Source organism: Streptomyces sp. NBC_01314, from assembly GCF_041435215.1.
Classification (GTDB): Bacteria; Actinomycetota; Actinomycetes; order Streptomycetales; family Streptomycetaceae; genus Streptomyces.
This window is the reverse complement of record NZ_CP108394.1, coordinates 3,563,227-3,620,897: the sequence shown is the minus strand read 5'-3', so window position 1 is coordinate 3,620,897 and position 57,671 is coordinate 3,563,227. Positions and strand designations below refer to the sequence as shown.

The window sequence follows — 57,671 nt, the reverse complement described above, 5'->3', positions numbered from 1 at the left end:
AGTCGGTGCCGGCGACGACCAGCAGCGCGTAACCGCACGCGGCGGTCGCGAAGCCCGCGGAGACGACGTACGCCCGGTTCACCCCCCGCTGGACGAGGAGCGTCGTGACCGGTGCGGCGACGCCGACGAGTACGGAGGGGAGCAGGCCCCACAGCGCGGCCTCCAGCGCGCTCTTGCCGAGGACGGACTGGAGGTACTGGGTCGTGAAGTAGACCGACCCCATCATCCCGAAGGCCGCGACGAGGTTGAGCACGAGCGCCGGGGTGAAGCCGTGGCCGCGGAACAGCGCGGGGGCGATGAGGGGGGAGGCCGTGGTGCGCTGGCGGTGGACGAACAGGGCCGCGAAGCACAGGCCCACGGTCAGCGAGATCACGTACCGCACGTTCCAGCCCTCCGTCGGGATCTCCTTGAGGCCGTAGACGACGGGCAGGACGGCCGCCATGGACAGCGGGACGCTCAGCAGGTCGAAGCGGCCGGCGTCGGGGTTCCTCGACTCGGGCAGCAGTCGCGGGCCGAGCAGCAGAAGCAGCGCCATCGCGGGCAGGTTCACCAGGAAGACCGAGCCCCACCAGAAGTACTCCACCAGCAGACCGCTGAGCACCGAGCCGAGCGCGATGCCCGTCGCCATCACACCCGACCAGATGCCGATCGCCTTCGCCCGCTGGCCGGGGTCCGTGAACATCGTCCGGGTCAGCGCCATCGTCGACGGCATGAGCGTCGCGCCTCCGACACCGAGCACCGCGCGCGCCGCGATCAGTGTCTCGGCGCTGTTCGCGTACGCGGCCACCAGCGATGCCGTGCCGAACGCCGCCGCGCCGAACAGCAGGAGCCGGCGGCGGCCGATGCGGTCACCGAGCGAGCCCATCGTCATCAGCAGCCCGGCCAGCACGAACGCGTAGATGTCGAAGATCCACAGCAGTTGGGTGCCGCTCGGTTCCAGATCCGCGCTGATCGCCGGGACCGCGAAGTACAGCACCGACACGTCCATCGAGACCAGCAGCAGCGGAAGCATCAGGACGCAGAGGGCGGTCCATTCGCGGCGTCCGGCTCGCGCCGTTGGAGTGTTGTTCGTCGTCATGCCGGTGACTGTACGGGCGTCTTATACGATCGTCTAGTACGTGCGTATAAAACAGTTGTATAAGTCGAGTGTCCAAAACGGGCGTCTCAGACGCTCGTCTGGGACGCGTGTATGGCCACAGGGCTACGCTGACCGTCATGGGACACCGTGAGGATCTGCTCGAAGGCGCCAAGCGCTGCCTGCTGGCGAAGGGGTTCGCGAGGACGACGGCGCGCGACATCGTCAAGGAGTCGGGGACGAACCTGGCGTCGATCGGCTACCACTACGGCTCGAAGGACACGTTGCTGGCGCAGGCGTACGTGGCCCTGGTCGGAGACCTGTCCGAGGCCTTCGACGCGGAGGAACCGGCGACGGGCGGTGCCGAGCCCGGGTCGGTCGAACGGTTCCAGGAGGTGTGGGGGAACATCATCGACACCATGCGGGGGCCCGGTTCGATGTGGCGGCTCAGCATGGAGATCATCGTGATGGGCGACCAGATGCCCGAGTTGCGGGACCACTTGGCGCTGGCGCAGCGGGAGGCCGCGCGGGGCCTGATCCCGATGTTCATGGGCGGCCGGGAGGAGGACGCCACGGAACAGGACGTGGACACCCTGGGCGCGTTCTTCGTGACCCTGATGACCGGGCTGATCGCCCAGTGGACCTTCGACCCGCCGAGCGCCCCCGAGGCCGGCCAACTCGCCGAGGGGCTCCGCCGGGTGATGGAGACCGCGGCGAAGCGCGGGGGCGCGGGGGGTGCCCTGGCCTAGGCCCGGGCACCTGCCTCGGGCGAAGCGAACACCCCCGGGCCGTCTGCTAGGCCGCCCGCCAGAGCGTCATGTCCGCGGTGACGAAGCTTGCCTCGTCGTCCCCGAGCGCGGTCGCCTTCACCTGGATCACCAGCAGGGCGATGTCTCCGGAAGGGTGCTCGACGCAGAACTCGCTGCCGGCCGCCGCCCCGGCGAGAGTGAAGCTGTGGCTCTTGGCACCGGTGAGGGCGATACGGCACGTGTCCAGGGTGGCGCCGGGATCGGCGTACATCATCGTGATCACGCTGGTGTCGCTCTCCAGCGCGCAGCCGATCTCCTCGCAGGTGAAGCGGACGTCCCCCTTGCGGTCCTCGCGCAGCTCCCCCTTCCGGACGTCGAGAGAGTTCTTCCGGGTCAGGAACTGCCCGGGATAGGCGGTGGGTTGCGGTTTCCCCGGCACGGTCGGCGAGGGGCTCGTCGTCTTCGGCGTCCGGTCACCGGTTTCCGAGTCCGCCGTGTCCGCCCCTGAGCCCGCAGCCGATGCCGACGGGGACGCCGAGGACCGTGCGGACCCGCCCGCACCGGGCGTCGAGGAGGAAACCGTGTTCCGGTCGCGGTACCGGTCCACCCCTTCCTTGACCGTCCACGCCATGCCTGTCAGCAGCAGCGCGCCCGCGCTCACGGCGACGGCCGTGATCAGCGCGGTCCGTCGTCGGCGGACCCGCCGCTCGGCCGGTCCCATCGGTCCGGTCAGCCTCGTCGGGCCTGTCCACGCCGTCGGCCCCATCGGGTGCGGCGGTGCGAGCAACGGCATCGTGTGCACCGGGGTGGGGGCGAGGACCGGCGGCGGAGCCGCGACCTCCGGCCCCGTGACCTCCCGCCAGACGGCCGGGCCGCCGCCCGCGTCGGCGTCCCGGCCCAGCCGCTGCCGGCACCACTCGACGACCTCCGCCGGGGTGGGCCGGTCCACCGGGTCGACGGCGAGACACCGGGCCATCATCGGGCGGAGCTGCTCGGGCAGCACGGACAGGTCGGGCTCCGAGTGCACGATCCGGTACAGCACGCTGACCGAGGGGCCGTCCCCGTACAGCGGCACGCCCAGTGCCGCGAACGCCGCGGTCTGGCCCAGCGCGAAGACGTCGGTGGCCGTCGTGACGTCACCCCCGGTCGCCTGCTCGGGAGCCATGAACTGGGGCGTGCCGACCGCGGTGCCCGTGGCGGTGTTCGAGGTGAGCCCGGAGGCCAGCGAGATACCGAAGTCGATCACCCGGGGCCCGTCGGCGGCCAGCAGCACGTTCGACGGCTTCAGATCGCGATGCACGATGCCCTCGTCGTGGATGGCCTGCAGCGCCTCGGCCACCCCCGCCATCAGCCACAGCACCGCGGGCACCGGCAGCGGCCCGCGCCGGGCGACGGCCTCCGCCAGGGAGGGGCCCGGCACGTACAGCGTGGCCAGCCACGGGGGTACGCCGTCCGCGTCGGCGTCGATCAGCTCGGCGGTGTACGCGCCCCGGACCCGCCGGGCCGCCTTGATCTCCCGCCCGAACCGCCGCCGGAAGGCCGGGTCGTCGGCCAGCTCCGGGCGCACCACCTTGATCGCCACCGGCCGGCCGCCCTGCGTGTGCGACAGGTAGACCCGTCCCATGCCGCCCGCGCCGAGCCGGGCGGCCAGACGGTAGCCGGCCACCTGCGGCGGGTCGTCCGCCTGGAGCGGCTGGAACACCTCAGTCGCGTTGTTCAACGCCCACGTCCCCCTGATCCCCTGGTCCCCCGGCCGGTCGCCCCGATGGGCTGACCGACGGAAGTAGCCTAAAGGTTGCTGTGTGCATGCTGTTCGGAGTTGTGGCGCACGTGATCGGTTGATGATCGGCTGTTGTTCGGCGACGGATCGGGGTGAATCCGCCTAGGCCGGTACGAGCCTCCCGGCGCGCATCTCGATCGAGCGGTCCGCGAAGTGGCGTACGACTGCGCGATCGTGACAGATGAACAGGTATCCCAGGTTCAACGCGTCCTGGAGGTCGGCGAGCAGGTTGAGGACCCCGGCCCGGACGGAGGGGTCGAGGGCGGACACCGGCTCGTCGAGGACCAGCAGACGGGGCTCGGAGGCCAACGCCCTCGCGATACCGGCGCGTTGGCACTGGCCCCCGGACAGCTCGTGCGGGAAGCGGTCGCCGTAGGCCTGGTCCAGGCCGACCCGGTCGAGGAGTCCGGCCACCCGGGCGGGGCCCGTCGCGTCCCAGCGGCCCTGAACGCGCAGGGGTTCCGCCACCGCGTCCCGGATGCGGTGGCGAGGGCTGAGCGAGCCGTACGGATCCTGGAAGACCGGCTGCACAAGGGGGCGGAGCGGGCGCAGTTCGCGTTCGGTGAGCGTCGTCAACTCCCGTCCCTCGAAACGGACTTCGCCCCCGTACGGGCGGCGCAGCTGGAGCACGGCGGCGACCGTGGAGGACTTGCCGCAGCCGGACGGGCCGTTCAGGGCCAGGGTCTCGCCCGCCTCCACCGTGAACGACACCCGGTCGACGGCGGTGACGGTGCCGTAGCGGACGACCAGGTCGCGTACGTCGAGCAGGGGGTCACTCCGGTTCATACGGCCTCGGCCTCCTGGAACAACTCGGTCGGGGGACAAGGGACTTCGTCCCAGCGGTGGCAGGAGACCTCATGACCCTCGTCGGCGGCCCGCGGCTCCGGTTCCTCCCCACGGCAGCGGTCCGCGACGAGCGGACAGCGCGGCGCGAAGGCGCAGCCCGGCGGGAGGGCGTCGGGGGTGGGCGGGGAGCCGGGGATGGAGGGCAGCCGACGGCGACGGCGACCGGCGGCGGGACGCGGGTCCTCACCGCCGTGGTCACGACCGCCGCCGACCGGACCGACCAGACCGTCCGAGCCGGCGTCGTCGCCGTCGTCCGGTGGCAGTGACGCCAGCAGGCCCGCCGTGTACGGCGCTCGGGGGCGCCCCAACACGCCCTTCACCGGGCCCTGTTCGACCTGGCGGCCGGCGTACATGACCAGCACGCGGTCGGCGTGTGCCCGGACCACGCCCAGGTCGTGGGTGACCAGCACGAGCGCGGCGCCCACCGCCTCCCGCTGTTCGCCGAGGACCCGGAGCACCTGTTCCTGCAGCTCCGCGTCGAGCGCGGTCGTGGGCTCGTCGGCGACGACGACATCCGGTTCGTTGATCGTCGCCATCGCGATCACGGCCCGCTGGCGCATGCCGCCGGAGTACTCGTGCGGATACGCCCGCGCTCTGCGTACGGCGTCGGGGATCCCCACCCGGTCGAGCGCGGCGACCGCCCGTGCCCGGGCCTCCTTGCGCGAGACACCCGCCACCGACCTGACGGCGGCGGCGAGTTGGTCGCCCACGGGGTGCACGGGGGAGAGGGCGGAGAGGGCGTCCTGCGGGACGAGCGCGATACGGCGGCCGCGCTGGGCGGCCAGGTCCGTGTCACCGCGCAGCCGTACGGTGCCGCTCGTCGTCGCGCCCCTGGGCAGCATCCCCAGCAGCGCGCGGGCCGTCAGGGACTTGCCCGCGCCCGACTCGCCGACCAGGGCGAGCACTTCGCGCGGCCGGACGTCGAAGGACAGCCCGCGCACGGCCTCCACCCCGTCGAACGCGATCCGCAGCCCGCGGACAGACAGCAGTACGTCCGACTCCGGCGGGAGGTCGGACTTCGGCAGTGCGCCAGATTTCGGCGGGACGTCCGACTCCGGCGGGACGCCAGCCTTCGGTAGTGCGCCAGACTTCGGCAGTACGCCAGATTTCTGCGGGTCGTCAGACTTCGGCTGAGACTGCACCGGACACCTCCCCCTTCACCGTGCGCGCCCGGCCGGTCTTCCTCGTACGGCGACCCGTGCGCGTCTGCGCGTACGCCGCTCCCGACACCGCGAGACCGGCCAGCAGGGCCAGGGCGACCGCCGGGGCCAGCGCTGCCCACGGGGCGCGTTCCACGTACGCGCGGGACTCGTCAAGGAGCAACCCCCACTCGGGGGCGGGCGGTTGGGCGCCGAGGCCCAGGAAGCCGAGAGAGGCGAGGGCCAGGGCGATGCCCGGCAGGCGGAGGACCGCGTGGCGGGTGACGGGGGCGGCGACGGACGGGAGCACATGCCGGGTGAGGATCCACAACGGGCTCGCGCCGATGGCCCGTTGGGCGGTCAGGAAGGTGGACGCGCGGACCTCCTGGACCAGTGCCGCCGCGTGGGCGGAGAGGGCCGGCCAGGAGATCAGGGCCACGGCGAGCGCCGCGCCGCCCGTGCCGGGGCCGGCCGCCGCGGCGACGAGGATGCCGACGATCACCGGCGGCAGCGCGTTGGCGATGTCGGCCGCGCCCGCGGCCACGCCGGGCAGGAAGCCGAGCGCGAGGGAGGCGAGGAGGCTCAGCACGCAGACCGCCGCCGCCGTGCCGACCGTGGAGGCCGCGCCGTGACCGAGGCGGGCCAGCACGTCACGGCCCAGCCCGTCCGTGCCGAGCGGGTGTGCCCAGGTGGGCGGAAGCAGGCGGGCGGTGGTGTCCACGGAGTAGGGGTCGCGCAGCAGGCCCCAGCCGATGGTGACCAGGAGGACGGTTGCCAGGGCGAGCGGTATCGCGGGGTGGGCGCGGACCGGGCGGGCCTGCGGGAGGGTGAGGCCCGCGTCGCCCAGGGCGGGGCCGAGGAGGCGGCGCCGGGCCAGGGCGGCCAGGGCGCCCGTGACCAGGCCGAGGGCGAGGAGGGCGAGGATCGAGCCCTGGAGGAGGGGGAGATCCTGGGACTTGGCCGCGCCCAGTGCCGTACGGCCGATGCCGGGCACCGCGAACACCGTCTCCACGGCGACCGCGCCGCCCGTCAGGCCGACGGCGGCCATGCCGAACTGCGGTACCAGGGGCGGCAGTACGCGGCGCAGCGCGGCCGCCGAGACACGGGCACGGCTCACGCCCGCGCCACGCCACAGCTCGACCCAGCGTTCGTCGAGCACGGCGGGCAGCGCGTCCGCGACCAGGCGGCCCAGCAGACCGCCGGCCGGGACTCCGAGCGCGATCGCGGGCAGGACCAGGTACTCGGGGCCCGCCCAGCCCGCCGTCGGCAGCAGGCCAAGCCACACCCCGCACACCAGCAACGCCACCGTGGCCAGCAGGAACTCGGGCACGGCGGCGAGCATCGCGGCGAACGCGCCGGCCGACCCCCGGCCCCGTACGAGCACCGGGGCGACCAGCGCGCAGGCCAGCAGCACCGCGACGGCGAAGGCGGCGCCCATCAGACCGAGGGAGACCTGGAGGCCGGAGACCACCGAGGGGAGCACGTCCGTGCCCGACACCCACGAGGTGCCGAGGTCGCCGCGCAGCAGTCCGGAGGCCCAGTTCCCCAGCAGGGAAAGGGGACCCGCGCCCAGGCCGAGGTTCTCACGGATCGAGGCCAGCGCCTCGGGTGTCGCCTCCTGCTCGGCGGACCGGGCACGCAGCACGGTCAGCGCGGGGTCCCGTCCGGACAGCCACGGCAGCAGACCGACGACGGTGAGGACGGCGAGGAGACAGACGAGGCGGGTGAGCCCGGCGGGACCGACCCACTTCCCGGCGTACCTCACGGCACGTCCCACGGGCGACCAGGCGGCCGAACTGCCCATGGCACGTCCTACGGGTGAGGGGTCGGTCCGCTCCCCGTCGGCACGTCCGGCCCGCGCCGGACCGGTCGGCTTCCCCACGGATCGCTTCACCTGATGTAGGTGTCCGCCGTGACCAGCTCCCGCTCGCGCGGGTCGTGCGCGGCGTCCACGACTCCGGCCGCGTCGCCCTGGATGACCCGCTCGTGCAGCAGCGGCACGGCCGCGTCGGTGGTGAGGACGGCGGCCTCGGCGTCGATGACGGCCTGGCGGCGGGCGTCACCGGCGGTGGTGTCGGAGGCCTTGCCGAGGGCCGCGTCGACGGTCTTGTCGGCGAGCTGGGAGATGTTGAAGGAGCCGTCGGAGGCGAAGTCGCTGTAGAGGTACGCGGCCGGGTCGCCGGAGTCGAGGACCGTCGCCCGGGAGAGGATGAACGCGTCGAACTCGCCCGCCAGCGCGTCGGACTCGATGTTCGCGTACTCGCGCACGTCGAGCTTCACCTTGAACCCGGCCTTCTGCAGCTGCTGCTGCAGCGTGGCCGCGACCTCGGGCAGCTCCGCGCGGTCGGTGAAGGTGCCGATGGTGATCGACCTGCCGGAGGGGTCACCCGCCTTCGCGCGCTTCGCCGTCGACCGCAGCTCGGCGGCCCAGGGGAGCGCGGGACCGAGCAGCCCCTCGGCGACATCGGCCCGTCCCTCGTACACCCCCTCGACGATCGCCTTCGCGTCGACGGCCTCGCGGGCGGCGGCGCGCAGCGAGGCGTCCTTGAAGGCGCCCTTCCGGGTGTTCAGGTAGAGGGTGTTGGTGCGGGGCATCGGGACCTCGGTGATCAGGTCCTGGTCGAGCACGGCGGCCTGCGACACCGGGACCGCCTCGACGATGTCGGCCTCGCCGCTGCGCAGGGAGGCCGCGCGGGCGGTGCCGTCGGGCACGAACGTCACATCGATGCCGGGGGCCTTGGCCCTGCCGTCCCAGTAGCCGTCGTAGCGGTCGAGAGCGGCCGAGGAGGTGCCGTTCACCTTGGTCAGCTCGAAGGGGCCGGTGCCGGCGCCCACCGGGTTCACCGTCTTCCCCTCGTACGCCTTCGCCGCGAGGATCGACAACTGCGGTGAGCTGAGGCGCTGCGGGACCAGCGGGTCCTCGGTGCCCGTGGTGACGGTGACGGTGTCGCCGTCGGCCTTCGCGGTCAGCTCCACGCCGTCGAGAATGCGGGGCTTGGGAGCGGCGGTCGCCGCCTCGGTGAGGGAGTTGACGACGGCTTCGCCCGTCAGCTTCGTCCCGTCGTGGAACGTCACGCCGTCCCGGATCGTGAACGTCCACTTCTTGCCGGACCGCTTCCACCCGGTGGCCAGCGCGGGCTGCGCGTCGCCCTCCGCGTCCAGCTTCACCAGGGTCTCGGCGGTCGACCAGCGCGACAGCTTGAAGGCGTCGTCGGACAGCGGCGACAGGCCCGAGCGGGGCGGCTGCATCATCGCGATCCGTATGCGCCTGCCCTCGCCCGAGGCGCCGCCGCCGTCGGTGCCCGTCGACGAGAAACAGCCCGTGAGCAGGGCGGAGGCCGCGGTGGTGACCGCGGTGAGAGGGACGAAACGGGCCGGGAGGCGCACGGAACACTCCGAGTAAAGGCGTGGTCAAAGATTCAACGTGCCCGACCGTAGCACGATGACAATCATTTTCAGAAGCGCGCTTTTCCGCCACCGGGACGGGTGGCGGAACGCGTCAGAGCCGCGCCGCCTTCAGCGCCATGTGGAGCAGCAGCCGGTCCTCGCCGTCGGTCAGGTGCAGGCCCGTGAGCTGCTCGACGCGGGAGAGGCGGTAGTAGAGGGTCTGACGGTGGATGCCCAACTCGGCGGCGGTGCGGCCCGCCTGGCCCGCGCGGTCGAGGAACACCTCGGCGGTGTGGGCGAGTTCGCGGTGGGCGGGGGTGAGGAGGAGGCGGACGCAGGGGTCCTGGGGGGCGTCGGGAGGGAGCGCCGTCAGCAGACGGTACGGGCCGATGGAACGCCACTCGGCGACCGGGCCCAGCCTGGGCTCCGCCAGCGCCGCGCGGGCCGCGGCCGAGGCCTCCCGCCAGTCGGTGCCCAGTTCGGCGAGGCCCGCGCGGGCGCCCGAGACGCCCGCCGCCGCGTGCGTGCCCGCGCGCTCCAGAAGCCGGGCGGCGGCCGTGAGCGCCGGGGCCGGTACGTCCGCCGAGCGGAGCCGCACCAGCAGGGCCAGGCCCCGGCCCGCCGCGCCCCACGGCACCGTGCACAGCGCGGTCGCGCCCGGCACCGTACGGAAGGACGGGGCGTCGTCCGGGTCGGCGGACGGCCAGGGGGCCACGCACACCATCGTGTGGACGCCGTCGCCGCGCGGGCCGAGGGCCGTGCGCAGCTCCGCCACCGCCATGTCGCGCTCCCAGTCGCGCTCGGCGGTCAGGACCGCCCGCAGCTCCCGGGTGAGGTCGGCGCCGGCCTGGGCCTCGTCCGCGAGGAGCGCGCCGATGCGGGAGGCGACCGCCATGGCCGCGGACAGCTGGGCGGCGGTCGGGCCCGGGTCGCCGTCCAGGAGCCAGACGTACCCGAGGGCGACACTCCGATGGCGTACGGGGAGGCAGATGCGGCCCCGGAGCACCCCGGCCGCCGGAGTCGGGGGGATGCGGACCGGGGCCGTCGCCCGGGTGATGCCGAAGCCCTCGAACCACTCCCGTACGGCCGTCGTCGAGCGGCGGGTCAGGATCGACCGGGTGCGGACCGGGTCCAGGTCCGACGGATCGAGGTCGCCCTCGCTGTCGTACGCGCCGAAGGCGATCAGCTCGAAGTCGCGGTTCTCCAGCGTCGCCGGGGCGCCGAGCAGCTCGGAGATCTCGTCGACGAGGTCCTGGTAGTCACCCACGGGATGGGGCGACGCGGTTTCCGGCGGCACTCGGCACGCTCCCGCACTTCTCGACGGCGTTCTCGGAACTGTCTTCTCGAAGGCCTTCGAGAAGCATCACCCAGGCTTTCATACATCTGTCTGAGATCTGCGGCACGGATGCGTGACAGCTGTCGATGGCCGACGATCGGGCGGATCCTTAGGTTTCACGGTGGTTCTGTCTGCTGGTCTGTGGAGGTGCCCCGTGCTGGGTCCCGTGATTCTCGCCGCGTCGCGCAGCGACCGGATGCGACGTCTGATCTCGGCGGCGCCCGTGACCAAGCAGGTCGTCGACCGCTTCATCCCCGGTGAACGGGTCGACGACATCGTCCCCGTCGTCCGGGAGCTCACCGGCAAGGGCCTCGAAGTGACGATGGACGTCGTCGGCGAGGACATCACCCGCCCCGAGCAGGCCGCCGCCGCCCGCGACGCCTACCTGGAGCTGATCGACCGGCTGAAGGACCTGGAGCTCGGCGACCGCGCCGAGATGTCGGTCAAGCTCTCCCTCTTCGGCCAGGCACTCCCCGGTGGCCACGAGCTGGCCCTCGCCAACATCCGCCCGGTCGTCGAGGCCGCCGCCGCGATCGGGACGACGGTCACGCTCGACGCGGAGGACCACACCACCCTCGACTCGATGTTCGCCATCCACGACGAGCTGCGGCGGGACTTCCCGCAGACCGGCTGCGTCATCCAGGCCTACCTCTTCCGCACCGTGACCGACGCCCGCCGCCTCGCCGCGAACGGCAGCCGGGTGCGGCTGGTGAAGGGCGCGTACAAGGAGCCCGCCGAGGTCGCCTTCCAGCGGAAGGCCGAGATCGACAAGGCGTACGTCCGCGTCCTGAGGATCCTCATGGAGGGTGAGGGGTACCCGATGATCGGGTCCCACGACCCGCGCCTCATCTCCATCACCCAGGAACTCGCCCACCGGGCCGGGCGCAAGCTCGACGAGTACGAGTTCCAGATGCTGTACGGCATCCGCGGTGACGAGCATCTGCGGCTCGCCGCCGAGGGACACCGCATGCGGGTCTACACCGCGTACGGCACCGACTGGTACGGCTATTTCATGCGCCGCCTCGCGGAGAAGCCGGCGAACCTGCGCTTCTTCGTCCGCTCGATGGTCGGCAACGGATGAGCGCGAGCTGCCGGCACCCGGATACGTCCCGGGGTACGGCGGCTACCGCCCGTCGGCCGGCCGAACCGACCTGGGTCCGTCCGAAAGGAGACACGCAGAACACGTGACTCCGCCCCGTGGGGGCTTCTCACTCGCTCGCTCAAGATTCACTCGGAAGAGGTAGCTCATGGACGCTGTGACCCAGGTCCCCACCCCCGTCAACGAGCCGGTGCACAGCTATGCCCCCGGCTCGCCCGAGCGCGCCCGGCTGGAGGTCAAGCTGAAGGAGCTGGCCGAGAACCCGGTCGACCTGCCGATGACGATCGGCGGAGAGAAGCGGATGGGCGGCGGCGACCGCTTCGACGTGGTGCAGCCGCACAACCACAAGGCCCGCCTCGGCACGTACGGCAACGCGACGCGGCAGGACGCCCAGGACGCCGTCGACGCGGCCCTCGCCGCCGCGCCCGCCTGGCGTGCGATGTCCTTCGACGACCGCGCCGCCATCATCCTGCGCGCCGCCGAACTGCTCGCGGGCCCCTGGCGCGAGACGCTGGCCGCCTCCACCATGCTCGGTCAGTCGAAGACCGCCCAGCAGGCCGAGATCGACTGTCCCTGCGAGCTGGTCGACTTCTGGCGCTTCAACGTCAAGTACGCCCGTGACCTGCTCGCCGAGCAGCCCCCGGCCAACTCCCCGGGCGTCTGGAACCGTCTCGACCACCGCCCGCTCGAAGGCTTCGTCTACGCGATCACGCCCTTCAACTTCAGCGCGATCGCGGGCAACCTGCCGACCGCCCCGGCCCTCATGGGCAACGTGGTCGTCTGGAAGCCGTCCCCGACGCAGACCCACGCGGCCGTGCTGCTGATGCGGCTGCTGGAGGAGGCGGGTCTGCCCAAGGGCGTGATCAACCTCGTCACCGGTGACGGCATCGAGGTCTCCGAGGTGGCCCTCGAACACCGCGACCTCGCCGGCATCCACTTCACCGGCTCGACCAGGACCTTCCAGTACCTGTGGAAGACGGTCGGCGCGAACATCGAGAAGTACCGCTCGTACCCGCGCCTGGTCGGCGAGACCGGCGGCAAGGACTTCGTGGTCGCCCACCCCACCGCCGACCGCGCGATCCTCAAGACCGCCCTCACCCGGGGTGCCTTCGAGTACCAGGGCCAGAAGTGCAGCGCGACCTCCCGGGCCTACATCCCGGCGTCGATCTGGAACTCCGGCTTCAAGGAGGAGTTCGCCGCCGAGGTCGAGTACCTCACCATGGGCGACGTCACCGACCTGTCCAACTTCGTCGGCGCCGTCATCGACGAACGCTCCTTCGCCAAGAACAAGGCCGCCATCGACCGCGCCAAGTCCGACCCGACCTGCACGATCGTCGCGGGCGGCTCCTACGACGACTCGGTGGGCTACTTCGTCCGCCCGACCGTCGTCGAATGCGCCGACCCGGCGAACGAGGTCTTCACCACCGAGTACTTCGGCCCGTTCCTCGCCGTGCACGTCTACGAGGACGACCGCTACGAGGAGATGCTGACCCAGATGGAGTCGGTGTCCGCCTACGCCCTGACGGGTTCCGTCATCTCGGGCGACCGTGCGGCGGCGGCGTACACGATGGACAAGCTCCGCTACGCGGCCGGCAACTTCTACATCAACGACAAGTCCACCGGCGCCGTCGTCGGCCAGCAGCCCTTCGGCGGCGGCCGTGCGTCGGGTACGAACGACAAGGCCGGCGCCCCGCAGAACCTGATGCGCTGGACCCTGACCCGCGCCATCAAGGAGACCCTGGTCCCGCCGACCGACTACACGTACCCGCACATGGGCTGACCTCCGACGCCCGGCCCCGCCGCTGCCCCCGCCCCCGCTCCCGCGCCCCGGGAGTGGGGGCGGCGTCATGTGACGGAAGTGAAAAGGCCAGGTCAACAGCGTGTGACCCATTCCACCGTCTCAGATAGTAGGAAGTCCGACTAACTGTAGAGACAGATGCGCCGACCTCACTTAGCTTTGTAGGAGCCGAACGTCTCGCTCGATCCAGCGAATGGCGGTCGTGAGCCGGAGCCCGAGGCAGGCAACCCCTGCGGCCCCGCTCCCCGCCCCTTCCGGCGTCTCGTACACCGCCCGTTTCCGTACTCCGGATTGCCTCGAAGGAGTCGATTCCCCATGGCCGAGACGACCGTCCGCCGCCGAGTCCGTCACGTTTCCCGGACGACCGAGTCCGACCGCAAGAACGCCGCCGCCGCCCTCCAGCGCGCCCTCGACCGCAGGGACAACGGCGGTTCGACCGGGCACTGAGCGGCCCGCGTCATCAGGTGCCGAACGGCCCGCGCGAGCGGGCGCCCGGTGTCTCCGTCAGCCGGGAGCCGCACCCGTTCGAGGTGCGGCGCGGCCGTGGGCCGGACTGCCTACGTGCCGCGCCGCACCTCGAAGTGGTCGATGCGCTCGCCGGTCTGCGCCAGCGCGGACACCTTCAGGACCGGTCGCGCGCCGCTCTCCGCCTCCACCGAGAGCAGCGAGAAGCCCCGGTAGCGCACCCGTGACCACTCCACCGTCTCCGCCCTCGACCTGCGCGACCTGGTCCACTCGAAGGTCTCGACGGCGTCGTGCCGGGTGACGTGCCCCTCGTAGCTCTCCTTCACGCCGGACGGGAAGCCGTACAGATCACGTCCGCCGCCGCCCGCCGTGACGTACACGATCCCGTCGCGGGTCGGGTCCGTCGACGCGCCGATGGGTACCGCCCTGCCGACCTCGCCGTCCTTGACGGCGTCGGTCCGCTCGTAGACGTGGTTGTGGCCGTTGATCACCAGGTCCACCTGATGCTTGGCGAACAGTGGCAGCCACGTGTCGCGGATGCCGCCGTCGGAGGCGTGCGCCGACGTCGAGTAGGCGCAGTGGTGGAAGAAGACGACGATGAAGTCGACGTCCTTCGCCGCCCGCAGCTCACCCAGTTTCCTGTCCAGCCACGTGGTCTGCCGGCCGTCCGTGTAGCCGAAGTTGGCGGGGATCTCGTACGACACGTCGTTCGCGTCCAGCGCCACGAAGCCGACGTTGCCGTAGGTGAACGCGTACACCCCCGGCGCCGAACGCGGGTCGAAGCCGTTGTCCGGGAGGGACCAGCGGGCGAGCTGGCCGCCGTAGCCGTCCGGCGAGTACCAGGCCTCCATGTCGTGGTTGCCCATCGTCACCATCCACGGCACGGACCTGGCCACCGACTCGTTCTGCTTGAGGAACAGGTCCCAGAACCCGGGGTCGTAGCCGTCCGACTCCACGCCCTTGCCGTTGCCGTTCGCGTAGCAGATGTCGCCGGCGTGCAGATGGAAGGCGGGCTTCTGGCGGACGATCAGGTTGTCGTTGGCGGCAGCCGCCTTGCCGACGCCCTGGTCGCCGAACGCGGTGAACACGAACTTCTCGGGGGCGGCCGGCGCCGTACGGAAGGTGCCGATCGTCGAGCGGTGGGCCGGGGAGGCCGGGTCGAAGCCCTCGTGGCCGACGCCGTAGTAGTACGTCGTGCCGGGGCGCAGGCCGTCCAGGGCCGCGTGCAGGTAGTACTGCTCCAGCTCCAGACGCACGCCCTCGACCCCCGGCGTGTGCAGGTCGCGGACCTCGGCGTCGATCTTCCGGCTCAGCTCCTCGGGCTTCAGGCCCACCCGCACGTACGGCTTCTTCACCGCGAGCGGTACCTGCCAGGAGATCCGCATCTCCGTCTTCGGGTCACCGCCGAAGGCCAGATGGCGGCCGAAGGGGGTGACGGCGGAACCGGGCGGCTTCGAGGTGGCGGGCGCCGGGGCCGAGGTCGTCGAGTTCGGCCTGCCCGGCGAAGCGGAGCCGCCGCAGCCGGTCAGCAGCCCGCCCGCCGCCAACGAGCCCGCCGTCACCAGGGTGCGGCGCCGCGTCAGCTTCGTACGCAGGTACTCGTGCTGCTCGGCCATGCTCATCCGGCGCGCGAGCTGCGGCGGGATGCCGAAGTCGGGTACGGGGGGTCCGGGGGGTGTCCCCCTGGAGGGCAGGGTCATGCTGAAGAAGGTCCCAGCGAATACCAACACCCGCCACACATACGGGTGAACGCGGGGCGACGTGTGGGTGCCGTCACCCGTCCGCCGCCCTCCGGGTCACCCGTTCTGGCGTCCGTATCGCGGACACCCCGTGTCATCCCGTGGGACAAGGAGTACGGTGCCGTCATGTCTCGCAGCCTCAATCTCGCAGTGATCCCCGGTGACGGCATCGGTCAGGAAGTCGTGGCCCAGGGGCTCAAGGTCCTCTCCGCCGTCCTTCCGCAGGACGTGAAGCTGGAGACCAAGGAGTACGACTTCGGCGCCCAGCGCTACCACGCCACCGGTGAGACCCTCACCGACGCCGACGTGGCCGCGCTCAAGCAGCACGACGCGATCCTGCTCGGCGCGATCGGCGACCCGAGCGTCCCCTCCGGGGTCCTGGAGCGTGGCTTCCTGCTGAAGCTCCGCTTCCTCTTCGACCACCACGTCAACCTGCGGCCGAGCAAGCTGCTCCCGGGTGTCGAGACTCCCCTCAAGGGCCAGCCCGAGATCGACTTCATCGTGGTCCGTGAGGGCACCGAGGGCCCGTACACGGGCAACGGCGGCACGATCCGCAAGGGCACCGAGCACGAGGTCGCCACCGAGGTCTCCGTGAACACGGCCTTCGGTGTCGAGCGCGTGGTCCGTGACGCGTTCGCCCGCGCCCAGGCGCGCCCGCGCAAGAAGCTCACCCTCGTCCACAAGAACAACGTGCTGGCCTTCGCCGGTCACCTGTGGACGAACGTCTTCAACAAGGTGGCCGAGGAGTTCCCCGAGGTCACCACCGATTACATCCACGTCGACGCGGCGACGATCTACCTGGTCACCGACCCGGCCCGCTTCGACGTGATCGTGACCGACAACCTCTTCGGCGACATCATCACCGACCTCGCCGCGGCCGTCTCCGGCGGCATCGGTGTCGCCGCCTCCGGCAACATCAACCCGGCCGGCGAGTTTCCGTCCATGTTCGAGCCCGTGCACGGCTCGGCCCCGGACATCGCAGGCCAGGGCAAGGCCGACCCCTCCGCCACGGTCCTGTCCGTCGCTCTGCTCCTGCGTCACCTCGGTTACGAGGCCGAGGCCACGCGTATCGAGGAGGCCGTCTCCGCCGACCTCGCGGAGCGCGTCGGCAAGCCCGCCCGTTCGACGGACGAGATCGGCGACGCCCTCGCCGTACGAGTAGCCGGCTGACCCCGCGCCTGCTCGAAGTCTTTCGGAGCCGCCGGGTCGCATCAGCACCCGGCGGCTTCCGCATGTTCCCGCCGGGTGTCACCATCATCCCTGGGCAGCGTTCACGCCGTTTTCTTCCGCCCGCCCCGCTTGCGATAATCGAACGCGGAGCCGCCGAATGAGGCAATGCTCGGACGTCCTAGCACTTGCCACTGGCAGTACGGATGTGAGCGCGGCCCGTCACACACAACCGGTGAAGGACAACCACTCATGACGCCCACGATCGAGCTCAAGCCCTCCGCCAGTCCGCTCTCCGCCGCGGAGCGCGACGCGGTCCTGGCCGACCCCGGCTTCGGCCGCCACTTCACCGACCACATGGTCGCCATCAAGTGGACCGAGGGCCGCGGCTGGCACGACGGCCAGCTCGTTCCGTACGCGCCGCTCTCCCTCGACCCGGCCACCATGGTCCTGCACTACGCGCAGGAGATCTTCGAGGGACTGAAGGCCTACCGGCAGCCGGACGGGTCCGTCGCCACCTTCCGGCCGGAGAAGAACGCCCTGCGCTTCCAGTCCTCCGCCCGCCGGCTCGGTATGCCGGAGCTGCCGGTGGAGACGTTCATCGAGGCCTGTGACGCGCTGGTCCGGCAGGACCAGGCCTGGGTCCCGGCCCACGGCGGCGAGGAGTCCCTCTACCTGCGCCCCTTCATGATCGCCACCGAGGTCGGCCTGGGCGTCAAGCCGGCCAACGAGTACCTCTTCCTGGTCATCGCCTCCCCGGCCGGCGCCTACTTCCCCGGCGGCGTGAAGCCCGTCTCCATCTGGGTCTCCGAGGACCACGTCCGCGCCGTCCCCGGCGGCATGGGCGACGCCAAGACCGGCGGCAACTACGCGGCCTCCCTGCTCGCCCAGGCCGAGGCGGCCGCCGAGGGCTGCGCCCAGGTCTGCTACCTCGACGCGGTCGAGCGCAAGTGGGTCGAGGAACTCGGCGGCATGAACCTGTACTTCGTGTACGGCGACCGCATCGTCACCCCGTCCCTCACCGGCTCGATCCTGGAGGGCGTCACCCGCGACTCCCTGCTGACGGTCGCCGCCGATCTCGGTTACAGCGCGGACGAGGGCCGTGTCTCCATCGACCAGTGGCAGGCCGACTCCGAGAGCGGCGCCCTCACCGAGGTCTTCGCCTGTGGCACGGCCGCCGTCATCACCCCCGTCGGCACGGTCAAGCGCACCGGCGCCGCCTGGCAGCAGTCCGCCGGCGAGCCCGGCCCTGTCACCCTCAAGCTCCGCGAGGCCCTGCTGAACATCCAGCGCGGCACGGTGGAGGACAAGCACGGATGGATGCACGACCTGGGCTGACCGGCCGCGAATCTCTCCAGGGCCGCCGCGGACGCTTCGTCCGCGGCGGCCCTGCCCCGTGTACGGGAATCCGCCGGCCGCCACGTCACCTTCACGGCGTGGGTGGAGGAACCGGGCAGCCGGGACGGCTCGGAGCCCGGTGTATCTGCGGGACCTGAAGAGGGGCACCACCGTCCTGGTCTCCCCGGACACCACCGGCGGCACGGCCACGGCGCACGTCGAGCCGGGGATGATCGCGGACGGCGCCGGCCGGGTCGTCCTCGAATCCCAGGACCCGGCCCTGGTCCCGGCCGGCGACACCAACGAGGCCCGGGACGTCTTCGTACGCCACGCGAGGTGACCGTCAGGTGATCAGCGCGCTGTTCGCATCCTGAGACGGACGGTGAGCACGGGGGCGGTCTGTGCCAGAATCCCCCCGTGCTCTCGTTCGCCACGATTATTGGCAGCAGGCGCGCCGGTCCGCAGTGACCGCCACGTACGACCAGGTACGGGCGGCCATCGTCGTCTTCGACCCGCGCGCAGACCTCTCGCACCCGCGAGGGGTTTTTCGCTTTTCTGGCCCACCTTCAGCCGGAGAAGGAGCGCGAGGGATCATTGGGGACGGTGGAACCGGTCATTCCGGTACAGACCGAGATCGACATCCTCAGGAGCCTTGAGATCATGACGGAAACCAGCGAGCTCGACGACTCGTTCCACGTCTTCGACACCACCCTGCGCGACGGCGCCCAGCGTGAGGGCATCAACCTCACGGTCGCGGACAAGCTGGCCATCGCACGGCACCTGGACGACTTCGGCGTCGGCTTCATCGAGGGCGGCTGGCCCGGCGCGAACCCGCGCGACACCGAGTTCTTCGCCCGCGCGCAGAAGGAGATCGACTTCAAGCACGCCCAGCTGGTCGCCTTCGGCGCCACCCGCCGCGCCGGCGGCAAGGCGAGCGAGGACCCGCAGGTCAAGGCCCTGCTTGACTCCGGTGCCCCGGTCATCACCCTGGTCGCCAAGTCGCACGACCGGCACGTCGAACTGGCGCTGCGCACCACACTCGACGAGAACCTGGAAATGGTCCGCGACACCGTCTCCCACCTGCGCGCGCAGGGCCGCCGGGTCTTTCTCGACTGCGAGCACTTCTTCGACGGCTACCGCGCCAACCCCGAGTACGCCAAGGCCGTCGTCCGCACCGCCTCGGAGGCCGGCGCCGACGTGGTGATCCTCTGCGACACCAACGGCGGCATGCTCCCCGCACAGGTCCAGGCGGTCGTGTCGACGGTGCTGGCCGACACCGGCGCCCGGCTCGGCATGCACGCCCAGGACGACACCGGCTGCGCGGTCGCCAACACCCTGGCCGCCGTCGACGCGGGCGCGACCCACGTCCAGTGCACCGCCAACGGCTACGGCGAGCGCGTCGGCAACTCCAACCTCTTCCCGGTCGTCGCCGCCCTGGAGCTGAAGTACGGCAAGAAGGTCCTCCCCGAAGGCTCGCTGCGCGAGATGACGAGGATCTCGCACGCGATCGCCGAGGTCGTCAACCTCACCCCCTCGACTCACCAGCCGTACGTCGGTGTCTCCGCCTTCGCGCACAAGGCCGGCCTGCACGCCTCCGCGATCAAGGTCGACCCGGACCTGTACCAGCACATCGATCCCGAGCAGGTCGGCAACACCATGCGGATGCTGGTCTCCGACATGGCGGGCCGCGCCTCCATCGAGCTGAAGGGCAAGGAGCTGGGCGTCGACCTCGGCGACGACCGCGAGCTGGTCGGCCGGGTCGTCGAGCGGGTCAAGGAGCGTGAGCTCAGGGGTTACACCTACGAGGCCGCCGACGCGAGCTTCGAGATCCTGCTGCGCGACGAGGTCGCGGGCAAGCCCCAGCGGTACTTCCGCACCGAGTCCTGGCGGGTCATCGTCGAGGACCGCCCCGACGGCAGCCACGCCAACGAGGCCACCGTCAAGCTGTGGTCCAAGAGCGAGCGCATCGTCGCCACCGCCGAGGGCAACGGACCCGTCAACGCGCTCGACCGCGCCCTCCGTGTCGCCCTGGAGAAGATCTACCCCCAGCTCGCCAAGCTGGAGCTGGTCGACTACAAGGTCCGCATCCTGGAGGGCAAGCACGGCACCAACTCCACGACCCGCGTCCTCATCTCCACGACGGACGGCACGGGCGAGTGGTCCACGGTGGGCGTCGCCGACAACGTGATCGCCGCGTCGTGGCAGGCGCTGGAGGACGCGTACACGTACGGGCTGCTGCGGGCGGGCGTGGAACCGGCGGAGTAGCGCGCCGGGAGTTCGGCGGGAGGGGTGCGTGGTCGGGTGGGGGTGGTGTGTGGTTGCTCGCGCAGTTCCCCGCGCCCCTGCTTTTCAGGGGCGTGGGGAACTGCGCGACCAGCCCCTACCGGACCCGCACCCGCCAACGAACCCCTCCGGCGAAGCCGTCAACACGACTTCTCGGCCAGCTTCTCGAACTCCTCGACGCTCATCGCCCGGTCATCGGCCCACACCTGTCCCGGCCTCAGCCGCCCGAGATCGGCCGTGGTGAACATGACCGTGCCGTTGGCGGAGTCGTCTGTCTGGCCGTAGAAGATGAACGTGTAGGCGTGGCCCGGCAGGAGCCGCTGCTCGCCCCTGGTCTCGGCCTTCCACGAGGCCGGCGGCGAGAAGAGGGCAAACTCCTCGGCTCCCGACCACTCGCCCGTCGTCTCCCAGACCGTGGTGTCCGCCTCGTCCTCGCTCGGCTCGTCCTCGTGGGAACCGGCCCAGCCCGACAACGTCGGATCCTCGTAGGGGTCGTCACCGCAGGGCCGGATCAGTGCGCGGGGCGCCCCGTCGGCGTCCACCGTCACGGCCGCGAGCGGCAGTTCGAGCGCCACACAGCCGCTCAACAGCACCGCCCCGGCCGTCGCTCCCACCGCCGCGAGAACTCTCTTCAGCATCCCGTTCGCCCCCATCACCCTGTCGCGCTGCCTGATCAGCACCCCTCTCGAACGGTTGTACAGGCCTCTCGGTGCCTACCCAAGCCGATGGTCGACTCCGATCAAGTCACAAAAGGGGAACGGCAGTTGAGCGGAGCGGCATTGAGTAGAACGGACCGGAGAACGTCGTCGCCCGTCTCGGCCGCCCTGCTGCCGGCCCTGGATACCGCTGCCGTTCGCCCCCGCGGCGACGCCGACCGAACCCCAGACGCTGACGGAGGCCATCGCCTGCCGTTCGCCCCCGCGGCGACGCCGACCGAACCCCAGACGCTGACGGAGGCCATCGCCCGCCCCGTCACGGAGGCCGACCACCTCCTGCTCGCGACCCGCTACACGGAGCCACCGAGGAAGCCGGGGGAGCCGTACCCCGGGCGCGTGACGCCTGCCGTCCCGCACCGGTCCGACGGTGGTCGTCCCGCACCGGTCCGACGGTGGTCGTCCCGCACCGGTCCGACGACGGTCGTCCCGCGCCGGTCCGACGACGGTCGTCCCGCGCCGGTCCGACGACGGTCGGCGGGAGCCGGAGCCTGCGGATGCCGCCTCCCCACCAGCCTGATCGTCCGTTTTCGCGGCGATCGAGGTAGCTTCGAAGGTATGAAAGGCGTACCGGGTCGACGTCGTCTCTTCCTCCTCCGCCTGCTGATCGCGCCGCTCGCCGCGGCGGCTCTGGCGATCCTGGCGGTGCTGTCCGTCGGTGCGCCGGGCGCGCACGCGGCCACCGGCCTCTCGACGGTGGCCGAGGCCCTGCGCGAGAGTCCGGTCTACGTCGACCCGGCCGCCTCCGACCTGCTCTCCTCGGCGGACGCCGAAGCCCTCGCCGACAAGATCGAGGACGCGGACGAGCCGGTCTTCGTGGCGGTCCTCCCGGCCGGCTACCCGACCCAGGACCTCTTCCGGAACCTCCGCACCGAGACGGGCGTGACCGGCCTCTACGCCGTCCGCCTCGGCGACCGTTTCGACGCCCGCGCCGACAGCAGTGTGCTGAGCCGACAGGCCGTGTCGAACCTGGTCGCGGCGGTCCAGGGCGCCGGTGACCCGAAGGCCCAGCTCAACGACTTCGTGGACGACGCCCTGCGCAGCAACCCCGGCGGCACGGCCCCGTCGAGCTGGAGCGACGGCGGCCAGGGCGTGGACACGGGCGCCCTCGCGGTGGCGGGCGCGGTCGTGGTGGCGGGCGGCGCGGGTGCGTACGTGCTGGTCCGCCGGAGCCGTCGCAAGAAGGAGGAGGAACGCCGCGAGGCGCTGTCCAGGCTCGCCGTGGTGGTGGACGAGGACATCACGGCCTTCGGCGAGGAGCTGGACCGACTGGACTTCCACCCCGCCGAGGCGGGCGCGGACGACGCGATGCGCGCCGACTACGAACGGGCCCTCGACGCGTACGAGAAGGCCAAGTCCCTCATGGCGGCGGCCACCCGCCCCGAGGAGGTCCGCGCGGTCACGCAGACCCTGGAGGACGGCCGTTTCTCGCTCGCCCAGCTCGCCGCCCGCAGGGAACGACGCCCCCTCCCCGAACGCCGGGCCCCCTGCTTCTTCGACCCCCGCCACGGCCCCTCGGTCGCGGACGTCCTCTGGACCCCGGGTGTCGGCACCGAACGCGAGGTCCCGGTCTGCGCCGCCGACCAGGCACGCCTCGCCGACGGTCAGGACCCCATGATCCGCGAGGTGGACACCGTGTCCGGCGGGCGTCGCCCCTACTGGGACGCGGGCCCGGCCTACGGCCCCTGGGCGGGCGGCTACTACGGCGGCGGCCTCCTCCCCGGCCTCCTCGTCGGCACGATGCTCGGCAGCATGATGGCCACCCCGTCCTACGCGGCCATGTACGGCGCCGGCTACGGCGACTTCGGCGCGGCCTCCGGCTACGGGGGCGGCGACGTCTCGGGCGCCGGCTTCGACTCGGACGACTTCACCGGCGGCTTCGGCGGCGGAGACTTCGGCGGTGGCGGGGACTTCGGGGGCGGCGGGGACTTCGGCGGCGGCTTCTGAGAACCCGCCCCGACGATCGCCCCGACGCGCCAGCCGCAGGAACGGGCACGCGCCAGCCGCAGGAACGGGCACGGGCCCGGCGCTGATCGGCGCCGGACCCGTGGACGTCGTACGGGATGGTGCGGGCCTCGCTCAGAGAGTGGCCGCAGCCGAGGCGATCTGGGACGCGAAGGTGGAGACCTCGGAGTAGACACCGGGGGCGTTGGGCTGGGCGCAGCCTATGCCCCAGCTGACGATGCCGACCTGCACCCACTGGTTGGCATCGTCCCGGCGGAACATGGGACCGCCCGAGTCACCCTGGCAGGTGTCGACGCCGCCCGCCGCGTACCCGGCGCAGATCTCCTCGCTGGCGATGAGCCCGCTGTAGCCGCTGTACGAACGGCAGGTCGCGTCGCTCACGAACGGCACGGTCGCCTTGAGCTGGTACCGCTGCTGCGAGCCGCCCTGGGTGGCCGCGCCCCAGCCGGCGACCGTGAAGGTGCCGGTGTTGTACGCCGTGGTCGTGGCGATCTTCAGCGTCGGGAGGTTGATGGGCGAGGCCAGCTTGATGAGCGCCCAGTCCTTGCCGTTACCGTTGTAGCCGGGGGCCCGGTACACCTTGGTCGAGCGGACCTGGACCCGGCCGCTGGTGTTCTGGAGGTCCACGACGCCGGCCGTGGCCGTGTAGCTGGTGTTGTTGCCGGTCGCGCCCACACAGTGCGCGGCCGTGAGCACGATCTGCTGCGTGTACAGCGCGCCGCCACAGCCCATCGACAACCGGACCATGAACGGGAACTCGCCCTGCGCGGCACGTGTTCCGCCGACCACCGGCGCCGGCGCGGCCTCGGCCGCCGACACGGGCTGCAGACTGGCGATCGCGAGCGCGGCGGCACCGACAGCCGCACATCTCTTCAGAGCGGTGATGAGTCGCTTCAACGTGATGCCTTCCGTGGGGGGTTGACATGCGATGACTCGTACGACCGAACCGCAGATATGACGAGGGCATGCCAATACGGCGGCAGGAAATCACCCTTGATGGCATGGCCAGGTCAATTTCTGTTGCAGGATTATGAGAACGCCGAAAGCCCCCGCACAAGAGGCGTGAACCAGCCAGCCCCACTTCAGCCCCACGCACCGCACCCGCGAAAAAGGGCATGCGACGGCGCCGGGACAGCGCGCACACTGACCCGGTGATCGACATCACCGCTGACCTCGTACGCGCACTGATCTCGGCCCAGTTCCCCGACTGGCGCGAGCTGCCCGTCAGGCCCGTCGACCGGCAGGGCTGGGACAACCGCACCTTCAGACTCGGCGATGAGCTGACGGTCCGGCTGCCCAGCGCGGAGGGCTATGTGGCCGCCGTGGCGAAGGAGGACCGCTGTCTGCCCGAACTGGCCCGGCAGCTGCCCCTGCCCGTGCCGGAGCCGGTAGCCCTCGGGCGGCCGGGGGCGGGGTACCCGTTCTCGTGGTCGGTACGACGGTGGCTCCCGGGTGACACGGTCGAGGTCGCGACGGGCGTCGACCGGACGCGGCTGGCCCGCGATCTCGGCGACTTCCTGAGCGAACTGCGCGAGGCCCCGCTCGGCCGGGGCCCGGCGGCCGGACGGCACTCGTATTTTCGCGGCTGCCATCCCAGCGTGTACGGCGACGAGGTCGAAGCGGCCCTGGAGAGGCTGGCGGACCTCGTCGACGTCGCCGCCTGCCGCGCCGTCTGGGCGGAGGCGCTGACCTCCGCCTGGCCGTCGCCGCCGACGTGGTTCCACGGTGATGTCGCCGTCGGGAACCTCCTCACCACGGACGGCACCCTCTCCGCCGTCATCGACTTCGGCTCCTCCGGCGTGGGCGACCCCGCCTGCGACCTCGTCATGGCCTGGACCTACTTCACCGGCGAGGAACGGAAGATCTTCCGCGAAGCGGCCGGTCTCTCCGACGACGCCTGGCGCCGGGCCCGCGGCTGGGCGCTGTGGAAGGCCCTGGCGACCATGGCGGGTCTGTCCGGCCCCGATGCGGAGGGGAGGCAGCGCAGGGTGCTCGAACGGGTGCTGGAGGATCCGGTTGTGGCGTAGCCGTGCTAACCGCGCTTGAACTCCACCGGCCCGGCGTCCATCAGCACCGTGCCGTCGGTGTGCAGCACCGGCCGTTTCTCCGTGAACCGCCTGCTGTAGCACTCGACATGACTGATGGACACCCCCTGAGGATCGGTGAAGTCGACGAAGGCGATGGCCACCCAGTACGACGTGTTGGTGTCCGCGTACAGCGGCACCGTCACCGTCGAGCCCCGTCCGTCCGTGACGACGACCCGCGCACCGTAACTGCGGAAGCTGCCGGCGCCGTTGCTCACCGCGCTGTACGCACAGATCAGGGCGTACCCCTGCTGGTCCGGGCGGGCGATGCGGATCGTCTCCTCGCCCGGAGCTTTCGCGTCGCCGCTCAACCGCATGTACGGCGGCTCCTCCAGGGAGCCGAGGTTCTTGTAGTAAAGGGCCTTGCCCGCATCGGTACGGGTCGCCAGCTCCGCCTGCAGGGCCTTGGCCTCGTCCTTGTTCCTGGTGCGGAACAGGCCGCGCTGGATCTGCGGGAAGACATGGCCGGGCGGGTGGTCGGCCCCGCGTACGGCCGCGTCGGCCGGCACGAACAGCGCGTAGAGGTCGAGATCCGCGCCTCGTGCACGGCGCTCCGCGCTGCCGCCGTCCCATTGCAGCGACGCCGTGACGGTCACGCCACGGTCTTCCTTGTCGAGGGATATCCGGGCCTGGCCGCCCTTGGCGAGGCTGACCTGCCTCGGCAGCTCACTGCTGGAGTCCATCCCCGGATTCAACCACCACCGGCCGTGGCTGTTAACCGGTGCTGCTGAGCGAGATCGTGCCGCTGCCCGGATGTATGGAGGACAGGAACTGACCTACTTCCTCCCTATCCTGCGAAGCATGACCACTCCCGAAGGCACGGAACCCCGCGCGTTCCCCGACGCCGACCACCTCGACGCCTGGCTGACCGCGCACCCCGCACCGGGCACCGACGGCCTCTGGGTCAAGGTCGCCAAGAAGGGGACCGGTACGCGCTCCGTCGGCGCCGGTGAGGTCAATGACGTGGCCCTCTGCCACGGCTGGATCACGGGCAACCGGCGACGCCTCGACGAGGCGTACTTCCTGCAGCGGATCACCCCGCGCAGGCGGGGCAGCGACTGGTCGATGGTGAACGTGCGGCGGGTGGGGGAGCTGACCGCCGCCGGGCGGATGCGGGCCGGTGGCCTCGCGGAGGTGGCCGCGGCGCGGGCGGACGGGCGGTGGGCGGCGGCATACGAGTCGCAGAAGGAGGCGGGCGTACCCGAGGACCTGGCGGCGGCACTCGACGACAACCCCCGTGCCCGGCAGGCTTTCGAGCGGCTGGGGAGGACGGACCGGTATCTCGTCGTACTGGGGCTGCTCAAGGCCCGGACACCTCGCACCCGGGCCGCCCGGCTGCGGACCGCGCTCGCCGGACTGGAGGCCGACCCGGATCGCACCTGACCCGTTCGCGGCTGTTCACAGCGGAACGGGCATGGCTGTGGAGGACGACCGTCGGCGGTTGTGGAGGACGACGGCCGAGCGGTTGTGGAGGACGACGGCCGGGCGGCAGTGGAGGACGACGGCCGATGTCAGACCCCAGTGTCACACTCCGTCCCATGTCTTCCGGTACCCCCGCGACTTCCGGTTCCCCCGTGCCTTCTGGCTCTTCCGTGCCTTCCGGCACCACTCCGGACTCGCCCGACTCCCTCGCCGCTCTCACTCTCGGCCGGTGGCGTTCCTTCGAACCGGCCACCGCGCGGCGCGTCGCCCGCGAGGCCGCCGATCTGGTGCGCGGCAGGCTGATCGGCGTCGAGACCGTCGAACACCTCGGCGGGCCGTTGCACCGGGTGCGGATCGAGCGGGACGGGCAGGAGTTCGCCCTGATACCCGGTGGCCGGGTGACCCTCGGCTTCGATCCGGAGACCTGGCGGCCGACGGCCGAGCAGGCCGCCGACTACGCGGCCAGCCAGAAACAGGGGTTCGGATACGGTGCCGACCTGAGGGAGCACCTCGCGCACATGCTCAGCCCTCGCCGCGACGTCCTCCTGGCCACGGTGCTCATGGCGGTGGAGGGAGAGCGACTGACCGAACCGCCTGCCGACCTGCCGGCCGTCCTCGCGGAACGCGGGCTGCGCGTGCCCACCTCCGACGAGTGGGAGCACGCCTGCGGAGCCGGGGCCGACACCCTGTTCCGGTGGGGCGACGACTGCCCCCTCGACCGTGTCCCGTACGGCGACCGGACCGGCCCGCACAACGAGCCGAACGCCTTCGGCCTGCGCATCGCCCACGACACGTACAGCACCGAACTCACCAGTGACACCGGCGAGGTGCGAGGCGGAGACGGCGGCGAGTCGGTCTGCGGCGGATACGGTCACCTGCTGGCCTGGCTGCCGCTGGCCACCGCCCACACCCACCCGGACCTGGCCGAGTTCGTGTACGGCGAGGACGGCGACGGCCTCTACGACGACTTCACGGTCCGCCCCGTCCTCCCGCTCGGCCGGACGGCGGGTCATGCCGTCACGGCCGGTCGAGCTTGAACGGCGGTCGAAGCCTCAGCCCGCGTTCCGGATCGCCGAGATGTCGAAGGTCAGCTTGATCTTGTCCGACACCAGGACGCCGCCCGTCTCGAGCGCCGCGTTCCAGGTGAGGCCCCACTCGGAGCGCAGGATCTCCGCCTTGCCCTCGAAGCCGACGCGCTCGTTGCCGAAGGGGTCCTTGGCCGCGCCGTTGAACTCCAGGTCGATGCTGAGCGGCTTGGTCGTGCCGAGGATGGAGAGGTCACCGGTGATGCGGTAGTCGTCGCCGCCGAGGGCCACCGCCTCGGTGGAGCGGAAGGTCATCGTGGGGAACTCCTCCGTCTTGAAGAAGTCCGCGCTCTTCAGGTGACCGTCACGGTCGGCGTTGCCGGTGTCGATGCTCTCCATCCTGACGTCGATGGAGGCGGTGGACCGGGACGGGTCCGAGCCGTCCAGGTGCAGGCTGCCGGAGAAGTCGAGGAAGCCGCCCTTGACGTTGGTGACCATGGCATGGCGGGCCGTGAAACCGATCGCGGTGTGGGACGCGTCGATCGTGTAGTCACCGGTCAGCGCGGCGAGCTCGGGGTTCACCTCGGAGGTGGTCGCCGTGACGGTCTCGGTGGTCGTGTCGTTGCGGCCGAAGATGCCCATGACGTACTCCTTGAGTGATGTCGTTCAATGTTCAACGAACTGAACACGGCCTACCGTAGACCTATTCCGTTCAAACTTCAACCTTGTCGTCACGGTGATCGTCATGTCACGCACGGTTGATCCCCCGGCGGCGAGGTGATAGACGGCATGGGCATGACCCCCACCCGCCGTACCGTCCTGCTCCTCGCCGCGACCCTGGCGACGGCGCCCACCCCCACCGCGTACACGGCCGACCGGCACGCCGCCGACGGGTACGACACCCTCCGCCACCGCTGGCTGACCATCGCGCTCGGCGCCGGATACGATCCCGCCGCCGAGCCCTACGCCACCCGCCTGCGTGAGACCGGAGACCTCGCCCACGCCTTCCGCGCGGCCATGGCGCCCACCGCCGGCTCCCTCTGGCCGGGCCACCCCTTCGACCCGCCCGCCGGGATCACCCAGAGCTACAGCCGCCTCTGGACGATGGCCCAGGCGTACGCGCAGCCGGGCACCGGCTCGACCGGCGACACCGCCCTCCTCGCGGACGTCCTGCGCGGCCTCGACCACCTGACCGCGACGGTCTACAACCCCACCACCACCCGCTACGGCAACTGGTGGGAGTGGCAGATCGGCAGCCCCCGCCTCCTGCTGGACATCGTCGCCGCCCTGTACGACGAGCTGACGCCCACCAGGAGGGCCGACGCCTGCGCGGCGATCGACCACTTCATCCCCGACTCGACGCTCCGTGAGTACACCGGCACCTCCACGGGCGCCAACCGCGTCGACCTCTGCCGCTCCGTGGCCCTGCGCGGCGTCCTCGGCCGCGCCCCCGAGAAGATCGCCCTGGCCCGGGACGCCCTCTCGCCCGTCTTCCCGTACGTCACCCGGGGGGACGGGCTGTACGCCGACGGTTCGTTCGTGCAGCACACCTGGGTCGCCTACGCGGGCACGTACGGGCAGGTCCTGCTCGACGGCCTGGGGCGGCTCTTCGCGCTGCTGGCCGGATCGACCTGGGAGGTGACCGACCCGAACCGGCAGATCGTCCTCGACAGCGTGGAACGGGCGTACGCGCCGCTCCTCCATGACGGGCTGGTGATGGACAGCGTCAACGGCCGCGCCATCAGCCGGGGGTACCTGAAGGACGACGACCGGCACATCATGCGGAGCGACCACTTCCACGGGCAGGGGATCATCGCGGCGATCGCGCTGCTCGCGCTCGGCGCGACCACGGCCGAACGCGAGCGGTGGCACGGCCGGATCAAGGGGTGGATCGAACGCGACACGGTCACACCGATCCTCACGGCGAGACAGTTCGGCGTCGCGGACCTGGCCCGGCTGCACGCCGTCGCCGCGTCACCGGTCGCCGCCGCGCCGGACCCCGTCGGCCACCGTCTCTTCCCCGCCATGGACAGAGCCGTGCACCGCCGCCCCGACTTCACGGTGAACATCGCCATGGCCTCCGACCGCATCGCCCACTACGAGTGCGGCAACGGCGAGAACCCGCGCGGCTGGCACACGGGCGCGGGGACGACCCTCTGGTGGGCCGAGGGACACGGCGACCAGTACACGAACTGGTTCTGGCCCACCGTCGACTGGTACCGCCTCCCCGGTACGACCGTCTCCACCAAGCGGCTCGCCGACAAGGAGGGCGGCGAATGGGGCGCGCCGAAGCCCGCCGCACGATGGGTCGGCGGCACCACGGACGGGGAGTACGCGGCGATCGGCCAGCACCTCGAAGGGCTCGGCTCCACCCTCCGGGCCCGCAAGTCCTGGTTCTGCGTCGCCGACGCCGTCATCTGCCTGGGGGCGGGGATCAGCTGCGCGGACGGGGTGCCGGTGGAGACGGTGGTCGACAACCGGAACCTGGGGGAGGTGGTGGGCGCGGCCCCGCAGCCCCTCGTACGAGGCCGGCGCTGGGTCCACCTCGAAGGCCACGGTGGCTGGGTCTTCCCGGTCGGCCCTCCGGGCGAAGCCCCGCGCACCCTGCGCGAGGACCGCACCGGCGCCTGGTCCGACATCAACCTCACCAGTACGGCCGAACGCCGCACCCGGCGCTGGCAGACCCTCTGGCTGGACCACGGCACCGATCCGGTGGACGCCTCCTACGTCTATCTCCTCATGCCCGGAGCGCCCCGCCGGGCCGTGGCGGCCCGGGCCGCCGACCGGCGCTGGTTGTCGATCCTCGCCAACGACAGCACACGCCAGGCCGTCCACGTCCCCTCGCTCGGTCTGACGGCCGCCAACTTCTGGCAGTCCGGCACGGCGGGCCCGCTGACCGCCTCCGCCGGGGCGAGCGTGCTGCTGCGCCGCCGGGGGCGGACCGCTACCCTCTGCGTGAGCGAACCGCCGCGCTCGGGCGAACCGGTGGAGATCACGTGGCACGGACCGGTCCGTGGGGTCGTCCGGGCGGACGAACCGGTCGAGGTGCTGGAGGCGATTCCCGGCCGGCTACGGCTCCGCGTCACCCCCGGCACGGCCTGCGCCACGCACACCTGTGACCTGACTCTCGCCTGAGCGGCCGGACCCGCCTTTGTGTGACCTCCACAAGCCGCACACCCCCTGAGCAGTCGGTTCGCCTGCATGCGGACGACGTTCTGTTCAGGGGCACCAGGAAAACACGCCGGAGACTGTACGGAGTCGACGGACCGCTTTGCTCGCTCGGCTTCGTAAGGTCACTACATGACCGTTTTGGATGAGGCACCGGGTGAGCCGACGGACGCGCGAGGGCGAGTGGCCGAGCTGCACGAGATTCGTGCCCAGGCGTTGGCCGGTCCCAGCGAGAAGGCGACCGAGGCGCAGCATGCCAAGGGCAAGCTGACCTCCCGGGAGCGCATCGAGCTGCTGGTGGACCCGGGCTCCTTCAACGAGGTCGAGCAGCTGCGGCGGCACCGGGCCACCGGATTCGGTCTGGAGGCCAAGAAGCCGTACACCGACGGTGTCATCACCGGCTGGGGCACGGTGGAGGGCCGTACGGTCTTCGTCTACGCCCATGACTTCCGCATCTTCGGCGGCGCCCTGGGCGAGGCCCACGCCACGAAGATCCACAAGATCATGGACATGGCCATCGCGGCGGGGGCCCCGCTGGTCTCGCTCAACGACGGCGCGGGCGCCCGTATCCAGGAGGGTGTCTCCGCCCTCGCCGGGTACGGCGGCATCTTCCAGCGCAACACCAGGGCGTCCGGTGTCATCCCGCAGATCAGCGTGATGCTCGGCCCCTGCGCGGGCGGCGCGGCGTACAGCCCCGCCCTGACCGACTTCGTGTTCATGGTCCGTGAGACGTCCCAGATGTTCATCACCGGCCCGGACGTCGTCAAGGCGGTCACCGGCGAGGAGATCACGCAGAACGGCCTCGGCGGCGCGGACGTGCACGCCGAGACCAGCGGCGTGGCCCACTTCGCGTACGACGACGAGGAGACGTGCATCGCCGAGGTGCGCTACCTCCTGTCGATGCTCCCGCAGAACAACCGTGAGAACCCGCCGCGTGTGGAGCCCTCCGACGCGGCGGACCGCCGCGGCGACGTCCTCCTGGACCTGGTCCCGGCCGACGGCAACCGGCCGTACGACATGACCAAGGTCATCGAGGAGATCGTCGACGACGGCGACTACCTGGAGATCCACGAGCGCTGGGCCCGCAACATCATCTGCGCCCTCGGCCGTCTCGACGGCCAGGTGGTCGGCATCGTCGCCAACCAGCCGCAGAGCCTCGCGGGCGTCCTGGACATCGAGGCCTCGGAAAAAGCTGCACGCTTTGTCCAGATGTGTGATGCTTTTAACATCCCGATCATCACGCTGCTGGATGTCCCCGGGTTCCTCCCGGGCGTCGACCAGGAGCACGGCGGAATCATCCGCCACGGCGCGAAGCTGTTGTACGCGTACTGCAACGCGACCGTGCCCCGGATCTCCCTGATCCTGCGCAAGGCGTACGGAGGGGCCTACATCGTCATGGACAGCCAGTCCATCGGCGCCGACCTCACGTACGCGTGGCCGACCAACGAGATCGCCGTCATGGGCGCCGAAGGTGCCGCCAACGTCATCTTCCGGCGCCAGATCGCCGAGGCCGAGGACCCCGAGGCGATGCGGGTCCGGATGGTCAAGGAGTACAAGGCAGAACTGATGCACCCGTACTACGCGGCCGAGCGCGGCCTCGTGGACGACGTGATCGACCCCGCGGACACCCGCGCGGTCCTCATCCGCTCCCTCGCGATGCTCCACACCAAGCACGCGGACCTGCCGTCCCGCAAGCACGGCAACCCGCCGCAGTAACCCGCCGGTTCCCTCGCGGTACCCCTGCGGAAACCTCATCCACGGAGACTGACATCCATGAAGCTGCCTGATATTCGCGTCGAGAAGGGCCACGCCGAGCCCGAGGAAGTGGCCGCGATCACCGCGCTGCTCCTGGCCCGCGCCGCCGCCCAGCCCGTCGAGGCCCCGGCCCACCACGCCCGCCCCCGCCCCCGCGCCGGCTGGCGCCGCCTGGAGCGCGAGCCGGGTTTCCGGGCGCCGCACAGCTGGCGATGAGGCTGCGCCGCTGAACCGCACGATGGGGCCCCTCTGTGACAGAGGGGCCCCATCGTCGTGCTCGGCTCCGTTCAGCGCCGTGGTGTCTTCGGATCGTCGTCGGCCGCGGGTCGTATGTGGTTGCTCGCGCGGTTTCCTCCCGCCCCTTGACGGCATGGGGCGCGCCCGGAGTTTCCAGGGGCGCGGGGAACCGCGCGACAAGCCACGACGGACCCGCAGCCGCCCACGCACCTCACAGAAACGGCGAGAGGCACGATAAAGGGCGCCCGACAAAAGAAGGGCGCCCCATACTCGCTACGTGTTCCTACGTGTCCCTACCGGAGCCGTGCCATCAGCGCGTGCTCGACCAGCGTGATCAGCGCCGACTTCGCGTCCGACCGATGCCGCGCGTCCGTCGTGATGATCGGTGTGTCGGGGCCGATCTGCAGCGCCTCGCGGACCTCGTCCGGGTTGTACGGCTGCTGGCCGTCGAAGCCGTTGAGGGCGATGACGAAGGGGAGGCCGCTGTTCTCGAAGTAGTCGACGGCGGGGAAGCAGTCGGCGAGGCGGCGGGTGTCGACGAGGACGATGGCGCCGATGGCGCCGCGGACGAGGTCGTCCCACATGAACCAGAAGCGGTCCTGGCCGGGGGTGCCGAACAGGTACAGGATCAGGTCCTGGTCGAGGGTGATGCGGCCGAAGTCCATGGCGACCGTGGTGGTCGTCTTGTCCCCGGTGTGGGTGAGGTCGTCGATGCCCGCGGACGCGGACGTCATCACGGCCTCGGTACGCAGCGGGTTGATCTCCGAGACGGCCCCGACGAACGTGGTCTTGCCCACGCCGAAGCCGCCCGCCACCACGATCTTCGCGGACGTGGTGGAGCGGGAAGGCCCTCCGCTAGAGCTTGCGAAGTCCACTGAGCACCCTTTCGAGCAAAGTCACAGCTGGCTGGCCGCCGGCGCTCTCGTCGCCGCCGGGCTGATGAATGGCGACCAGGCCCGCCTCCGCCAAGTCGGCGACGAGGATCCTGGCCACGCCGAGAGGAATCGTCAGGAGGGCCGAGATCTCGGCCACCGACTTGATCTCCCGGCAGAGGTTGCAGATCCGCTGATGCTCGGGCAACTGGCCCTGCATCTGGTGCGGCTGCGCGGTGGTGTGCACCAGCGCCTCGATGGCGAGCTGGTAGCGCGGCCTGGTGCGGCCGCCTGTCATGGCGTACGGGCGCACCAGGGGGTTGTGCGCCGCCCCTGCGGGCGACGGCTCCGGGCTGCGGCGTTGCGGCTGCACGGGCTGGATACGCGGCGCCGGCGGCTGGTCGTACGGTGAAGGGCCGGGGCCCTGCGGTACGTACGGCTGCTGGCGGCTCGGTGCGGAGGGGAAGTTGTACCGGTTCTGGTCACCCTGGCCAGGCCCCTGGCCAGGGTAGGACCAGTTGCCCGACGATGAACCGCCTGGGGGTGTTGCCACGTTCTCTCCTCCTCCGACTGTGCTGGCATCCATGGCTCATTGGAAGCCGCGTCCCGAAACCTTACGGCCCCGGGACGCCAAAACGCACCGTCTGACTGTTAGTTGAGCAGGCTGCCCTGGAGCTCCGCACGAAGATCGGGCGTCAGGACCGTACCGGCACGGTCCACCAGAAGTGCCATCTCGTACCCGATGAGACCGATGTCGGCCTCCGGATGTGCGAGAACGGCGAGCGAGGAACCATCGGAAACGGACATGATGAAGAGGAATCCCCGCTCCATCTCCACAACCGTCTGATTGACGCTGCCGCCTTCGAAGATGCGGGAGGCACCCGCGGTCAGAGAGGTCAGACCCGACGCGACGGCCGCCAGCTGGTCGGCACGGTCACGGGGAAACCCTTCGGACATCGCCAGAAGGAGTCCGTCGGCGGAGACCACCACCGTGTGCGACACCCCGGGGGTGTTGTCCACGAAATTGGTGATCAACCAGTTCAGGTTCTGTGCCGCCTGGCTCATCGGGCTCACACTAACGCTCCTGGTTGTAGGTGCTGTCAGAACCGAAGCCCTGACCGTTCGTTTCACTGCTTGCGCTGCGCCCCCGCTGGACACCCCGGCGCAGGTTGCTCAGCCTGCCCCGGACGTCCTCGGGAGCCCGGGAGATCTGTGGACCTCCCTGCGGGGTCGTCTGGGCGGCACCCTCCACCAGGTTGGCCTTGGGCACCCGCCGCGGCAAGCCGGAGGAGGTGACCCCGCCCGCCTTGGGCTTCTTCAGCTGGGAGGCCTGCTGCCACCGCGCGTCGTTGTCCGAGCGCCAGTCGCCGTTCGGTCCCCCGGCCGTCGGCTGGTCCTGGGCCACTTCCTGCCGTCCGTTCACGGCGCCCGCGCTCGTGCCGTTCGCGCTCGTGCCGTTCGCGCTTGCGGTGGAGCCGCGGCGGGGCAGGCCGGCGTTGGTCAGCGCGTGGCCGGCGGAGGGGGTGGGTCCCGGACGGTCGAAGCCTACGCGGTCCGGCTCCTTCACGTCAGCGGCCTGCGTGGATTCCGGTTCCGGAGCGTACTCGGAGCGGTATGAGCTCTGGTAGTCCTGCTGCTGCGGCCAGTCGTCCTGGTAGGACGGCTCTTCGAAGCCCGAGTACGTTTCCGGGGCGCTCGCGGCGGCCGTCGGGTGCTCGTCCCGGACGGGCTCCGCATAGGAGGGCTCGGGGTAACCGCCGGTAGCGCTGAACGTGTCGTTCCCGCTCGGCAGGTGCCCGTTGCCGTTCGCCACACCGTTGCCGTTCGGACCGAAGTACGTCTCGTCGTACGACGGCTGCTGCGGCTCCGGGTACGCCGTCTGCTGGTCGAACGACCGCTGCGGGTCCACATAGGCCGTCGCGCCGTTGTCGTAGGACGGCTCGGGCGACTGGAAGTCGTCGCCGTAGCGTGGCGTCTGACCCGGGGGAAGCTGCGGGTTCGGGAACGACTGGGCCTCCAGGGCCGCGCGACGCTCGTCGCGCATCAGCGAACGGCCCACGGGGTCCAGGTCGCGGATGTCGTCCGGCACCTCGTACCGGCTGTCGTCGAAGCCCAGCTCGGCGGCGGTCCGCATCGGGGCCACGGCCGGCTGCTGGAACGCGTGCTGCTGTTCCGGGATGATCTGCGAGACCGTGAACTGGTCGGCCGCCGGCTGCTGCTCGCCACCGCCACCGTGGGTGATGACGTCGGGGAGCATGACCAGCGAGGTCGTACCGGCCTGCTCGCCCGAGGGGCGGAGCTGGACGCGGATGCCGTGCCGGTCGGACAGCCGGCCGACCACGAAGAGACCCATGCGCTGCGAGATCGCGGCGTCCACGGTCGGCGGGTTGGCCAGCTTGTGGTTGATGTCCGCGAAGTCCTCGGCGGTGAGGCCGATGCCCTTGTCGTGGATCTCGATCATCACGCGGCCGTCGGGGAGACGGGTCGCGGTGACACGGACCTTGGTCTGCGGGGAGGAGAACGTGGTGGCGTTCTCCAGGAGCTCGGCGAGCAGGTGCACGAGGTCGGTCACGGCGCGGCCGTGTATCTCGGCCTCCGGGACGCCGGAGAGCTCGACGCGCTCGTACTGCTCCACCTCGGAGGAGGCGGCGCGCAACACGTCGACCAGGGGAACCGGCTGGTCCCAGCGGCGGCCGGGCTCCTCGCCGGCGAGGACCAGGAGGTTCTCACCGTTGCGGCGCATACGGGTCGCCAGGTGGTCCAGCTTGAAGAGGTTCTCCAGCTGGTCCGGGTCGGCCTCGTTGTTCTCCAGGTCGGTGATCAGGGTCAGCTGGCCCTCGATCAGCGACTGGTTGCGACGCGAGAGGTTGGTGAAGATCGCGTTGATGTTGCCACGCAGGAGGGCCTGCTCGGCGGCGAGCCGGACGGCCTCGCGGTGGACCTGGTCGAAGGCGCGGGCGACTTCGCCGATCTCGTCCGTGGTGTTGATGGGGATCGCCGCGACCCGGGTGTCGACCCGGCCGGGATCCGTGCGCGAGAGCTGGTCGACCAGCATCGGCAGACGCTGCTCGGCGATACCGAAGGCGGCGTTGCGCAGCTGGCGCATCGCGCGGCTCATCTGGCGGGCCATGATCCCGGCGATGATGAACGCGGCGAGCAGGGCGACGATGACGATGGCGCCGTTGATGTAGGCGTCACGCTGGGCGTCGGAGGCGATCTGGCCGGCCTCGTCCACCGCGCGGTTGATCAGCTCGGTCTCGACCTCGCTGTAGCCCTCGAACTTCAGCGTGGAGGCCGCCATCCAGTTCTGGTAGGTGACGCCCTGCTTCGCGAGATCCTCGGGCGAGGCGCCGCTGCCGATCGCCTGGACCATCTTCAGCATGGTGTCCGGCGGCGGGACGTAGTCGGGGTTCTTGGCCGCGGCCTCGGCGGCCTGCTTCTTGCCCTCTTCGGTCTTCTGCTCCATGACCGACTGGAGGCGCGCGGCGTCGGCCTCGGTGCCGCCGGAGACGTACTCCTGTACGGCGATGTTCTCCAGGTAGGCGTACGAGGTGAACGCGGTGACCTGTCGGCGGAAGACATCCTTGTCCTCGCTGGGCCGGACCAGCAGGTGGGTGCCGATCGAGCGCTGCAGCGAGGCGGCGCCCTTGCCGAGCGTGACCGCGTAGACCGTACGGCCGTACGCGGTGATGTTGCCGGTACCGAGGCCGAGCTCGTTGGAGAACTCCGCCAGGAGGTGCTCGACGGTGACGTAGCCCTCTTCGGTCTGTACCGGGTCGGCGGCCCGGGTGAAGGCGGTCTGCCGGAGTTTCTCCAGCGACGGCTCGGCCTCGTCCACCAGACGCAGACGCCGCTCCAGGCCCTGCCCGGCGGGCATTCCGACGACCTCCGCGTGGAAGGCGTCCGCCTTCTCGTCGGTGAAGGCACGGGCGTCCTTGACGACCTCGCTGTCCCGGTCGCCCTCCAGCAGCGGCTGGGCGGAGACGTCACGTTCGTTGAGCAGCGCTTCGGCGTAGGTGTTGGCGGCGGCCACGATCTTGGCCACCTTCTCGGCGTCCTTCGCCTCCTGCCAGGTGTCGATCGAGTTCTTCACCTGGAAGCCGCCCATGACCAGGCCGACCAGCACGGGTATCAGGAGGATCGCGTTCAGGCGCGTGGGGACCCGCCAGTTGCGGGGGGACAGACGACTGCCGCTGGGCGCGGGAGCTGCCGTCGGCTCCGGTCGGGTCACTTGTGCGGGTGCCGCTCCGCGCGACGGCGGGGTGAAGTTGCCCCGCGCCGATGGCTCGGGACCTTTCTTGCTTCGCCTCACTCGACCAACAACCTCTCGGCGCCGGCACCTACGTCGTGCCGCGGGTGATCCACGCCCTAGTACGTCTTTGACTAATGGGCAGTTCAGGCATTCCAGCACGTCACGCTGAGGACTTCCAAACACTGGGAGGCAACGATTCCGCGTGATGTAAGTCCCAGATAAAACGGTCATAAAGAGCGAGCCCCGGCAAAAGGCGGGGCCATGGTGAGCGCAGCGGTACCGATCGACCGCGACGCGTGGTCGTACCACCATATTTCTCTGTCGAAACGTTATGAACACCGAGGCCGACCGTGTCAAAGGACACAGCCGGCTTCGGTGTAACTACGACAAGCGCCGTAGGGCGTTGTGGACTTAGGTCCTGTTTCGGGCCCAGTCGTGGTACTTCGGCTTCTCCGCCCTACCGGAGCCGTGCCATGAGGGCGTGCTCGACCAGGGTGATCAGCGCCGACTTGGCGTCCGAACGGTGGCGGGCGTCCGTCGTGATGATCGGTGTGTCGGGGCCGATCTGGAGTGCCTCGCGGACCTCGTCGGGCGTGTACGGCTGGTGCCCTTCGAAGCCGTTGAGGGCGATGACGAAGGGGAGGCCGCTGTTCTCGAAGTAGTCGACGGCGGGGAAGCAGTCGGCGAGGCGGCGGGTGTCGACGAGGACGATGGCGCCGATGGCGCCGCGGACGAGGTCGTCCCACATGAACCAGAAGCGGTCCTGGCCGGGGGTGCCGAACAGGTACAGGATCAGGTCCTGGTCGAGGGTGATGCGGCCGAAGTCCATGGCGACCGTGGTGGTCGTCTTGTCCCCGGTGTGGGTGAGGTCGTCGATGCCCGCGGACGCGGACGTCATCACGGCCTCGGTACGCAGCGGGTTGATCTCCGAGACGGCCCCGACGAACGTGGTCTTGCCCACGCCGAAGCCGCCCGCCACCACGATCTTCGCCGAGGTGGTGGTCCGCCCCGCTTCAGAGCTTCCGAAGTCCACTGAGAACCCTTTCCAGCAGAGTCACGTCCGGGGCACCACCGGCGTTCTCGTCGCCACCGGGCTGGTGGATCGCGACGAGTCCGGCCTCGGCGAGGTCAGCCACAAGGATCCGTGCCACACCGAGCGGCATGGACAGCAGGGCCGAGACCTCGGCCACCGACTTCACCTCGCGGCACAGGTGGCAGATCCGCTGGTGCTCGGGGAGCAGCCCCATCAGGTGCGCGGGGTCTGCCGTCGTGCTGATCAGCGCCTCGAGGGCGAGCTGGTAACGCGGCCGCGTCCGGCCACCGGTCATGGCGTACGGCCGAACCAGAGGCTGGTCACCCTCGTCTCCGTACGGCTCTGCGTACGGATCGTGAGGAGCGGTGGGCGGGGTCATTGATCCTCCGAGCGGGACAGCAAGTCGGTCAGTCGTGCCGTCTGACGGGGGCCGGTGGGGGGACTGTGGCGGCCGGACGGTGATTTTGTGAGTTGCATGGATCCGCAGACGTCAGTGGAGCAAACTGCCTTGGAGTTCGGCGCGCAGGTCGGGCGTGAGTACAGCGCCCGCGCGGTCGACGAGCAGCGCCATCTCGTAACCGACCAGACCGATGTCGCAATCGGGGTGGGCGAGCACGGCCAGGGACGATCCGTCGGAGACGGACATCAGGAACAGGAAGCCGCGCTCCATCTCGACCACGGTCTGGGCCACGTCCCCGCCCTCGAAGATCCGGGACGCCCCGGCCGTGAGTGACGTGAGCCCGGAGGCGACGGCCGCGAGCTGATCGGCACGGTCGCGCGGAAAGCCTTCGGACATCGCCAGAAGGAGTCCGTCGGCGGATACGACGACGGTGTGGGACACCCCGGGGGTGTTGTCCACGAAGTTGGTGATCAACCAGTTGAGGTTCTGTGCCGCCTGGCTCATCTGGCTCAACTAACGCTCCTGCTGGTGAGTGGGGCTCGGGAAGCTGCCGGTCTGGCCGTTGCCGGCCTGTCGACCTTGCGCGATGCCCCGACGGAGATTGGTCAGCCGGCCGCGTACGTCATCAGGCGAACGCGAGACCTGCGGACCGGTTTGGTGCTGTTGCTGCTGAGCCGTGCCCGGCACGAGGTTCGCGCGCGGGACCCGGCGCGGCAGGCCGGAGGTGGTGACCCCGCCCGCCGAAGGCTGTCGGGCACGTTCGGCCTGGCGGACCAGGTCGTCGTTGGGTGTGCTGCGCCAGGTGGGGGAAGCAGGCGCGGCGGGGGTCGCCGGACGCTGGGGAGCGACCGGAGTCTGGGGAGCGGGGGCGGCCGGCTGTTGTGGCACGGAACCGTTGCCCTGCTGTTGGCCGTTCTGCCCGGCCTGACCGTTCTGCCCGCCCTGACCGTGGAACCAGTTGGTCTCCAGCGTGTCGTACAGCGGCGTCCGGCCGTCCATCGGACCCGTCGCCGGGGGCAGTGCCTCCGGCTCCTGCGGGCGCGCGGGGCGCTGCGGGGGCATCGCAGGACGCTGCGGCGGCACGGGCGGGCGGGGCGCGCCGAAGCTCTCCCCGTTGACCTGCGGCCGCTCGAACTGGCCGGTGTCCTGGGAGTTCTGCCGACCCGGCGCGTTGTACTGCCCGGTGCCCTGGCCGTTCTGCCGGCCGGGCGCACCGAACTGTCCCGGGTCCTGCGGGTTCGGGCGGTCGGGAGCACCGTACTGGCCGGTGTCCTGCGGGTTCTGCCGGCCCGGAGCCGGGAACTGGCCCGTGCTGGAGCCGTCGTAGCCCGGCATGGCGAACTGGCCGGTGGACGAAGGGTCCTGCGAGGCGCCCCGGGACGGGCCCGTGGGCGCCGGCGGAGCGCCGGCCCCGCCGTACACGTCGGAGCGGACGTAGGACCCGGTGCCGTCCTGCGGCGTGCCGGCGCCGGGGCGCTGGCTGTCGAAGTCGGCCCGCGGGGAACGCGGGAAGTCCGTGGGCGAGCCCGGAGCCTGGCCGGGGTCGACGCGCGGCATCGGCGCGGTGACGTCCGGCTGCTCCTCGTGGCCGCGCGGGGCGTCCAGCGAGGCGCGCGACACCGGCGGCTGCGCGTTGTCGTCGCTCCAGCTCGGCGTCCGTGACGCGGAGTTGCCACCGGGCAGCTCGGCGCGCGGGCCACCGCGGCCGGGCAGCTGCGGACGGCGCCTGGCGGAACGTTCCTTGCCCTGCTTCGGCGGCACGGCACCCGGACCGCCGTCGGCCCCTCCCGGCCTGCCCGCACCGGCGTCACCGGGACCGCCGGCCGGGCGCAGGCCCGGGCCGCCGCCCGGGAAGCCGCCCTGGCGTCCGGAGTCGTCGAAGCTCTCGAAGTTGTTGGGGCCACCGGTCCCGGCGGCCTGCAGGCCCTGCGGGGCACCGGGCGCCTGACCGTTGAACGCACCGCCGTTGCCGAACCCGCCGGCTCCGGCGCCCGCCGGAGGCCGGCCGCCCTGCGGAGGCACCGGCGGACCGCCCTGCGGCCCACGCGGACCACCGGGGTTGCCGAGACCGCCCGGACCATTGGGGTTGCCGGGCAGCGCGGCCCGCGGACCCTGGCCCGCGCCGACCTGCCCACGCTGCGGAGGGGCGCCGAGGAGGCCACCACCGGCTGAGGGGCCGCCGAGCGGCGGGCCCGACTGGTTGCCGGCCGGGCGACGCGCGGCGGCGGCGCCGGCCGCGGCCTGCGCGGCGGCCGGACCACCGGTGGACGGAGCGCCCTGGCCGGCCTTGCTCGGCATGGGCTTCTTGTTGCCCTGTGCCACGTCGACCGGAAGCATGACGAGCGCGGTCGTACCGCCGGAGTCGGACGGGCGCAGCTGGATACGGATGCCGTGGCGCTGGGACAGCCGGCCGACCACGAACAGACCCATGCGGCGGGAGACCGACACGTCCACGGTGGGCGGCGAGGCGAGCCGCTCGTTGATCGCCGCGAGGTCCTCGGGGGAGAGGCCGATACCGGTGTCGTGGATCTCGATCAGCACCCGGCCGTCGGGCAGGGCGTGACCGGTGACCTTGACCTTGGTCTGCGGCGAGGAGAAGGAGGTGGCGTTCTCCAGCAGCTCGGCGAGGAGGTGCACAAGGTCGTTGACCACGCGGCCGGCGACCTCGGTCGTCGGCACGGAGGACAGCTCGATGCGCTCGTACTGCTCCACCTCGGACGCGGCGGCGCGGAGCACGTCGACCAGCGGGACCGGGCGGGTCCAGCGACGGCCGGGCTCTTCACCGGCGAGAACGAGGAGGTTCTCACCGTTACGGCGCATGCGGGTGGCGAGGTGGTCGAGCTTGAACAGGGAGGACAGCTGGTCCGGGTCGGCCTCGCGCGACTCCAGTTCGGAGATGAGCGACAGCTGACGCTGGATGAGGCCCTGGGAGCGGCGCGAGAGGTTGGTGAACATCGCGTTGACGTTGCCCCGGAGGAGGGCCTGCTCGGCGGCGAGGCGGACGGCCTCGCGGTGCACGTCGTCGAAGGCCGCGGCCACCTGGCCGATCTCGTCCCGGGAGTGCACACCGACCGACTCGACGGAGGTGTCGACATCCTGCGGGTCCGACTCCGACAGCTGCTTGACCAGCTCGGGCAGCCGGTCCTGGGCGACCTTGGTCGCGGTGTCCTGCAGCCGGCGCAGCGAGCGGATCATGGACCGGGCCACGACGAACGCGCCGACCAGGGAGACACCGAGGACGAGCAGGATCAGCGCACCGGAGATGATCGCCTCTTGCTCCGCGTCGGCGCGGAGGTTACGGGCGGTCTGTTCCATCTCCTCGAGGAGCGAGCCCTCGATCTTCTTCATCTGCTCGATCTTGGCCGCGGAGTCGTCGGTCCAGTCCTTGTACGAGCGCTTGTCCTGCCCGCCCAGACCACCCGCGCTGGCGAGGACCCGGTCCGCGTAGACGTCGGAGGCCTCGATGGTGGGGCTCGCGTCGTCGATCGGCTTGGTCTTGACCTCGGCACCGGAACCGTAGATGTCGGAGAAGGTCTTGCGGTCGGACTCCTCGTTACCCAGCGCCGCGAACGCGTACAGCCGGTCGTTCTCGGAGAGCTTGCCGGCCTTGTCGTCGGTCTCGGGCAGGGCCGCCGCGATGACCGCGCGCTGCACCGAGGCGTATTCCTTGGCGGAGGAGAACGCCGCCAGGGCACGGGTCCGCTTGATCATGTCCGGGTTGCTGGTGGCCTCGGCCATGTCCGTGGACAGCTCCAGCAACTGGTCGACCAGGCGGTGGTAGGCCTCGACCGTCTGTGTGGAGTTCCTGGAGTCCACGTAGGCGTTCTTGCGGATGCCGTTGAGGTCGTAGAGCGCGCGCACGACCCGGACGAGGCTGTCGCGGACACCGGGCATCTTCGTGGTGGTGTTCGCGGTCTCGGCGGCCTGCGTCGCGTCCGTGAACTGGACGCGGGCCGTGTCCGTCTTCTCGCGGGCGCCCTTGACCGTGTAGTCGTTGGCGTCCAGACCGTGCGCGAGGGGACCGGCCGACAGGTCGCGCTCCTGCTGGAGCGCGGTGGCGAGCTCGGTCGCCTGCTTGGTCATGTCGGTGAGCAGCCGCATGTTCTCGAGCTGCTGGATGTCGTCCACGTTGTCGCCGATGCGCAGGGCACCGAGCGAGGTCGCCGCCACGACGGGGAGCGCGAGCAGCGAGACCAGACGGGTCGAGATGCGCCAGTTGCGCAGGGCTATTCGGGAGCCGCCCGTGGCCCCGCCGTTGGTACCGCCCTTGGGTTTCCCGGACGGCGCGGGAGCAACTGACGCGCCGGGGCGCCCTGAGCGCCCCCCGCCGTCACCGATCTCCGCCGGACCCGGGTTCTGGGCGTGCTGGGGGGAGGAACCGTGGCCGGCTCCGTTGTGTGGCTCCGGCTCCGCCGAAGCGCTGCCATCCCTCTTGAAACGTCCCTGCACTAGCGTCGCAACCTCTGGACCAGGCGCCCCACCGCGTGAACGGCGGGACGGTGTCGGCGTCTTCGGGGGCGTCCTGAATACGTCCCCAATTGGTGGTCGTGAGTGACCGGCGCTGGCTCCCTCTCCCACCGCCGCCAGGCGCTGTTGATCTGCGCCCCTGCGCGCCGGCACGATCCTGCGGCGGTCCGAGGAATTCCAACACAGTGCCGGATCTGCAACAAGGCCAACGGGTAACGGTCTGTTCACTGTGACAGCATGTGAGGGCTACGTCACCGGGCGTGGAAGGTGTTTCCGTTCATTACGGACATACCCGTGCGATCCAAGGGCGTGAGCTGGGTGTCCCAGTCGCCATGATCGGGAGCGGAATGAGGGCTTCAGGTCACCTATGTCCGTTTCGCGGGCATGGGTCGATGGCCTGTATTGCCCGTTTTACCCATGAGTGAGTGAGCAAACTCACACGCCGATCATGCCTTCTTCACGACTTGACCCGGGAATCGCATGTTTAGCCTGACGCTTTACAGGGATGGCGAATCCGACAACCCGCGCTTGTGGGACGGCCCTTGCGGTCCGCCCGGCGCCCGCACACGACGAGGTCCAGGACAACAGTGAAGACGACGATGATGTTCCGCAACATAGCCAACCCCCGGCGCACGACGCTGGCCCACCTCGCCGACGCCGAGGACCTGCGCACGCCGGAGCAGGAGCACTCCGTCGACCTCCCCTCCCAGACCGCCAACCCTCGCCGGACGATCCTGATGACGGTCCCGGTCCAGATGGCGGAGTAGTTGCACGCTCAAGTACGCGCCGAATCGGCCAACCGCTCAAACCGGCGCCTGTGAAGATTCGGCGGATTCCCGCGTGTACGAAGCCGAAGGGCGCCCCGCTCGTGCTGGGCGCCCTTCGGCATGCGTGCGTGGAAATGCGCGAGGAGGGCACCCCGCCCCGCGCTAGCCTGGACCGTCAGACTCCAGCCAGTTCAGTTAAGGGGCGCAAGCAACCCGTGCGCATCGCCAGGTTCTCCATCGACGGGAACGTAGCCTTCGGCGCGGTCGAGGGCGACAAGCCGGACGAGCTCGTCCTCGACATCATCAAGGGCATTCCGTTCGCGGACTACGAGCTCTCCGGTACGAAGGTCCCGCTCAGCAAGGTCAGGCTGCTGCCGCCGGTGCTCCCCAACAAGGTCGTGGCCTTCGGCCGCAACTACGCCGAACACGCGCGCGAGCTGGGCAACGAGGTCCCCGACGCCCCGTTCGCCTTCTTCAAGCCGGCCACCTCGGTGATCGGCTCCGGCGACGCGATCCAGTACCCGTCCTTCTCCGAGGACCTCCACCACGAGGCCGAGCTGGCCGTCGTCATCGGCCGACTGTGCCGCGAGGTCCCGCGCGAACGCGTCAAGGACGTGATCTTCGGCTACACCTGCGCCAACGACGTCACCGCCCGTGACGTCCAGAAGCGCGAGAAGCAGTGGGCCAGGGCCAAGGGCTTCGACACCGCCTGCCCGCTGGGCCCCTGGGTGGAGACCGACCTCGACCCGAGCGACCTGACCATCCAGCTCACCGTCAACGGCGGGCAGCGCCAGCTGGGCCGGACGAGCGAGATGATCAACTCCATCGAGGACCTGATCGTCAACATCACCGAGGCCATGACGCTGCTCCCCGGCGACGTGATCCTCACGGGCACCCCGGCAGGGGTCGGCCCCCTCAACGTCGGCGACGAGGTCGCCGTCACCATCGAAGGCATCGGCACTCTCACCAACAAGGTGATCAAGCGTGGCTAACGGCTCCGTCCGCGTACGTTTCTGTCCGTCCCCGACCGGCAATCCCCATGTGGGTCTGGTCCGCACGGCCCTGTTCAACTGGGCGTTCGCCCGCCACACCGGCGGCACGTTCGTCTTCCGCATCGAGGACACCGACGCGGCCCGCGACTCCGAGGAGTCCTACGGGCAGCTCCTGGACTCCCTGCGCTGGCTGGGCTTCACCTGGGACGAGGGCCCCGAGGTGGGCGGCCCGCACGCGCCGTACCGCCAGTCGCAGCGCATGGAGACGTACAAGGATGTGGCCGAGAAGCTCAAGGACGCCGGCCACGCCTACCACTGCTACTGCACCGCCTCCGAGCTGGAGGAGCGCCGTGACGCCGCCCGTGCGGCCGGCAGGCCCTCCGGGTACGACGGCAAGTGCCGCGAGGTCACCCCGGAGCAGAAGGCCCGGTACGAGGCCGAGGGCCGCGAGCCGATCGTCCGCTTCCGGATGCCCGACGAGACGATCACCTTCACGGACCTGGTCCGCGGCGAACTGACCTTCACCCCGGAGAACGTTCCGGACTACGGCATCGTCCGCGCGAACGGCGCCCCGCTCTACACGCTCGTCAACCCCGTCGACGACGCCCTGATGGAGATCACCCACGTCCTGCGCGGCGAGGACCTGCTCTCCTCGACACCGCGCCAGATCGCCCTCTACAAGGCGCTGACCGAGCTGGGCATCGCCAAGGAGATCCCGTCCTTCGGCCACCTGCCGTACGTGATGGGCGAGGGCAACAAGAAGCTCTCCAAGCGCGACCCGGAGTCGAGCCTGAACCTCTACCGGGAGCGCGGTTTCCTCCCCGAGGGCCTGCTCAACTACCTCTCCCTGCTGGGCTGGTCGCTCTCCGCGGACAAGGACATCTTCACGATCGAGGAGATGGTCGCCGCCTTCGACGTCGCGGACGTGAACCCCAACCCGGCCCGCTTCGACCTGAAGAAGGCCGAGGCGATCAACGCCGACCACATCCGTCTGCTGGACGTGAAGGACTTCACCGAACGCTGCGCCCCGTGGCTGAAGGCCCCGTTCGCCCCCTGGGCGCCGGAGGACTTCGACGAGGCCAAGTGGGAGGCCATCGCCCCGCACGCGCAGACCCGCCTCAAGGTCCTCTCCGAGATCACGGCGAACGTGGACTTCCTGTTCCTGGCGGAGCCGGCGCAGGACGAGGCGAGCTGGACGAAGGCCATGAAGGAGGGTTCCGACGCGCTCCTGCGTACGGCGAGGGAGAAGCTGGAGGCGGCCGACTGGACCTCGGCCGAGTCCCTGAAGGAGGCCGTCCTGGCCGCCGGCGAGGTTCACGGCCTCAAGCTCGGCAAGGCCCAGGCCCCCGTCCGCGTCGCCGTCACCGGCCGCACGGTCGGCCTCCCTCTCTTCGAGTCCCTGGAGATCCTGGGCAGGGAGAAGACGCTGGCGAGGATCGACGCGGCCCTGGCCAGGCTGGCCTCGTAACGCCCGTACGTGAGGGGAGGCACCCGAGGGTCCGGGTGCCTCCCCTTCGTCATCCCCCGGACAGGACGGCCGGCCTCGGGCTACCGTCGGATCATGGACATCAAGGCCGTGCTCTGGGACGTCGACGACACCCTTTTCGACTACACCGCGGCCGACCGGGCCGGAATGCGCGACCATCTCGCCGTCGAGGGCCTGCTGCTCGGATACGACTCCGTCGAAGAGGCCATCTCGCGCTGGCGCGAACTGACGAGCCTGCACTGGCGACGGTACGCGGCGGGCGAGGGTGACTGGGAGGCCACGCGCCGCGACCGCGTACGGGACTTCCAGGGCCGGCCCCTGAGCGACGCGGAGGCCGACGCCTGGTTCGAGCGCTACATCGCCCACTACGAGCGGGCCTGGTCGCTCTTCCCGGACGTCGTGCCCGTCCTGGACGCGCTCGCCGCGAGCCACCGGCACGCGGTGCTGTCCAACTCCAGCCTCCCCGTCCAGGAACGCAAGCTGCGTGCCCTCGGTGTGTGGGACCGCTTCGAGACGGTGCTGTGCGCCGAGCAACTGGGCGTCCACAAGCCTGCCGCCGAGGCGTTCCACGTGGCCTGCGAGGCCCTGGAGCTGCCGCCGCACGAGGTCGCGTACGTCGGCGATCACCCGGAGATCGACGGCCGGGGCGCCGCCGACGCCGGTCTGCTGTCGGTGTGGATCGACCGCGGCGGCCTCTACGCGACCGTCGACCCGCCCGTCGGGCCGCACCGGATCGCCACCCTGACCGAACTCCCCGCGATCCTCGGCTCCGATACCCGTTTTGGAGCGCCGTCCACCTTCGGGTAATGTTCTTCCTGCGCCGCCGGGGAGCGGGCCGAAAGGCCGGGAACCGGAGGTGCACACTAGAACAAGATCCCTTCAGGGGATTGAGTTCCAGTGGCCTATGGTGTAATTGGCAGCACGACGGTTTCTGGTTCCGTTAGTCTTGGTTCGAGTCCAGGTAGGCCAGCTCGCAGAGCTCATCTGCACAAGCGGAGATCATCTCCGCGAAGCCCCCGTTGTGTAGCGGCCTAGCACGCTGCCCTCTCACGGCAGTAGCGCCGGTTCGAATCCGGTCGGGGGTACTGATCCTTCCCGCGAAGGTGGCCAGGGTAGCTCCCACCACCATCGATGCAGGATCGCTAGGGCCCCCGTTGTGTAGCGGCCTAGCACGCTGCCCTCTCACGGCAGTAGCGCCGGTTCGAATCCGGTCGGGGGTACGAAAAAGTCTCAACCATATTGGTCTATGGTGTAATTGGCAACACTACGGTTTCTGGTACCGTCATTCTTGGTTCGAGTCCAGGTAGACCAGCTCGGCCTGTGGAAACGCAGGATCGCTAGGGCCCCCGTTGTGTAGCGGCCTAGCACGCCGCCCTCTCAAGGCGGTAGCGCCGGTTCGAATCCGGTCGGGGGTACGTTTCAACAAGGCCCTCCACTTCGGTGGAGGGCCTTCGTCATGTGCTCCGGCTACTCGATGCCGTACCGTCGCGCCGACTCCTCTTCCTGGGCCAGCCGGTGCAGGGCCCGCAGCACCGGCTCGAAGAGCACCGCCGCCGAGACCGCCACCTCCGCCTTCTCCGTGTCGGACGCGTAGGTCTCCATCTGGTCCAGGTCCCTGGCGGCCGCCTGGTGCATCAACTCGGCGTACGGGACCATGAGTTCGGCGTCGCACGGATAGCCGAGCCGCAGCAGCGTGGCCACCAGCGCCACCAGTGAACGGTGCACGGGAGAGAGGGAGCCGACCTCCCTCGCCGCTTCCCAGCCCAGCGTCCGCAGCAGCCGGTCCACCTCGGCCGTCGCGGCGACCGTGAGCGGGTCCTCCTCGTCCGGGCCGGGAGTCTGAGGCAGCGCCCACAGGGCCGCGCCGAGCCTGATCGTCCGTCCCAGGGACTCGTCGTCCACGTGGCTGAGCACCTCCCGGGCGTTGGCCACCGGCACCTTGCCCACCTGGATCAACGCCCGCACCAGCCGCAGCCGGCGCAGATGCTCCTCGTCGTACTCCGCCGTCGTCGCGTTGATCTGGCGGCCCGGCGCCAACAGTCCCTCACGCAGGTAGTACTTGATCGTCGCTGTGGACACCCCGCTGCGCTCGCTCAGCTCCGCCAGCCGCATCTCTCTTGCGCCTCTCCTTGGGAAGTGCCACTATCCAAGCATGGTTGTTCGGATAGTGCCGCTCACCAAGTAGGGGGAGTCATGTTCGGAAAGCGGGTCGCCGCCGGCCGTACCACCGCCGCCGCCGAGGGCGACGTGGTGGTCCTGCTGATCGGTATGCGGATCAATCACTTCTGGGCCGTACATCACTGGGGGCCCGTGCTCGCGGCGATGCCGCGGATGCTGCGGGAGCTGCGCGCGGACCCGAGCCGGGGGCTGCTGAACGCCGTGCTGCTCTCGGCCTCGCCGCGGACGTACTACGTCGTCCAGTACTGGGAGTCCAAGGAGAAGCTGTACGGGTACGCGCACGCGCCCGACGCGTTCCATCGCGTGGCGTGGGCCGCGATGAACCGCAAGGAGCGCAAGGGGAAGTCGCGGCAGCATGTGGGGCTCTGGCACGAGACGTATGTGGTGCCGGAGGGGTCGTACGAGTCGATCTATGCCGACATGCCCGCGTTCGGCCTCGCGGCGGCCACGGGGACGCTGCCGCTTGAGGAGCGGGGGAGGTCGGCGAAGGAGCGGTTCGCCCACCGGCGGGGAGCGAGTGCCTAGGCGCAGTGGGGGAGCTGTGCCGTGGCGGCTGCGGGTTGTTCGTGATCGCTCGCGCCCACGGCGGCGGAGCCGCATGGGGATACGGCCCCGCCCGCCCTTTGGGGCGCGCTGAGGTCGAACCCACGAGAAAAGGCCTGCCGCGGCGTTGAGGCAGGCCTTTTCTCGTGGTCGGGCGGGATTTCCGGGGGTCAGCCAGTGCGGCGCAGGGCCTCCGAGAGGCGGCCCGCGGCGTCGATGACCGCCTGGGCGTGCATGCGGCCGGGGTGGCGGGTGAGGCGCTCGATCGGGCCCGAGACGGAGACAGCGGCCACCACGCGGTTCGACGGGCCGCGTACGGGGGCGGAGACCGAGGCGACGCCCGGCTCGCGCTCGCCGATGGACTGGGCCCAGCCCCGGCGCCGTACGCCCGAGAGGGCGGTGGCCGTGAAGCGGGCGCCCTGGAGACCGCGGTGCAGGCGCTCGGGCTCCTCCCAGGCCATGAGGATCTGGGCCGACGAACCGGCTTTCATCGTGAGGGTCGAGCCGACCGGGACCGTGTCCCGCAGGCCTGAGAGCCGCTCCGCGGCGGCGACACAGATACGCATGTCGCCCTGCCGGCGATAGAGCTGCGCGCTCTCGCCCGTGATGTCGCGGAGGTGTGTGAGCACCGGGCCCGCCGTCGCGAGGAGGCGGTCCTCGCCGGCGGCCGCGGCCAGCTCGGCCAGCCGGGGGCCGAGGATGAAACGGCCCTGCATGTCCCGTGCCACCATGCGGTGGTGTTCCAGAGCCACGGCCAGGCGGTGGGCCGTGGGTCGTGCGAGTCCCGTGGCGCCGACCAGACCCGCGAGGGTGGCCGGACCGGACTCCAGAGCGCTCAGGACCAGGGCCGCCTTGTCCAGAACGCCGACGCCGCTACTGTTGTCCATGCAACGATACTCGCGTCTCACTCTGTGAAACGCAAGTTCAATTTCGCGTGGACCTTGCCACTCTGGAAGCAGAACAACGGCTCGCGGACCAACGAGCCCGGCGGCCGGCGCTCATACGGGGGGTATGTGCGCTCGCCACCTCCGATATCTCTAGTTGGGCCGGCGCTCGGACAAGCCGGCCGGAGGGAAAGCGATGGGTAGGACACTCGCGGAGAAGGTCTGGGACGACCACGTCGTCCGGCGCGCCGAGGGCGAGCCCGACCTCCTCTTCATCGATCTGCACCTGCTGCACGAGGTGACCAGCCCCCAGGCCTTCGACGGTCTCCGCAAGAGCGGGCGGAAGGTTCGCCGGCTCGACCTGACCATCGCGACCGAGGACCACAACACCCCCACCCTCGACATCGACAAGCCCATCGCGGACCCGGTCTCCCGCATTCAGCTGGAGACGCTGCGCGCGAACGCCGCCGAGTTCGGTGTGCGTCTGCACCCGCTGGGCGACGTCGAGCAGGGTGTCGTGCACGTCGTCGGCCCGCAGCTGGGTCTGACCCAGCCCGGTATGACCGTCGTCTGTGGCGACTCCCACACCTCCACGCACGGCGCCTTCGGCGGTCTGGCGTTCGGCATCGGCACCTCCCAGGTGGAGCACGTGCTGGCCACCCAGACGCTGCCGCTGGTCCGCCCCAAGACCATGGCCATCACGGTCGAGGGCGATCTGGCCGACGGCGTCACCGCCAAGGACCTGATCCTGGCGATCATCGCCAAGATCGGCACCGGCGGCGGCCAGGGCTATGTCCTGGAATACCGGGGCCCGGCCATCGAGAAGCTCTCGATGGAGGCCCGCATGACCATCTGCAACATGTCGATCGAGGCCGGCGCCCGCGCGGGCATGATCGCCCCCGACGAGACCACCTTCGAGTACCTCAAGGGCCGTCCGCACGCCCCCGAGGGTGAGGACTGGGACGCGGCCGTCGCGTACTGGAAGACGCTCAGGACGGACGAGGACGCGGAGTTCGACGCCGAGGTGACCATCGACGGCGCCACCCTGTCGCCGTTCGTCACCTGGGGCACCAACCCCGGCCAGGGCGCGCCGCTTTCGGCGTCGGTCCCCGACCCGGCTTCGTACGAGGACGCTTCGGAGCGCTTCGCCGCCGAAAAGGCCCTGGAGTACATGGGGTTGGAGGCCGGCCAGCCGCTGAAGTCCATCAACGTGGACACCGTCTTCGTAGGTTCGTGCACCAACGGCCGCATCGAGGACCTGCGCGCCGCCGCCGAGCTGATCAAGGGCCGCAAAGTCGCCGACGGCGTACGGATGCTGGTCGTCCCCGGCTCCGCGCGGGTCGGTCTGCAGGCCGTCTCCGAGGGCCTCGACATCGTCTTCAAGGAGGCCGGCGCCGAGTGGCGGCACGCGGGCTGCTCGATGTGCCTGGGCATGAACCCGGACCAGCTGGCCCCCGGTGAGCGCTCCGCGTCCACCTCCAACCGCAACTTCGAGGGCCGGCAGGGCAAGGGCGGACGCACGCACCTGGTCTCGCCGCAGGTCGCCGCCGCGACGGCCGTCCTGGGCCATCTGGCGTCCCCCGCCGACCTGACCGACGCCCCCGCGCCCGCTGGAGTCTGAACAGCCATGGAAGCATTCACCACGCACACCGGCCGGGCCGTCCCGCTGCGCCGCAGCAACGTCGACACCGACCAGATCATCCCCGCCCACTGGCTCAAGAAGGTGACCAGGGACGGCTTCGAGGACGGGCTGTTCGAGGCCTGGCGCAAGGACGAGACCTTCATCCTCAACCAGCCCGAGCGGCAGGGCGCCACCGTCCTGGTCGCCGGCCCCGACTTCGGCACCGGCTCCTCCCGTGAGCACGCCGTGTGGGCGCTCCAGAACTACGGCTTCAAGACCGTCATCTCCTCCCGCTTCGCCGACATCTTCCGCGGCAACTCGCTCAAGAACGGCCTGCTCACGGTCGTTCTGGAGCAGAAGATCGTGGACGCGCTGCTGGAGCTCGCCGAGAAGGACCCCCAGGCCGAGATCACGGTCGACCTTCAGGCCCGCGAGGTGCGCGCCGAGGGCATCACCGCCTCCTTCGAGCTGGACGAGAACTCCCGCTGGCGGCTGCTGAACGGGCTGGACGACATCTCCATCACCCTCCAGAACGAGGCGGACATCTCCGCGTACGAGGCCAAGCGGCCGTCGTACAAGCCGAGGACGCTGAAGATCTGATCCAGCGGCGCGAGCCACCCGTCGGGCGGCCCGTGCAAGGCGGATTCCAGCCACCCCGACACCCCCAGGTACCCCCAATCGTGCACGGTTGGGGGTACCTGCATGTCCGGGTTCGGAGACCTTCGAAGTCACGTGCAGAAAGGTTTCAACTCCCCTAGTTACAAAGGTGATTGCCGGGGTACGCGCACCAGGGTGTGGCATCGACCGGGGGTGCTCCAAAGGCCCCCGGGAGACGGCAGTTGCCCCCTGCGCAGGCGACAACTCGCCCCAGATGGCACAATCTGTGCATGGAACACGACGGCCAACTCGAGCTCTATACGGCGGTCGCGGGCCAACTCAAGGAAGCGCACTCAAGGGTGCGCGCACTGCAAGTCCCGGAGGGCGTACGCATGGCGCTGACCCGGAAGCTGCTGGTCATTACGGCCGTGGCCAAACACGATCTCACCGACGCGGCAAGGCGTCTGGAGGGCTTCGCGACGGACCTCGACGAGGGGCGAATGCCCACAGAGGAACGCTGAGAGAACTCCATGACAGCCGAGTTCGTTGCGGCACAAGGGTGATAAGCCCGTTTCGTGTTTGATTTGCGGTATATATCTGCCTAACGTGCGAAAAAGCTTGAACACTTTCGTTCTGGCGATGTCTCCGAAGGGGAAGACGTGAACAAGGCGCAGCTCGTAGAAGCGATTGCGGACAAGGTCGGGGGGCGTCAGCAGGCCGCCGACGCGGTCGACGCCGTTCTGGACGCCATCGTCCGCGCGGTCGTCGCCGGGGACCGGGTGTCGGTCACCGGCTTCGGTTCCTTCGAGAAGGTCGACCGGCCGGCCCGCTACGCCCGCAACCCGCAGACGGGTGAGCGGGTTCGGGTCAAGAAGACCTCCGTGCCGCGTTTCCGCGCGGGCCAGGGTTTCAAGGACCTGGTGAGCGGCTCGAAGAAGCTTCCCCGTGGTGGCGAGGTCGCGGTCAAGAAGGCGCCCAAGGGCAGCCTGAGCGGTGGGGCTTCGGCGACGGTCAAGAAGGCCGCGGCGAAGAGGACCACGGCGGCGGCGAAGAAGGCGACCCCCCGCAAGACCACGGCCGCCGCCAAGAAGACGACGGCCACCGCGAAGAAGGCCACGGCGAAGAAGACGACCGCCAAGAAGGCCACCACCAAGACGGCGGCGGCGAAGACGACGACCGCCAAGACCACGGCGGCGGCGAAGAAGACCGCGGCGAAGAAGGCGCCGGCCAAGAAGGCCACCGCGAAGAAGGCGCCGGCCAAGAAGTCGTCGGCTCGCAAGACGACCGTGAAGAAGGCTGCCGCCCGCCAGGCGTAGGGCGCCGGGTACTCACTCACACACGCGCCGGGCCGGGCTCCTGTCGATGGAGCCCGGCCCGCGGCGTGTTCTGCGGGGGAGATTCGGTGCCCACTCGCCGTTGGAGGACGTGTTCACGGGCGGGCGCGGTGTGACGCGTGGTCGCTCGCGCGGTGCCCCGCGTTCGGCACGCGGCCCTGGTGCGGCTCTTCTTCAGAACGTCTGCAGGGTGATCAGGGTGATGCGCAGGGCTTCGGCCTCACCCTCCGTCTCGATGCGGACCCGCTGGCCCGGGCGGAGCAGGCGCAGGGCGCCCGCGTCGAAGGCCGGGGCGTCGAAGGGGACCGGGGTGCCGTCGTCCAGGAGGACCTGGCCGGTGCGGGTGGCGGGGTCGTAGGTGTACGCGGTGGCCTGCATGTCCGCAGCCTACTGGCCGGGGATCAGCAGGCGCGCGGCCGCGGCGGCCGTACGGGGACCGACGCCGAGGCCGAGGGCGGCGCGGAGGTCGTCGCCGGTGTCGACGTCCTGGCGCACGGAGTCGACGGTGGTGAGGGCGAGTTCCACGGCGCCGGAGCGGCGGTGGCGCAGGCGGGAGCCGGGGCCGAAGACGGGGGAGAGATCGTGGCCGGGGGTCGCGGCGAGCAGTGTGGTGCCGGTGCCGGCGGCGTCCGGGAGGAAAGAGCGGGGGAATTCGGCGGCCGCGTTCAGGACGCGCGTCAATTCCTGCGGGCGCAGGGCGGGCAGATCGGCGTTCAGGGCCGCCACGGGGCTTTGCGGTCGTACATCGCGTACGACGGCTGTTCCGTGCCGCAGAGCGGCGTTCAGGCCGTCCCGGGAGTCGCCGCGCGGGTTCTCCGGGACGGTGCGGGCGCCCAGGGCCGCCAGCTCGCGGGCGGCGAGGGGGTCGTCCGTGACCACCACCACAGCGCGGACCGCCGCGGCGGCCAGAGCCGCGGCCACGGTGTCCTGGGCGAAGGCGAGGGCCAGGCCCGGGCGCACCGCGTCGGCGGCGGTGTCCGAGAGCCTGCTCTTGGCCCGTGCCAGGGGCTTCACGGGTACGACCAGGGTCCACTGCACGGGCGTTCCGTCCCTCTCTTGTCGCCGCCATTGTCACCTGGGCGCAATGGGCGGCCACAGGGCGGGGCGTACGGTGTTCTCGACAGACCGGCAGCCCGGGGCGACACTTGTGCGGCTCCGGGCCCCCGGAACGGGCCCTGGGAAGTCCTAGAGGAAGGTGTCCGCGTGCCCCGCCGGAGAATCGGCTTCTGGTACCGCCTCGCCGCGGTGATCGCCAAACCGCCCCTGGTGGTGCTGATCAAGCGGGACTGGCGTGGAATGGAGAACATTCCGACCGAGGGCGGATTTATCACCGCCGTGAACCACAATTCGCATGTCGATCCCTTTGCGTACGCCCATTATCAGTACAACAGCGGCCGGGTTCCGCGATTTCTCGCGAAGAGCGGTCTCTTCGGCAAGGGATTCATCGGCGCCATCATGCGGGGCACCGGACAGATCCCCGTCTATCGCGAGAGCACCGACGCGCTGAGCGCCTTCCGGGCCGCGATCGACGCCGTGGAGCGCGGCGAGTGCGTCGCCTTCTACCCCGAGGGCACCCTCACCCGCGACCCGGACGGCTGGCCCATGACCGGCAAGACCGGTGCCGCACGGGTCGCCCTGCAGACCAGGTGCCCGGTGATCCCGGTCGCGCAGTGGGGCGCCAACGAACTGCTGCCGCCGTACGCCAAGAAGCCCAGCCTCCTGCCGCGCAAGACCCACCACGTGCTCGCGGGACCGCCCGTGGACCTCACGCGCTTCTACGGCCAGGAGATGAGCCCGGACCTGCTGAAGGACGCGACGGAGGTCATCATGGCCGCCGTCACCCACCAGCTGGAGGAGATCCGCGGCGAGAAGGCGCCCGGGACGCCGTACGACCCGAAGCGGGAGCGGATCGATCAGCGGCGCAGGAGCGCCTCGGCGGTCGAGCACCGGCGGCCCGGGCAGCACAATGGAGCACTGCGGGGACAGCGACGTCAGGAAGAGGGGCAGGGCAAGTGAGCAAGCCGGTCAAGGCGGCGGTGTTCAGCGCCGGTTCGTGGGGCACGGCCTTCGGTACGGTGCTCGCCGACGCCGGGTGCGAGGTCACTCTGTGGGCGCGCCGCGCGGAGGTCGCGGAGGCGATCAACTCCACCCGGTTCAACACCGACTACCTGCCGGGTCTGGAGCTCCCGCAGAACGTGCGGGCCACCACGGACCCGGCCGAGGCCGCCGCCGACGCCGACTTCACGGTTCTGTCCGTACCGTCCCAGACCCTGCGCGCCAACCTCGCCGACTGGACCGGGCTGCTGGCCCCCGACACCATCCTCGTCTCGCTGATGAAAGGCGTCGAACTCGGTTCCGCCATGCGGATGAGCGAGGTGATCGAGGACGTCGCCAAGGTCGGGCAGGACCGGATCGCCGTTGTCACCGGGCCCAACCTGGCGCGTGAGATCGCCTCCCGGATGCCGGCCGCCTCCGTGGTCGCCTGCACCGACGAGGCCGTCGCCCAGCGGCTCCAGGCCGCCTGCCACACCCCGTACTTCCGCCCGTACACCAACACCGACGTCGTCGGATGCGAGCTGGGCGGCGCGGTGAAGAACGTGATCGGTCTCGCCGTCGGCATCGCGGACGGCATGGGCCTCGGCGACAACGCCAAGGGATCGCTCATCACACGCGGTCTCGCCGAGACGACCCGCCTCGGCCTCGCGATGGGCGCCGACCCGCTCACCTTCGCCGGACTCGCGGGCCTCGGCGACCTGGTGGCCACCTGCTCCTCGCCGCTCTCCCGCAACCACACCTTCGGCACCAACCTCGGCAGGGGCATGACCCTGCAGGAGACCATCGCGGTCACCAGGCAGACCGCCGAGGGCGTCAAGTCCTGTGAGTCCGTACTGGACTTGGGGCGCCGGCACGGCGTCGACATGCCCATCACGGAGACGGTCGTCGACATCGTCCACGACGGCAAGCCGCCGGTCGTCGCCCTCAAGGAGATGATGTCGCGCAGCGCCAAGCCTGAGCGACGCTGAGCGAAAGCGACAGGATGGGCACTGACTGGCGCACTACCAACGGGTACTCTCAACGCGATATGAGCAGCGAGAACCTTCCCCAGAGCCCTGAGCAGCCGTCCCGCAAGCCGCGCGTGGCCGTCGTCTTCGGCGGTCGCAGCTCGGAACACGGGATCTCCGTGGTCACCGCCGGCGCCGTCCTGCGGGCCATCGACCGGACGAAGTACGACGTCCTGCCGATCGGCATCTCCCGGGAAGGCAGCTGGTTCCTCACCGCCGACGAACCGGACCGCATGGCGATCACCGACCGTCGCACGCCGAGCGTCGAGGAGCTCGCCGAGTCGCGGGAGGGCGGCGTCGTGCTCCCCGTCGACCCCGCCAACCGCGAAGTCGTCTACAGCGAGCCCGGTTCGGTGCCCAAGGCGCTCGGCGAGGTCGACGTCGTCTTCCCCGTCCTGCACGGCCCGTACGGCGAGGACGGCACCCTCCAGGGCATGCTGGAGCTCTCCGGTGTCCCGTACGTCGGCTCGGGTGTCCTCGCCTCGGCCGTCGGCCAGGACAAGGAGTACATGAAGCGGGTGTTCACCTCCTTCGGGCTCAAGGTCGGCCCGTACGTGGTGATCCGGCCGCGCGAGTGGCAGCTGGACGAGGCCGCCGCCCGCAAGAAGATCAT

The 57,671-nt window shown here is 70.6% G+C and carries 51 protein-coding genes and 5 tRNA genes (2 of these 56 only partly in view); 32 read left to right on the top strand and 24 right to left on the bottom strand.

Annotated features, from left to right (window positions below):
• On the bottom strand, positions 1-1,078 hold the 5' portion of the coding sequence (locus tag OG622_RS15810) for an MFS transporter (protein ID WP_371576728.1). It extends 467 nt beyond the left edge of the window; the window shows 1,078 of its 1,545 coding nt (coding positions 1-1,078); its start codon is at positions 1,076-1,078; its stop codon lies beyond the left edge, outside the window.
• Between the two features lie 137 nt (positions 1,079-1,215).
• Here OG622_RS15810 and OG622_RS15805 point away from each other — a divergent pair, with 137 nt between their 5' ends.
• Positions 1,216-1,824, top strand: a complete 609-nt coding sequence (locus OG622_RS15805) for a TetR/AcrR family transcriptional regulator (RefSeq protein WP_371576727.1) — start codon at positions 1,216-1,218, stop codon at positions 1,822-1,824.
• A 46-nt stretch (positions 1,825-1,870) separates the two neighbouring features.
• On the opposite strand, the gene OG622_RS15800 is transcribed toward OG622_RS15805, so the two are convergent.
• The 6 genes from OG622_RS15800 to OG622_RS15775 form a co-directional block, all read right to left on the bottom strand.
• A complete protein-coding gene (locus tag OG622_RS15800) occupies positions 1,871-3,544 on the bottom strand; it encodes a serine/threonine-protein kinase (protein WP_371576726.1) in 1,674 nt (557 codons plus the stop codon).
• A 162-nt stretch (positions 3,545-3,706) separates the two neighbouring features.
• Positions 3,707-4,390, bottom strand: a complete 684-nt coding sequence (locus OG622_RS15795; RefSeq protein ID WP_371576725.1) for an ATP-binding cassette domain-containing protein — start codon at positions 4,388-4,390, stop codon at positions 3,707-3,709.
• Complete coding sequence (locus tag OG622_RS15790) at positions 4,387-5,400, bottom strand: ABC transporter ATP-binding protein (protein WP_371584107.1); 1,014 nt, start codon at positions 5,398-5,400, stop codon at positions 4,387-4,389. The genes OG622_RS15795 and OG622_RS15790 overlap by 4 nt, the downstream gene beginning before the upstream one ends.
• Positions 5,401-5,569: 169 nt before the next feature.
• Positions 5,570-7,393: an ABC transporter permease subunit gene (locus tag OG622_RS15785; protein WP_371584106.1), complete on the bottom strand. Its 1,824-nt coding sequence runs from the start codon at positions 7,391-7,393 to the stop codon at positions 5,570-5,572.
• 86 nt (positions 7,394-7,479) lie between these two features.
• On the bottom strand, positions 7,480-8,976 hold the full coding sequence (locus OG622_RS15780; protein WP_371576724.1) for an ABC transporter substrate-binding protein: 1,497 nt from the start codon (positions 8,974-8,976) through the stop codon (positions 7,480-7,482).
• 112 nt (positions 8,977-9,088) lie between these two features.
• On the bottom strand, positions 9,089-10,243 hold the full coding sequence (locus OG622_RS15775) for a PucR family transcriptional regulator (protein WP_371576723.1): 1,155 nt from the start codon (positions 10,241-10,243) through the stop codon (positions 9,089-9,091).
• Between the two features lie 223 nt (positions 10,244-10,466).
• On the opposite strand from OG622_RS15775, the gene OG622_RS15770 reads away from it, so the two are divergent.
• The 3 genes from OG622_RS15770 (at position 10,467) to OG622_RS15760 (ending at position 13,656) form a co-directional block, all read left to right on the top strand.
• The gene (locus tag OG622_RS15770) at positions 10,467-11,393 is read left to right on the top strand and encodes a proline dehydrogenase family protein (protein ID WP_371576722.1); all 927 of its coding nucleotides are present in this window, start codon (positions 10,467-10,469) and stop codon (positions 11,391-11,393) included.
• 166 nt (positions 11,394-11,559) lie between these two features.
• Positions 11,560-13,191: an L-glutamate gamma-semialdehyde dehydrogenase gene (pruA, locus tag OG622_RS15765; protein ID WP_371576721.1), complete on the top strand. Its 1,632-nt coding sequence runs from the start codon at positions 11,560-11,562 to the stop codon at positions 13,189-13,191.
• Positions 13,192-13,524: 333 nt separating this feature from the next.
• Positions 13,525-13,656, top strand: a complete 132-nt coding sequence (locus OG622_RS15760; protein ID WP_005479955.1) for a hypothetical protein — start codon at positions 13,525-13,527, stop codon at positions 13,654-13,656.
• A gap of 110 nt (positions 13,657-13,766) precedes the next feature.
• Here the strand turns inward: OG622_RS15760 and OG622_RS15755 are convergent, their stop codons facing one another.
• Positions 13,767-15,374, bottom strand: coding sequence for a purple acid phosphatase family protein (locus OG622_RS15755; RefSeq protein ID WP_371576720.1), 1,608 nt, complete (start codon positions 15,372-15,374; stop codon positions 13,767-13,769).
• Between the two features lie 165 nt (positions 15,375-15,539).
• Between OG622_RS15755 and OG622_RS15750 the strand changes: the two genes are divergently transcribed.
• From OG622_RS15750 to cimA, 4 genes are all read left to right on the top strand, one after another.
• Positions 15,540-16,583 (top strand): 3-isopropylmalate dehydrogenase, encoded by a 1,044-nt coding sequence (locus OG622_RS15750; protein ID WP_371576719.1) that lies wholly within the window; start codon positions 15,540-15,542, stop codon positions 16,581-16,583.
• Positions 16,584-16,832: 249 nt separating this feature from the next.
• Positions 16,833-17,918: a branched-chain amino acid aminotransferase gene (locus OG622_RS15745; RefSeq protein WP_371576718.1), complete on the top strand. Its 1,086-nt coding sequence runs from the start codon at positions 16,833-16,835 to the stop codon at positions 17,916-17,918.
• Positions 17,919-18,057: 139 nt separating this feature from the next.
• Positions 18,058-18,258, top strand: a complete 201-nt coding sequence (locus OG622_RS15740; protein ID WP_371576717.1) for a hypothetical protein — start codon at positions 18,058-18,060, stop codon at positions 18,256-18,258.
• A 320-nt stretch (positions 18,259-18,578) separates the two neighbouring features.
• Entirely contained in the window at positions 18,579-20,183 is a 1,605-nt protein-coding gene (cimA, locus tag OG622_RS15735; protein WP_371576716.1) for a citramalate synthase, read from the top strand.
• A 158-nt stretch (positions 20,184-20,341) separates the two neighbouring features.
• Here cimA and OG622_RS15730 read toward each other — a convergent pair whose 3' ends face one another.
• On the bottom strand, positions 20,342-20,839 hold the full coding sequence (locus OG622_RS15730) for a hypothetical protein (protein ID WP_371576715.1): 498 nt from the start codon (positions 20,837-20,839) through the stop codon (positions 20,342-20,344).
• A gap of 633 nt (positions 20,840-21,472) precedes the next feature.
• On the opposite strand from OG622_RS15730, the gene OG622_RS15725 reads away from it, so the two are divergent.
• On the top strand, positions 21,473-22,861 hold the full coding sequence (locus OG622_RS15725) for a hypothetical protein (protein ID WP_371576714.1): 1,389 nt from the start codon (positions 21,473-21,475) through the stop codon (positions 22,859-22,861).
• 132 nt (positions 22,862-22,993) lie between these two features.
• On the opposite strand, the gene OG622_RS15720 is transcribed toward OG622_RS15725, so the two are convergent.
• Positions 22,994-23,776: a serine protease gene (locus OG622_RS15720; protein WP_371576713.1), complete on the bottom strand. Its 783-nt coding sequence runs from the start codon at positions 23,774-23,776 to the stop codon at positions 22,994-22,996.
• 254 nt (positions 23,777-24,030) lie between these two features.
• On the opposite strand from OG622_RS15720, the gene OG622_RS15715 reads away from it, so the two are divergent.
• Positions 24,031-24,906: an aminoglycoside phosphotransferase family protein gene (locus OG622_RS15715; RefSeq protein ID WP_371576712.1), complete on the top strand. Its 876-nt coding sequence runs from the start codon at positions 24,031-24,033 to the stop codon at positions 24,904-24,906.
• Between the two features lie 5 nt (positions 24,907-24,911).
• Here OG622_RS15715 and OG622_RS15710 read toward each other — a convergent pair whose 3' ends face one another.
• The gene (locus OG622_RS15710) at positions 24,912-25,646 is read right to left on the bottom strand and encodes a hypothetical protein (RefSeq protein ID WP_371576711.1); all 735 of its coding nucleotides are present in this window, start codon (positions 25,644-25,646) and stop codon (positions 24,912-24,914) included.
• 118 nt (positions 25,647-25,764) lie between these two features.
• Here OG622_RS15710 and OG622_RS15705 point away from each other — a divergent pair, with 118 nt between their 5' ends.
• Positions 25,765-26,346: a YdeI family protein gene (locus OG622_RS15705; RefSeq protein WP_371576710.1), complete on the top strand. Its 582-nt coding sequence runs from the start codon at positions 25,765-25,767 to the stop codon at positions 26,344-26,346.
• A 191-nt stretch (positions 26,347-26,537) separates the two neighbouring features.
• Complete coding sequence (locus OG622_RS15700; protein ID WP_371576709.1) at positions 26,538-27,422, top strand: hypothetical protein; 885 nt, start codon at positions 26,538-26,540, stop codon at positions 27,420-27,422.
• 15 nt (positions 27,423-27,437) lie between these two features.
• Here OG622_RS15700 and OG622_RS15695 read toward each other — a convergent pair whose 3' ends face one another.
• On the bottom strand, positions 27,438-28,052 hold the full coding sequence (locus tag OG622_RS15695; RefSeq protein WP_371576708.1) for a YceI family protein: 615 nt from the start codon (positions 28,050-28,052) through the stop codon (positions 27,438-27,440).
• Positions 28,053-28,199: 147 nt separating this feature from the next.
• On the opposite strand from OG622_RS15695, the gene OG622_RS15690 reads away from it, so the two are divergent.
• The 3 genes from OG622_RS15690 (at position 28,200) to OG622_RS15680 (ending at position 32,549) form a co-directional block, all read left to right on the top strand.
• On the top strand, positions 28,200-30,545 hold the full coding sequence (locus OG622_RS15690; RefSeq protein ID WP_371576707.1) for a polysaccharide lyase 8 family protein: 2,346 nt from the start codon (positions 28,200-28,202) through the stop codon (positions 30,543-30,545).
• Positions 30,546-30,710: 165 nt separating this feature from the next.
• Complete coding sequence (locus OG622_RS15685; protein WP_371576706.1) at positions 30,711-32,294, top strand: acyl-CoA carboxylase subunit beta; 1,584 nt, start codon at positions 30,711-30,713, stop codon at positions 32,292-32,294.
• Positions 32,295-32,351: 57 nt separating this feature from the next.
• Complete coding sequence (locus OG622_RS15680) at positions 32,352-32,549, top strand: acyl-CoA carboxylase epsilon subunit (protein WP_371576705.1); 198 nt, start codon at positions 32,352-32,354, stop codon at positions 32,547-32,549.
• Positions 32,550-32,863: 314 nt separating this feature from the next.
• Here OG622_RS15680 and OG622_RS15675 read toward each other — a convergent pair whose 3' ends face one another.
• From OG622_RS15675 to OG622_RS15640, 8 genes are all read right to left on the bottom strand, one after another.
• Positions 32,864-33,445 (bottom strand): ATP/GTP-binding protein, encoded by a 582-nt coding sequence (locus OG622_RS15675; RefSeq protein ID WP_013000463.1) that lies wholly within the window; start codon positions 33,443-33,445, stop codon positions 32,864-32,866.
• On the bottom strand, positions 33,426-33,995 hold the full coding sequence (locus OG622_RS15670) for a DUF742 domain-containing protein (RefSeq protein ID WP_086751022.1): 570 nt from the start codon (positions 33,993-33,995) through the stop codon (positions 33,426-33,428). The genes OG622_RS15675 and OG622_RS15670 overlap by 20 nt, the downstream gene beginning before the upstream one ends.
• Positions 33,996-34,093: 98 nt before the next feature.
• On the bottom strand, positions 34,094-34,507 hold the full coding sequence (locus OG622_RS15665) for a roadblock/LC7 domain-containing protein (protein WP_005479603.1): 414 nt from the start codon (positions 34,505-34,507) through the stop codon (positions 34,094-34,096).
• 10 nt (positions 34,508-34,517) lie between these two features.
• Positions 34,518-37,754, bottom strand: coding sequence for a nitrate- and nitrite sensing domain-containing protein (locus OG622_RS15660; RefSeq protein WP_371576704.1), 3,237 nt, complete (start codon positions 37,752-37,754; stop codon positions 34,518-34,520).
• Between the two features lie 397 nt (positions 37,755-38,151).
• Positions 38,152-38,727: an ATP/GTP-binding protein gene (locus OG622_RS15655; RefSeq protein ID WP_371576703.1), complete on the bottom strand. Its 576-nt coding sequence runs from the start codon at positions 38,725-38,727 to the stop codon at positions 38,152-38,154.
• Positions 38,708-39,106 (bottom strand): DUF742 domain-containing protein, encoded by a 399-nt coding sequence (locus OG622_RS15650; protein ID WP_086754757.1) that lies wholly within the window; start codon positions 39,104-39,106, stop codon positions 38,708-38,710. The genes OG622_RS15655 and OG622_RS15650 overlap by 20 nt, the downstream gene beginning before the upstream one ends.
• A gap of 111 nt (positions 39,107-39,217) precedes the next feature.
• A complete protein-coding gene (locus tag OG622_RS15645) occupies positions 39,218-39,631 on the bottom strand; it encodes a roadblock/LC7 domain-containing protein (RefSeq protein WP_030667329.1) in 414 nt (137 codons plus the stop codon).
• A 9-nt stretch (positions 39,632-39,640) separates the two neighbouring features.
• Entirely contained in the window at positions 39,641-43,576 is a 3,936-nt protein-coding gene (locus tag OG622_RS15640) for a nitrate- and nitrite sensing domain-containing protein (protein WP_371576702.1), read from the bottom strand.
• Positions 43,577-44,181: 605 nt separating this feature from the next.
• Between OG622_RS15640 and OG622_RS15635 the strand changes: the two genes are divergently transcribed.
• The 9 genes from OG622_RS15635 to OG622_RS15595 all read left to right on the top strand — a co-directional run bounded on the left by OG622_RS15635 (position 44,182) and on the right by OG622_RS15595 (position 48,254).
• Positions 44,182-44,361 carry a hypothetical protein gene (locus OG622_RS15635; RefSeq protein WP_371576701.1) on the top strand — a complete coding sequence of 60 codons (180 nt, stop codon included), beginning with the start codon at positions 44,182-44,184 and terminating at the stop codon, positions 44,359-44,361.
• Between the two features lie 215 nt (positions 44,362-44,576).
• Complete coding sequence (locus tag OG622_RS15630) at positions 44,577-45,353, top strand: fumarylacetoacetate hydrolase family protein (RefSeq protein WP_371576700.1); 777 nt, start codon at positions 44,577-44,579, stop codon at positions 45,351-45,353.
• Complete coding sequence (gene gltX / locus OG622_RS15625) at positions 45,346-46,821, top strand: glutamate--tRNA ligase (protein WP_371576699.1); 1,476 nt, start codon at positions 45,346-45,348, stop codon at positions 46,819-46,821. Before OG622_RS15630 ends, gltX begins: the two co-directional genes overlap by 8 nt.
• 93 nt (positions 46,822-46,914) lie before the next feature.
• Positions 46,915-47,646, top strand: a complete 732-nt coding sequence (locus tag OG622_RS15620) for an HAD family hydrolase (protein WP_371576698.1) — start codon at positions 46,915-46,917, stop codon at positions 47,644-47,646.
• 91 nt (positions 47,647-47,737) lie between these two features.
• A tRNA-Gln gene (locus tag OG622_RS15615) sits at positions 47,738-47,809 on the top strand.
• Between the two features lie 42 nt (positions 47,810-47,851).
• Positions 47,852-47,924, top strand: a tRNA-Glu gene (locus tag OG622_RS15610).
• Positions 47,925-47,986: 62 nt separating this feature from the next.
• Positions 47,987-48,059, top strand: a tRNA-Glu gene (locus OG622_RS15605).
• A gap of 20 nt (positions 48,060-48,079) precedes the next feature.
• A tRNA-Gln gene (locus OG622_RS15600) sits at positions 48,080-48,151 on the top strand.
• 30 nt (positions 48,152-48,181) lie between these two features.
• Positions 48,182-48,254 (top strand) — tRNA-Glu (locus OG622_RS15595).
• A 52-nt stretch (positions 48,255-48,306) separates the two neighbouring features.
• Here OG622_RS15595 and OG622_RS15590 read toward each other — a convergent pair.
• Positions 48,307-48,951 carry a MerR family transcriptional regulator gene (locus tag OG622_RS15590; protein ID WP_371576697.1) on the bottom strand — a complete coding sequence of 215 codons (645 nt, stop codon included), beginning with the start codon at positions 48,949-48,951 and terminating at the stop codon, positions 48,307-48,309.
• An 81-nt stretch (positions 48,952-49,032) separates the two neighbouring features.
• On the opposite strand from OG622_RS15590, the gene OG622_RS15585 reads away from it, so the two are divergent.
• A complete protein-coding gene (locus OG622_RS15585; protein ID WP_371576696.1) occupies positions 49,033-49,542 on the top strand; it encodes a DUF4188 domain-containing protein in 510 nt (169 codons plus the stop codon).
• Positions 49,543-49,730: 188 nt separating this feature from the next.
• Here the strand turns inward: OG622_RS15585 and ndgR are convergent, their stop codons facing one another.
• Positions 49,731-50,447 carry an IclR family transcriptional regulator NdgR gene (gene ndgR / locus OG622_RS15580; protein ID WP_003993203.1) on the bottom strand — a complete coding sequence of 239 codons (717 nt, stop codon included), beginning with the start codon at positions 50,445-50,447 and terminating at the stop codon, positions 49,731-49,733.
• A 193-nt stretch (positions 50,448-50,640) separates the two neighbouring features.
• On the opposite strand from ndgR, the gene leuC reads away from it, so the two are divergent.
• From leuC to OG622_RS15560, 4 genes are all read left to right on the top strand, one after another.
• A complete protein-coding gene (gene leuC, locus OG622_RS15575; protein WP_371576695.1) occupies positions 50,641-52,065 on the top strand; it encodes a 3-isopropylmalate dehydratase large subunit in 1,425 nt (474 codons plus the stop codon).
• 6 nt (positions 52,066-52,071) lie between these two features.
• Positions 52,072-52,665, top strand: coding sequence for a 3-isopropylmalate dehydratase small subunit (gene leuD, locus OG622_RS15570; RefSeq protein WP_371576694.1), 594 nt, complete (start codon positions 52,072-52,074; stop codon positions 52,663-52,665).
• A 287-nt stretch (positions 52,666-52,952) separates the two neighbouring features.
• A complete protein-coding gene (locus OG622_RS15565; protein WP_371576693.1) occupies positions 52,953-53,183 on the top strand; it encodes a hypothetical protein in 231 nt (76 codons plus the stop codon).
• Between the two features lie 138 nt (positions 53,184-53,321).
• Positions 53,322-53,978, top strand: coding sequence for an HU family DNA-binding protein (locus OG622_RS15560; RefSeq protein WP_371576692.1), 657 nt, complete (start codon positions 53,322-53,324; stop codon positions 53,976-53,978).
• Positions 53,979-54,170: 192 nt separating this feature from the next.
• Here OG622_RS15560 and OG622_RS15555 read toward each other — a convergent pair whose 3' ends face one another.
• Complete coding sequence (locus OG622_RS15555; RefSeq protein ID WP_371576691.1) at positions 54,171-54,374, bottom strand: hypothetical protein; 204 nt, start codon at positions 54,372-54,374, stop codon at positions 54,171-54,173.
• 9 nt (positions 54,375-54,383) lie between these two features.
• Entirely contained in the window at positions 54,384-55,034 is a 651-nt protein-coding gene (gene cofC / locus OG622_RS15550) for a 2-phospho-L-lactate guanylyltransferase (RefSeq protein ID WP_371576690.1), read from the bottom strand.
• 165 nt (positions 55,035-55,199) lie between these two features.
• On the opposite strand from cofC, the gene OG622_RS15545 reads away from it, so the two are divergent.
• The 3 genes in view from OG622_RS15545 to OG622_RS15535 are tightly spaced (at most 59 nt apart) and all read left to right on the top strand, a layout consistent with a single transcriptional unit that may run on beyond the window.
• On the top strand, positions 55,200-56,012 hold the full coding sequence (locus tag OG622_RS15545; protein WP_371576689.1) for a lysophospholipid acyltransferase family protein: 813 nt from the start codon (positions 55,200-55,202) through the stop codon (positions 56,010-56,012).
• On the top strand, positions 56,009-57,019 hold the full coding sequence (locus OG622_RS15540) for an NAD(P)H-dependent glycerol-3-phosphate dehydrogenase (RefSeq protein ID WP_371576688.1): 1,011 nt from the start codon (positions 56,009-56,011) through the stop codon (positions 57,017-57,019). The genes OG622_RS15545 and OG622_RS15540 overlap by 4 nt, the downstream gene beginning before the upstream one ends.
• A 59-nt stretch (positions 57,020-57,078) precedes the next feature.
• Positions 57,079-57,671 carry the 5' portion of a D-alanine--D-alanine ligase family protein gene (locus tag OG622_RS15535; protein ID WP_371576687.1) on the top strand. The gene runs 565 nt beyond the window's last position, so 593 of the gene's 1,158 nt are visible here — the first part of the coding sequence; it begins with the start codon at positions 57,079-57,081; the stop codon falls past the right edge of the window.

Coding starts and splice junctions, on each gene's coding strand:
- OG622_RS15805 (WP_371576727.1), top strand. CDS start 1,216: ATGGGACACCGTGAGGATCTGCTCGAAGGCGCCAAGCGCTGCCTGCTG.
- OG622_RS15795 (WP_371576725.1), bottom strand. CDS start 4,390: ATGAACCGGAGTGACCCCCTGCTCGACGTACGCGACCTGGTCGTCCGC.
- OG622_RS15785 (WP_371584106.1), bottom strand. CDS start 7,393: ATGGGCAGTTCGGCCGCCTGGTCGCCCGTGGGACGTGCCGTGAGGTAC.
- pruA (WP_371576721.1), top strand. CDS start 11,560: ATGGACGCTGTGACCCAGGTCCCCACCCCCGTCAACGAGCCGGTGCAC.
- OG622_RS15760 (WP_005479955.1), top strand. CDS start 13,525: ATGGCCGAGACGACCGTCCGCCGCCGAGTCCGTCACGTTTCCCGGACG.
- OG622_RS15755 (WP_371576720.1), bottom strand. CDS start 15,374: ATGACCCTGCCCTCCAGGGGGACACCCCCCGGACCCCCCGTACCCGAC.
- OG622_RS15750 (WP_371576719.1), top strand. CDS start 15,540: ATGTCTCGCAGCCTCAATCTCGCAGTGATCCCCGGTGACGGCATCGGT.
- OG622_RS15745 (WP_371576718.1), top strand. CDS start 16,833: ATGACGCCCACGATCGAGCTCAAGCCCTCCGCCAGTCCGCTCTCCGCC.
- cimA (WP_371576716.1), top strand. CDS start 18,579: ATGACGGAAACCAGCGAGCTCGACGACTCGTTCCACGTCTTCGACACC.
- OG622_RS15730 (WP_371576715.1), bottom strand. CDS start 20,839: ATGCTGAAGAGAGTTCTCGCGGCGGTGGGAGCGACGGCCGGGGCGGTG.
- OG622_RS15725 (WP_371576714.1), top strand. CDS start 21,473: ATGAAAGGCGTACCGGGTCGACGTCGTCTCTTCCTCCTCCGCCTGCTG.
- OG622_RS15710 (WP_371576711.1), bottom strand. CDS start 25,646: ATGGACTCCAGCAGTGAGCTGCCGAGGCAGGTCAGCCTCGCCAAGGGC.
- OG622_RS15705 (WP_371576710.1), top strand. CDS start 25,765: ATGACCACTCCCGAAGGCACGGAACCCCGCGCGTTCCCCGACGCCGAC.
- OG622_RS15695 (WP_371576708.1), bottom strand. CDS start 28,052: ATGGGCATCTTCGGCCGCAACGACACGACCACCGAGACCGTCACGGCG.
- OG622_RS15690 (WP_371576707.1), top strand. CDS start 28,200: ATGGGCATGACCCCCACCCGCCGTACCGTCCTGCTCCTCGCCGCGACC.
- OG622_RS15685 (WP_371576706.1), top strand. CDS start 30,711: ATGACCGTTTTGGATGAGGCACCGGGTGAGCCGACGGACGCGCGAGGG.
- OG622_RS15680 (WP_371576705.1), top strand. CDS start 32,352: ATGAAGCTGCCTGATATTCGCGTCGAGAAGGGCCACGCCGAGCCCGAG.
- OG622_RS15665 (WP_005479603.1), bottom strand. CDS start 34,507: ATGAGCCAGGCGGCACAGAACCTGAACTGGTTGATCACCAATTTCGTG.
- OG622_RS15650 (WP_086754757.1), bottom strand. CDS start 39,106: ATGACCCCGCCCACCGCTCCTCACGATCCGTACGCAGAGCCGTACGGA.
- OG622_RS15645 (WP_030667329.1), bottom strand. CDS start 39,631: ATGAGCCAGGCGGCACAGAACCTCAACTGGTTGATCACCAACTTCGTG.
- OG622_RS15620 (WP_371576698.1), top strand. CDS start 46,915: ATGGACATCAAGGCCGTGCTCTGGGACGTCGACGACACCCTTTTCGAC.
- OG622_RS15590 (WP_371576697.1), bottom strand. CDS start 48,951: ATGCGGCTGGCGGAGCTGAGCGAGCGCAGCGGGGTGTCCACAGCGACG.
- OG622_RS15585 (WP_371576696.1), top strand. CDS start 49,033: ATGTTCGGAAAGCGGGTCGCCGCCGGCCGTACCACCGCCGCCGCCGAG.
- ndgR (WP_003993203.1), bottom strand. CDS start 50,447: ATGGACAACAGTAGCGGCGTCGGCGTTCTGGACAAGGCGGCCCTGGTC.
- leuC (WP_371576695.1), top strand. CDS start 50,641: ATGGGTAGGACACTCGCGGAGAAGGTCTGGGACGACCACGTCGTCCGG.
- leuD (WP_371576694.1), top strand. CDS start 52,072: ATGGAAGCATTCACCACGCACACCGGCCGGGCCGTCCCGCTGCGCCGC.
- OG622_RS15565 (WP_371576693.1), top strand. CDS start 52,953: ATGGAACACGACGGCCAACTCGAGCTCTATACGGCGGTCGCGGGCCAA.
- OG622_RS15555 (WP_371576691.1), bottom strand. CDS start 54,374: ATGCAGGCCACCGCGTACACCTACGACCCCGCCACCCGCACCGGCCAG.